Raw genomic sequence first — 54,737 nt, forward strand, 5'->3', positions numbered from 1 at the left:
GGTGAAGCGGTGCGCATCGGGGTGCTCAGCGGCGGCCGTGGCCCCGCCGAACGCATCACTATGATCGCCCTCGGTGACGAACTCACCCCGAGCGCCGACCCCGCCCACCCGTGGCCCGGCCGCCTCCCTGAACCGGCCCCCACCCTGCTCCTGCTGCACCGCCCCACCGTCCACCTGACCGCCGCCGACGGCACCGAGGTCGGCGTCACCGACCGAGGCCTGTTCACCGCCGACCCCGTGAGTCTGCGCTGGGGCCGCAAGCAGTGGTCCCTGCTCGGCTGGGCAGGTCCGTGGCCGGTCGTGGAGCGCTGGTGGTCCGCCGCCGAACATGCCACCGCGGCCGTGCGCGTCCAGGTCCAGCTCGACGCCCGCCCCACCGAGATCCGCGCGGTCCTGCTCGTCCACGACGAGCAGAACTGGCACGCCGAAGGGGTCTACGAGTAGCGCCGCGCTGCCGACGGTCGATCGCCTCGGCCGTGGGCTGCTTCGCTGTCACCGCTGCTCAGCGAGGGTGTGCGCCGTGCACTGCCGGGCGCCTCTACAGTGAACCCGGCCAGGGAGCGCCCCGGCGAGCGAGGAAGGAGGCGCGGTGACGAATCCGTTCGAGGGCATGGTGTGTTCGGCTGCCGCAGCCGACCTTCCGCTGCTCGGTACGGCGGTGCACGCCACGGGGTGGCTGTGTATCGAGCATCCCGGGGCGTGGGGGCGCGATGTGCTGGGTGACGAGGTGCTCGGGCCGGAGATCACCGCCGAGCTGGCCGCGCGCACGTCGGCGGCGAAGGTGCGCCCGACCTTGATCCGCCGTCCCGGACGCTACGAGTTCACCGGCACGCGCACGGTGCTGCTGGCCAGCGCGCGGCCCGAGGGTTCGTGGTGTGTGCGGTTCGAGATCACCGACCTACGTGAGCTTTTCGATATCGATCTGCACCTGGTGGACGGGCCTGCCCCGGAAATCGGTGTGCCGGTGGACGATCCGATCGTCCTGGTCTGTGCCCACGGCAAACGCGACCAGTGCTGCGCCCGCCTCGGTCGCCCGATCGCCGCCGCCTTGGCCGCCGAACACCCCGGCCGCGTCTGGGAGGCGTCCCACACCGGCGGTCATCGGTTCGCCCCCGCCGTCGTCCTGCTCCCGTCGGGCCTCACCTACGGCCGCGTCGACACCCCCGCCGCCCGCGACCTGCTCGCCGCCGCCGACACCGGCGAGGTCTCCCTCACCGGCCTGCGCGGCCGCAGCTGCTACCCCCCGATCGCCCAGCTCGCCGAAGTCGCTGTCCGCGAACAGGTCCCGGCCCCCGCCGACGCCCTCACCGTCGCCCTCGACCCCACCCCCACGCACGACCCGACCCTCGCGGGCGCCGCCGTCGTCACCCACCGCGACGGCCGCCGCTGGCGCGTAACCACCCGCACCACCCCCGCCCCACCCCGACCGGCCAGCTGCAACGCCAACCCCAAACCCGCCAGCTACCTCGAACCGGTCTCCATCGAACAACTCCCCACCCTCTGACCCGCGCGCACCACCCGGCAGAGCCTGCGAGCGCTCCCGTCCCTGCGACGCCCGTTCTCAACGGCGGCCGTCCGAGCTTGCGGATCCGCTCGTGCGTAAGGACCCCGCCTGGAGGCTGGCCGAAGTCGAAGCAGCCTGCCTTCCGTGGTGATCTTGAAACGGCTACCAGTGGGTGCCGGGGACCCAGCGGGCGGCACGGCGGACGGCGGCGCCTGCGGCGGTGCGGACGGGGGACTTCTTCGACTCCGGCTGGGGTGCCAGGGGTGCGGGGTCGGGATCGGGGGTGCTGGCCTCACCCTTGGCCGCCGGGGAGTCGGGGATGGCGCGGTAGTAGCGGTGCATGATGCGGTCGCGGAGTTTGGGTGTGAGCAGGGCGCCGTATTCGGCGAGGGTGCCGAGGGGGACGTCGATGCGTTTCGGGCGCTCGGTGAGGGCGCGGACGATGGTGGCCGCGGCCCATTCCGGTGATTCGGAGGGGCCCTGGTCGCCGCTGGGGGCGATCATCGGGGTGCGCACGAGCGGCATGTGGATGGTGGTGAAAGTGACACCGTCGGCGAGGGTTTCCACGGCCGCCACCTCGGTGAACTTGTCCAGGGCGGCCTTGCTCGCCAGGTAGGCGGAGAAGCGCGGCGTCGCCACCTGCACGCCCGCGCTGGAGATGTTGACGATGTGGCCGAAGCCGCGTTCGCGCATCTGCGGCAGCAACGCCATGGTCATCCGCAGCGCGCCGAAGTAGTTGACCGCCATGGTGCGCTCGTAGTCGTGCAGGCGGTCGGTGGAACGGTGGATGGCGCGGCGGATGGACCGGCCGGCGTTGTTGACCAGCATGTCGACGTGATCGTGCTGGTCGAGGATGGTCTTCACGGTCGATTCGACGGATTCGGCGTCGGTCACATCGCACTGGTAGCCGTGCGCCTGCCCGCCTGCCGCGCGGATCTCGTCGACCACCTGGGCCAGCTCGTCGCCGCGCCGCGCCAGCAGCAGGACGACGGCGCCTTTGTCGGCCACGGCGAGGGCGGCGGCACGTCCGATGCCGGAGGACGCGCCGGTGATCACCACGTGCCTTCCGGTGAGATCGCGCCGGTTCTTCGGGGAAACCTGGGACATCACTGCTCCTTTGCAGCTCGCTCCCTCTAACTTACTTCAAAGTAAGTTACGCGACCAGGCCTGTGAGAAACTCGAAAATATGTTCGAACGCCTCTGGTGGATATTCGAACGTATGTGCGATACTTGGGGCATGGCGGACGATCGGATGGCGGACATCTATGCCGCGGTGCGGCTCGGCGGATTCGACCCGGCGGCGGCGCGCGCGGCGCTGACCCGGCTCTGGGACGAACTAGGGGAGGGCGGCGACCCGTTGCATCGCTGCGTGGTGGCACATCACCTTGCCGATGTGCAGGAACTACCCGAGGGTGCGTTGCTGTGGGATCAGCGGGCCCTGGCCGCGGTGTTCGGGCCGGGCATCCCGCTGGACGAGGGGCTGCGCGGATTCCTGCCCTCGCTGTACCTGAATCTGGCCGACAGTCACCGCCGGGTAGGTGATTTCGACATGGCGCGCATGCAGCTGACCATCGCCCGTGGCCACCTGGACGTGCTCGCCAACGACGCCTACGGCGCGGTGATCCGGGCGGGTCTGGCCCATGTGGAGGCGGCGCTGGAGTCGCAGTCGATGGAGCGGTTGCCGGCGAATTGAGGTGTCCGGCACGGCAATCGAGGTGAGGGGGTAGGGAGAGGAGCGGGTGCGTGGGTTGGAGCAACGGGCCACCGACCTGGTCGGAGCTGGAGCGGGTGCTCTCGGGCAAGCCGAGTGCCCGCCCCGCCGAGGAGATGCACCCGGGCGACGGCGGCGACAGCCCGGCCTGGTCGCGCAAACGCGGCGAATACCGTGCACCCGAACTGGAACTCCCGGCGGGCCCGGCGGTGCCCTACGCCGAACTGCACGCCCACTCGGCCTACAGCTTCCTCGACGGCGCGAGCCCGCCCGAGGAACTGGTCGAGGAGGCGGTGCGGCTCGGCCTCGAGGCGCTCGCGCTCACCGACCACAACGGTTTCTACGGGACCGTCCGGTTCGCCGAGGCGGCCAGGGAATGGGGAATGCCAACGGTTTTCGGTGCCGAACTGTCACTGGGAACCGATGCGGAGGCGGCGCCGGGCCGAGGGGATGCGGTCCGGCGCCGTACTGTTCCGCGCGGCGGGCTGCGCGAGATCGGCGATCCGCGCGATCTCGGCAGGGGCCGCGCGTCGAGGGGTCGCCGCCCGGCGACCGATCCGGCCGACGCGGGGCTGCTGCGCCACACAGACCTGTCGCAGGCGAGGAGCGGTCACGGTGCCGCCCCGGATTCGATGCCCCGCACGGGTTTTCCCGATCCGAAGGGCCCACACTTGCTGATCCTGGCCAGGGGGCAAGAGGGCTACCGCCGCCTCTCGCGGGAAATGGCGGCGGCACACATGGCGGCGGGGGAGAAGGGCGTCCTGCGCTACGACCTCGACACACTCACCGCTGCGGCGAGCGGGCACTGGCACATCCTCACCGGCTGCCGCAAGGGGCACCTGCGCACCGCCCTCGAACAAGACCTGCTCACGGGTGACACAGACCTGCCCGAAGCGGAAGCGGCCCTGCGTGATCTGGTCGAACGCTTCGGCACCGACCGGGTGAGCGTGGAACTCACCCACCACGGCATCGCCACCGACGACGAGCGCAACGGCTATCTTGTCGCCCTCGCCGACCGGCTCGGTCTCCCGGTGATAGCCACCACCGGAGCGCATTTCGCCGCGCCCGCCCAGCGTCGGCGTGCCATGGCCCTGGCCGCGATCCGCGCCCGCAGCAGCCTCGACGAGATGGCCGGCTGGCTGGCACCCACCGGCGGCGCCCACCTGCGCTCCGGCGCGGAGATGGCGCGGCTGTTCACGGCGTACCCGCACGCGGTGACCAACGCGGCGGCGCTGGCCCGCGAATGCGCCTTCGATCTCGGCTTGATCGCACCGAAACTGCCACCGTTCGAGGTGCCGCCGGGCTACGACGAGAACTCCTGGCTGCGTGAGATCACCTATCGCGGTGCCGCCGAACGATACGGATCTCCCGAACGCAACCCCAAGGCGTACAAGCAGATCGAGCACGAACTCGCGGTGATCCGGCAGCTCGAGTTCCCCGGCTACTTCCTTGTCGTGCACGACATCGTCGAGTTCTGCAAGCACAACGACATCCTGTGCCAGGGCCGTGGGTCCGCGGCCAACTCCGCGGTCTGCTTCGCCATCGGCATCACCAATGTCGATCCGGTCGCCCACAATCTGCTGTTCGAGCGATTCCTCTCACCCGAACGCGACGGCCCACCCGATATCGATGTCGACATCGAATCCGATCGGCGCGAAGAGGCCATCCAGCACGTCTACGCCAAGTACGGCCGCGATTACGCCGCCCAGGTGGCGAACGTGATCACTTATCGCGGCAAGTCGGCCGTGCGCGATGCCGCCCGGGCGCTCGGTTTTTCGCCCGGCCAGCAGGACGCGTGGAGCAAGCAGGTGAGCCGCTGGTCCGGGGTGAGCCAGGAGACCGGCACCGATATCCCCGACGCCGTGCTCGAGCTCGCGGGCGAACTCGACGGCCTGCCACGGCATCTGGGCATCCACTCCGGCGGCATGGTGATCTGCGATCGCCCCATCGCCGATGTGTGCCCGGTGGAATGGGCGCGCATGGCAGGCCGCAGCGTGCTGCAGTGGGACAAGGACGACTGTGCCGCGGTCGGTCTGGTGAAGTTCGACCTGCTCGGCCTCGGCATGCTCTCGGCCCTGCACTACATGATCGACCTGGTGTGGGAACACAAGGGCGAGAAGGTGGAACTGCATGCTCTCGATCTCACCGAACCTGCCGTCTACGAGATGCTGCAGCGCGCCGATTCGATCGGGGTGTTCCAGGTGGAATCGCGCGCGCAGATGGCGACCCTGCCGCGGTTGAAGCCGCGAGTGTTCTACGACCTGGTGGTCGAGGTGGCCCTCATCCGGCCGGGGCCCATCCAGGGCGGGTCGGTGCACCCCTACATCCGCAGGCGCAACGGCAAGGAGCCCCCGGTCTGCGACCATCCGGCGCTGGAGAACTCGCTGTCGCGCACCCTCGGCATCCCGCTGTTCCAGGAGCAGCTGATGCAGATGGCCATCGACGTCGCCGGTTTCAGCGCCGCCGAAGCCGATCAGCTGCGCCGCGCCATGGGTTCCAAACGCTCACCGGAGAAGATGGAACGGCTCAAGAACCGCCTCTACCAGGGCATGCGCGAGCTGCACGGCATCACCGGCGACCTGGCCGACCGCATCTACGAAAAGCTCTACGCCTTCGCCAATTTCGGTTTCCCCGAAAGCCATTCGCAGAGCTTCGCCGCGCTGGTGTTCTATTCGTCGTGGTTCAAGCTGCACCATCCGGCCGCGTTCTGCGCCGGGCTGCTGCGCGCCCAGCCGATGGGGTTCTACTCACCGCAGTCGCTGGTCGCCGACGCCCGCCGCCACGGCGTGCTCGTGCACGGTCCCGACATCAACGCCAGCCGTGCCGAACCCACCCTGGAGAACGCGGGCACCGAGGTGCGTCTCGGCCTCGCCGCCGTCCGCCACATCGGCGACGACCTCGCCGAACGCCTCGTCACCGAACGCACCGAACACGGCCCTTACACCTCGATGCTCGACCTCACCGGGCGCGTGGAATTGACTGTCACCCAAGCGGAATCGCTGGCCACCGCAGGTGCTCTCGACATGCTGGTCGATGCGGCTGTGTCCGACAGCAGCGTGGCGATGGTGACCGATGCCGGTGTGTCGACTGCGGGTAAGGCCGTGGTGGACGGCGGTACGCGGGGCAGCAGTGTGCGCCGGGCCGCGTTGTGGGCGGCGGGGGCGGCGGCGGGGGAACGGTCCGATCTGCTGCCGGGCACCGGTGCGGTGACGCAGGCGCCGTCGCTGCCCGGCATGAGCGCACTCGAGCTGGCCGCCGCCGACGTGTGGGCGACCGGTATCTCGCCCGGTACCTATCCCACCGAATTCCTTCGCGCCCATCTGAATTCGCTCGGTGTGGTGCCCGCCGCCGATCTGCTGCTCGTCGAGGACGGTTCGCGCATCCTCGTCGCGGGCGCGGTCACCCACCGGCAGCGTCCGGCCACCGCCGCCGGTGTCACCTTCCTGAACCTCGAGGACGAGACCGGCATGATCAATGTCGTCTGCTCGGTCGGGCTGTGGACCCGCTACCGGCGCCTGGCCCAGAGCGCGACCGCCCTGCTCATCCGTGGCCGCATCCAGAACGCCGAGGGGGTGGCGAGCCTGGTCGCCGACCATCTGGAACACCTCGACCTGCGCATCGTCGCCCGGTCCCGCGACTTCCGCTGAGCACTCGGCCCCGTTCGGCGCCCACAACGCATTACGCTGCGACCATGCGCAAGCTTGCCGTGGTGATGATCGCGTTGCTCGGACTGGTGTTCCTGGTCGGGTGCGGAGGCGACGAAGCCGACGATCGAAGTTCGAGCCCGGGTGCCCTCGACGCGTCCGCCCCGGCCCCCGCGGTCGCACCCGGCTTCCGGGAGGGCGCACCGTCGAAAGAGAGTCCCGCACCGTCGGATTCGTCGACCCGTAAAGAGGTGATCACCGGCTCGGTCGACATCACCGCCGACGATCCGATCGCCGCCGCGGGCACCGTCGTCGACCGGGTGACGGCGCTGAACGGGCGCGTCGACAGCCGCACCGAACAGCCAGGCACCGACAAGCGAGTCGCGCGCGCCGTGCTGAGCGTGCGGGTGCCCGCCGACAAGACCGACGCCTTCATCACCGACCTCGGCGACGCGGGCACGGTCACCGAGATCAGCACCAACCGCGACGACGTCACCATGCAGTGGCAGGACCTCGACGCCCGCATCAACGCCCTGCGCGCCTCCGTCGACCGGCTCAAAGCGCTGATCGCGGGCGCGAACAACACCGCCGACCTGATCGCCGCCGAGGAGGCGCTGTCGAGCAGGCAGGGCGAACTCGACAGCCTCACCGCCCAGAAACGCAGCCTCGACGACCAGGTGGCCCTGTCGACCCTCACGATCACCCTCACCGCCGAGAAGAAGCAGGCGCCGGGCGAGCCGGACTCGTTCTGGGACGGCATCGTCTCCGGCTGGAACTCGCTGGTCGACTGGCTGGGCGACGCGGTCGTCTTCGCGGGCAAGGCGGTGCCGTGGTTGGGTCTGTTCGCCCTGCTCGGCGCGGTCCTCTACGCGGCCGTGCGCGTTGTCCGCCGGAAACCGCAATCCCACACCGCGAAGGAGACCCCCGGTGACCATAGTGCGGGCGACGATCAAACCGAACAGCCGTAAAGGCCCCCTGGTCGAAACCGCCGCCGACGGCACCCTCACGCTCTACGTCCGCGCCCCCGCGACCGAGGGCAAGGCCAACAAGGCCGCCATCGAACTGCTCGCCGACCATTTCGGCGTCCCCAAGTCCACCGTCCACCTCACCGCGGGCGCCACCTCCCGCTTCAAACGCTTCGAGATCGACTGATCAGACCGCGTCGGGGAATCCGTGCTGTCGCCACGCCTCGTACACGGCGACGGCGGCGGTGTTCGACAGGTTCATCGAGCGGCGGCCGGGCAGCATCGGGACGCGCACCTGGTCGGTGATGTGCGGGTCGGCGAGAACCTCCGGCGGCAGGCCCGTCGGTTCCGTGCCGAACAGCAGGATGTCGCCGGGCTGGTAGGTGATGTCGGTGTAGCGGGTGGTGGCCTGGGTGGTGAACGCGAAGACCCGTTGCGGTCCGATCGCGGCCCAGGCCGTTTCGAGATCAGGGTGCACGGTGACCGAGGCCAGATCGTGGTAGTCCAGCCCCGCACGGCGCAGTTTCGATTCCGACAGGTCGAAACCGAGGGGCTCGATCAGATGCAGGGTGCATCCGGTGCCCGCGACCAACCGGATCGCGTTGCCGGTGTTCGGCGGGATCACCGGCTGATGGAACATCACATTGAACACCCGCAGCAGGGTAGCGGGCCCCTGTGTGCGGACAGCGCGCCGCACTGCGACAATCGGCAACGTGAACGAGGCGCAGACCACCGGCAAGCATCGCGTCGTGCGGCTGAGCGCGTGGCAGCAGTACCTGCGCAGCCACCTGCCGATGACCGTGGTGAGCGTGCTGATCGTGATCGCGGTCGCCTTCGTCGCCTGGGACCGCTGGCGACGCGGCGCCCTCATCTTCGGCAGCGCGGCGCTGGTGGCCGCCGCGTTCCGGCTGTGCCTGCCGACCGTGCAGGTCGGCCTGCTCGCGGTTCGCAGCAAGCCCTTCGACGTCGCCTGGCTCACCGCCCTCGGCAGCGCCATCGTCTTCCTCGCGGCCACCATCAACACCCTCGGCGTCAGCTGAGCACCGGGTAGCGCTCCGCGAACACCGTCTGCGGGCGGGGCCTGCGCCCGGGATGCGGCGGGGTCCCGGCGCCGTATCCGACCGTTACCAGCACGGCGATCGCCAGGTCCGACTCCGGGTCGATGCCGACGGCCCGTTTCACCGCCTCCTCGTCCCACCCGTTCATCGGTGCCGAGGAAAGGCCGAGTCCGGTCGCGGCGAGCATGACGTAGGTTGCCGCGATCATCGCGTTCTTCACCGCGTTCTCGCGCAGCAACCCTCGCTCGCTCAGCGAGTGGTATTCCGCGCGCCCGTCGAACATCGCCCGGAATTCCTCGTTCCATGCGCCATTGGCGGCGGCCCGCTCCGCGATATCGGTCTGGGCACCGCGCCAAGCGTTCGGGTCGGCGACGAAAACCAGCACCGCGGGCGCCTCCAATGGTTGCGGCTGCCCGAATGCCGCCTCCGACAGGGCTCGTCGGCCCTGTTCGCTGCGTACCAGGACGATGGAGCGGTCCTGCATGTTCCATGCGCTCGGCGCCTCCACGACCAGGTCGAGCAGCTCGTCGAGGATGCCGGCTGGGATCGGATCGGGCCGGTAGTGGCGAACGGTGCGGCGGGTGCGGATGGCGTCGGTGACCGAAAGTGTCTGCGTGATCATGTTTCTAACTATCGGAGAGTTACATCCGATAGGGAAGTAGGCACCTGAAAGTGCGTTAAGCTCGATCAGGTGGCCACCATTCACGAACTCAGCGGACTACCGGCCGACGTGTACTCGGCGAAATGCCCGACTCGCGAAGTGCTCGACACCATCGCGGGGAAATGGACCGTGCTGATCGTCGACGCGCTCGCCGAAGGCACCCTGCGCTACACCGATCTGCGCCGCCGCATCGACGGCATCTCCCAGAAGATGCTCACTCAGACCCTGCGGCAGCTGGAGGCGGACGGGTTCGTCGAACGCACCGTGTATCCGACGGTGCCGCCGCGCGTCGAGTACGCCCTCACCGATCTCGGCCGCAGCCTGCGCGAGCCGATCACGGCCCTGCGCGAATGGATCGAGACGAACATCAATCGCATCGAGGACGCCAGGCGCCGCACGGCCTAGTCAACGAATCACCCTGTTGCTCAGGCGGTTTCGCTGACGAGCGACTCCGCCCACAGGCTCGCCTCGCCCTTGCTGCCGTAGAGCTCTCCGGCTCGCTGCGGCGTGATCGTCGCCAGTGTTCGCGGCGGCGCGGACGCGGCGTGCGCGGCCAGGATCTTCCCCGACATCGGCGCGATATACGGCGCGGCCTTGATCATGGCCCAGTTGTCGCGCCGCGCGGCGGTCCAGGCGATCGCCTTCGCCGGAATCCGCACCAGCGGGTCGATTACCGGCGGAACGGCGAACCGGCCGAGGGTCCGCATCCACCGTGGCAGGCTCGGGATGCTCGCCAGCGAGAGCAGCCGGCTGCCGATCGCGAAGTGCCAGCCCTTGCTCGGGGGTGTCCACAGCAGGTAGTGCATGCCCTCGACGGCCCGCTCGGTGACACACAGTCGCGGCCGCACCCGGTCGAAATAGGCGCGGACCTCGGCGCGGTTGCGTGGCACGTCGGCAGGCTTGCAGGTCTGCAGTTCGGCGGCGACCGCGCACTCGGCCCAGTAGCGGTCCTCCTCGTCGGGGCTCAGCGGTCCCGGCCCGTACATCTCGTAGGCCTTGAGTACCGAATGCCAGCCGGTGATGTGGATCCACAGCTGGGAGTCGGGGCTGTTGGCGCTGTAGCGCTTGCCGCTCACCGGCTCGATGCCCGTCATCGGCGCGTGCACCCGCATCAAGTGCTCGGCGGCTTGGATGGCTGTCCGCCCGTCGCCGACCGCGACCAGCAGGAAGTACGCGAGGGTGTGGTCGAGGCGGCTGGCCGGATTGTCGTAGATGCCGTGGGAGTCGGCCACGGCGGCGGTCAGGAACGGGTCGAAGTGTTCGAGGGTGACCGCGCGCTGGAAACCGATGAGGGCGGTCGGTGCCGCCCAGACTTTCCAGCTGGGGGAGTCCGGCCCGAAGAATCCGTAGTCGTCGCGGCGCAGGGTGGTCGGATCGAAGGCCATGGCACGTGCTCCTTTGCACAGCTGAGGCGAACCTCGCAATGAATACAACGCCACCGTAGCAATCGCTCGTATCGAATACAACGGTTGCGTAGGATTTCTGTGCGCGGCACGCGAGGTATCGTCGTCCGGACGGAAAGGCAGGTGAGGACCGATGACCGCCACGCGCGATCAACGACCGCGCCGCCGCTATGCCCCGCGCCTGCCGCCGGAACAACGCCGCGCGCAACTGCTCGACGCCGCGTTCACCGTGCTCGGCCGGATGGAACTGCACGAACTGAGCATGGAAGCCGTCGCCCAAGCGGCCGGTGTCGGAAAACCGGTGCTGTACACGGTGTTCAAGACCCGTGCCGAACTCGTCGAGGCATTGCTGGAACGGGAACGGGAGCGTGGGCTCGAGCAGATCGCCGACACCCTGCCGCAGGATCTGCTCGGTGTCGATCCGGTGGCGGCCGCCTCGGCGACGGTCGAGGCGTTCGTCGATGTGGCACTGGCGAATCCGACCCGCTGGCGCCTGATCCTCGCCACCCCGGCCAGTGCGCCCGCCGAATACCGTGCCGCGCTGCGCGATTCCCGCGCCGACATCCTCGATCGGGCGCAAGCACTTGTCCGCGTGGGGATCTCGCTGTCGCCGCGCTGGTCGGACATGGACGCCGAACTGCTGGCGAACTCCACACTCACCGTCGCCGAGATGCTCGGCAGGCTGGCGGTGAGCTCACCGCAGGAGTACCCGCGCGAACGCCTGCAGGCCTACGTGCGGTCGATCGTCGCGTTGCTCACCGCGTCCTGAACGCGCTCAGCGGTTTTCGCGGGCCAATCGCATCGTTTCGGTGAGCAGATTGGACACCGCCGCCGCCTCGGTGAGGAAGCCGTCGTGGCCGTCGCGGGAGTGCACGATCTCCAAACCCGCACAGCCGGGCAGGCCTTCGGCCAGCTCGGCCTGAGTATGCAAGGGGTACAGGCGATCCGAGTCGACCCCACCGACCACGCACGGAACCGGGGTGGACGCGAGCGCGGCGGCCACACCACCGCGGCCGCGGCCCACGTCGTGCCGGTTCATGGCCTCGCTGAGCAGCACATAGGTGGCCGGGTCGAAACGCTGGCCGAGCTTGTCGGCCTGGTGCTCGAGGTAGCTCTGCACCGCGTACCGGCCGCCCGCCCACGGGTCCTCGTCGCCCTGGGCACGATTGGCGAAGCGATGCTCGAGCTCGCCCTCGGTGCGGTAGGTGAGGTGGGCGATGCGCCGGGCCAGGCCCATGCCCGTCATCGGCGCGCGCCCGGTGCCGTGATAGTTGCCGTCCTGCCAGTCCGGATCGGCGGTGATGATGGCCATCTGGGTGGTCTGGGTGCCGATCTGATCGGCGGTGGCGCGTGCGCCGACGGCCAGCACCAGCGCCGCCGACACCCGCTCCGGATGCCCGATGATCCACTCGAGCACTCGCATGCCACCCATCGACCCGCCGACGACGGCACCGAGCCGCTCGATGCCGAGCAGGTCGAGCAACTGTGCCTCGGCGGTCACCTGATCGCGGATGGTCACCCAGGGAAACCGTGCGCCCCAAGGCTTTCCGTCGGGCGCGAGAGACGACGGGCCCGTGCTGCCCTTACAGCCACCGAGCACATTGGTGGCGATCACACACCACTCGTCGGTGTCGATCGGCGCGCCGGGCCCGACCATGCCCTCCCACCAGCCGGGCGCCCCGTCCGGCCCACCGACGACATGGGAGTCGCCGGTGAGCGCGTGTTCGACGAGCACCACATTGTCGAGCGTGGGGGACAGCTCACCCCACCGTTGCACCGCCAGCCGCACATCGGGGACGACCGCGCCGTTCTCCAGCGTCACGTCCCCGATGGCGACCACGCCGAGTCGCCCGTCCGGTGGTGGCAGCAGGGCCACCCCGGTGCCGGGACGGGTGATCGGCGATTCGGTGCTCACAGTCACGTCGTCGCCGCCGCGAAACCGGCCCGCAGATCGGCCAGGATGTCGTCGATTCCCTCGATACCCACCGCGAGCCGGACCAGGCCGGGAGTGACTCCGGCGGCCAGTTGCTCCTCCGGTGTCAACTGCGAGTGCGTGGTCGACGCCGGGTGGATCACGAGAGAACGCACATCACCGATGTTAGCCACATGGCTGTGCAGGCTGAGCGCGTCCACGAACTTCTTGCCCGCGTCGACACCGCCTGCCAGCTCGAACGACACGATCGCGCCCGCACCCTTGGGCGCCAACTGCTTGGCCCGCTCGTGCCAGGGCGAGGACTCGAGTCCCGCGTAGTGCACCGCGTCGACACCGGGCTGCGCGGCGACGAACTTCGCCACCTCGACCGCGTTGCTCACGTGCCGTTCCACCCGCAGGCTCAGCGTCTCGATGCCCTGGGCGATGAGGAAGGCGTTGAACGGCGACACCGCCGCACCGAGGTCGCGCAGCAACTGCACGCGGGCCTTGAGCGCGAACGCCGGTGCGCCGAGATCGGCGAACACCGCGCCGTGGTAGCTCGGATCGGGCTCGGTGAATCCGGGGAACCGGGCGTTGCCCTCGGCGTCACGCACGGTCCAGTCGAAGGTGCCGCCGTCGACGATCACGCCCGCCACCGCGGCGCCGTGACCACCGAGGTACTTCGTGGCCGAGTGCACCACGATGTCGGCGCCGTGGGCGAGCGGCTGGATCAGGTACGGCGTGGCGACGGTGTTGTCGACGATCAGCGGCAGCCCGTTCTCGTGGGCGACACCGGCGATACCGGGGATGTCGAACACCGCGCTGCTCGGGTTGGCGATGGTCTCGCCGTAGAACGCCTTGGTGTTGGGGCGGATCGCGGCCTGCCACTGCGCGAGATCGTCGGGATCCTCGACGAACGACACCTCGATGCCGAGCTTGGGCAGCGAGTAGTGGAAGAGGTTGTAGGTGCCGCCGTAGAGGTGCGGGCTGGACACGATGTGGTCACCGGCGCCCGCCAGATTCAGGATGGCGTAGGTCTCGGCGGCCTGGCCCGAGGCCACCAGCAGCGCCGCGACACCGCCTTCGAGGGCGGCGACCCGCTGCTCCACCGCGTCCTGGGTGGGGTTCATGATCCGGGTGTAGATGTTGCCCGGTTCGGCGAGCCCGAACAGTGCGGCGGCGTGTTCGGTGTCGCGGAAGGTGTAGGAGGTGGTCTGGTAGATCGGCAGTGCCCGCGCGTTGGTGGTCGCGTCGGGGGCCTGGCCCGCGTGGATCTGCTTGGTCTCGAACGACCAGTTCTCGGGCAGGGCGGCGTCGGTCATGGTCAATGCTCCAGGGGTTGTGCGTCAGGGTTCAGCTGGGGCGGATCGACTGACAACAACACATGGGGTCCTCCTGAAATGCGCGCTTGCTCCCGACCTTCGGGAGCCCGGTCATCACCCGGAGCACCCCACCGCAGCTGGAGGGTTGCCGACCAGCGAGCCGGGGCTTCGCGCTGGTACTCATGACCTTGGACGACATGTTAACCGGACATCGCGCCGGTGGGGAAACTTCCCCCGCGTTTCCTGCCTCACATCACCGTGCCGCCGGTGCGGCGAAGCCTGGCGTGTCGTCGGCCGGTGCGCCGCAGACCTGCCGCAACCCGTGATAGGCGCGCAGGATCGCGTCGCGGGTGACCCGCACCGCCGCCTCCGGCGAGGTGGGCAGTACGTGCTCGGTGTCGGCGACGGCGAGGTGGCACAGCGTCTGCCATGTGCCCGCGAGCAGTTTCACCAGAAAGTCGTCGGGTGTGGTCCCCATCCGGCGGGCCAGCTCCTCGCACACCGCCACGTTCTTCTTCTCCGCGTATTCCAGGGCCCGCGCGTTGACCGCCTGGCTGGCCCGCATGATCCGCTGCGTCTGCAGGAACTGGTGCAGGAACCGCAGACCGTCGGCATCGGCCTCGGACTCGACCACCTGGAGGTAGGCGCCGCACAGCGCTCGCAGTTCGTTGCCGGTATCGGGCTGACTGCGCAGCGCGACGGCGACGGCGTGGCCGAAGTCGTCGATCGGGGCGAGCACGATGTCCTCTTTGAGCGCGAAGTACCGGTTGACGGTGCGGGGGGATACGTCGGCCCCGGCGGCGATCTGCTCGACGGTGGTCGCGTCGAAGCCCTGTGTATCGCACAGGTCGAGCCCGATCGCGACGATCGCGGCCCTGGTCTGCGCCTTCTTGCGCTCGCGCAGGCTCGGCGGAGCCGGCCGGTCGGAGGCGGTCGGAGTGGTCGAGTCGAGCATTTCGCCAGCTTAGCGTCTCAGCGTGTCCACCTGTCACAACCTGCCAAGTGGCGCGTTCAGACAAATTTCTCTTGACGCCAATTGTCGCACGGTGCCAGGATTGGCCGACGCATGCCGAGCGATGAGGAGCCCAGGTGACCGGCACCGAACTGAAACCCGAAGATGCTGCAGCCCCGGCGAATTCGATGAGATGGTGGGCGCTCGTCGTGCTCTCCGCCGCGCAGCTGATGGTGGTGCTCGATGCCACCGTCATCACCATCGCGCTGCCGTACGCCCAGCGCGACCTCGCCATCACCGACGGCGACAAACAGTGGGCCATCACCGCCTACACGCTGATCTTCGGCGGGCTGCTGCTGCTCGGCGGGCGGATGGCCGACTATCTGGGCCGCCGCCGCATCTTCCTGGTCGGCCTCGTCGGTTTCGCCGTCGCCTCGGCGCTGGCGGGCCTGGCGCAGAACACCGTGCAGTTGTTCCTCGGCCGCGGACTCCAGGGTGCGTTCGCCGCCCTGCTCGCGCCCGCGGCGCTTTCGCTGCTGTCGGTGATCTTCACCGATGTGCGCGAGCGGGCCCGCGCGTTCGCGGTGTTCGCCGGGATCACCGCCGGTGGGGTGGCGTTCGGGCTGATCGTCGGCGGCGCGCTCACCGAGTTCGCGTCCTGGCGGTGGACGTTGCTGATCAACACCCCGATCGCCCTCGTCGCGGTGGCCGGCGCGCTCGCCGTGATCGCCCGCGACATCCCCGCACCGCGCACCGGCGGCTACGACCTGCCCGGCGCCGTCACCGTGACTCTCGGCCTGGTCGCGATCGTCTACGGATTCAGCCGGGCCGCCGAGCACGGCTGGCTGTCGCCGAGCACGCTCGGACTGCTCGGTGCCGGTTCCGCGTTGCTCCTGGCCTTCGTCGTCATCGAGGCACGATCGACGAATCCGCTGCTGCCCCTTCGCATTCCCGGGGAGATCAACCGCGGCGGCGCTTTGCTCACCGCGCTGCTGATCCCCATCGCGATGTTCGCCATGTTCCTGTTCCTCAGCTTCTACTACCAGAACACCCTCGGCTATTCGCCGCTCGAGGCGGGCATCGCGTTCCTGCCGTTCCCGATCGGCATCGGCATCGCGGCGGGCATCACCAGTTCGCTGCTGCCCAAGTTCGGCCCGCGCCCGGTGATGGTGGTCGGCGCCCTGCTCGGAGTGGTCGGGCTGGTGTGGCTGGCGCAGCTGAGTTACGGCGACGGTTACGCGCTGAGCGTGCTGCCCGCCCAGGTCGTGATGGCCTTCGGCATGGGCCCGCTGTTCGTTGGTATGCAGGCCGTCGCGCTGCACCAGGTGCGCGCCGAGGATTCCGGTGTCGCCAGCGCCCTGCTCAATGCCGCCCAGCAGGTCGGCGGCGCGGTGGGCACCGCACTGCTCACCACGCTGTCGGTGCAGGCCGCCGAGCACTACGTCGCCGAGCACCCCACCGTCGACCATCTCGTCGAACGCGCGTCGATCTACAGCTACGACGTCGCCTTCTACGTCGGGGCGGGCTTCTTCCTCGCCGCCGCCGTCGTGATCGCCCTGATGATCAGGGACAAGCCGGAGAATCTGATCGAAGGCGACGAGCGCGCGACGGCCGCGCCGATTGTCGTCTGACCAGGGAGGGGCAGGTCCGCGAGGCCCTCGCCGGGGTTACCGCCCGGTAACCGATCGAAGGCAGATGGGGTGCGGGTGCGCGGAGTAGTTTCGAGGTGTGCCGCACAGCGGGACCTCCCGTCGCGGTGAGGTCCCGGGCAGCAGTACGCTCGTCATGTTTGCACCTACACGTCCCGCAGACAACGCGGGGCATATACGTTGTCTGTTGGAACTGCTGGGGTCCGCTCACAAGCGTGTTCGCCCGGCCGTGCAATGAGGGCACCCACCGAGGAGGACACGAAGATCCATGTCCAAGATCAAGGTTGAAGGCACCGTCGTAGAACTCGACGGCGACGAGATGACCCGGATCATCTGGCAGTTCATCAAGGACAAGCTGATCCATCCCTATCTCGACGTGAATCTCGAGTACTACGACCTCGGTATCGAGTACCGCGACAAGACAGACGACCAGGTCACCATCGACGCGGCGAACGCCATCAAGCAGCACGGCGTCGGCGTGAAGTGCGCCACCATCACCCCCGACGAAGCGCGGGTGAAGGAATTCGGTCTCAAGAAGATGTGGCGCTCACCCAACGGCACCATCCGAAACATTCTGGGTGGCACCATCTTCCGCGCGCCGATCATCATCTCCAATGTGCCGCGCCTGGTGCCCGGCTGGACCAAGCCGATCATCATCGGCCGTCACGCCTTCGGCGACCAGTACCGTGCCACCGACTTCAAGGTCTACGAGGCGGGCACCGTCACGCTGACCTTCACCCCGGAGGACGGCAGCGAGCCGATCGTGCACGAGGTCGTGAAGATGCCCGAGGACGGCGGCGTCGTCATGGGTATGTACAACTTCAAGAAGTCCATCGAGGACTTCGCGCGGGCCTCGTTCAACTACGGCCTGCAGCAGAACTACCCGGTGTACCTCTCCACGAAGAACACCATCCTCAAGGCCTACGACGGCATGTTCAAGGACACCTTCCAGGAAGTCTTCGACGCCGAGTTCAAGGCCGAGTTCGACGCCGCGGGCCTCACCTACGAGCACCGCCTCATCGACGACATGGTCGCCTCCTCCATGAAGTGGGAGGGCGGTTACGTGTGGGCCTGTAAGAACTACGACGGCGACGTGCAGTCCGACACCGTGGCCCAGGGCTTCGGTTCGCTCGGCCTGATGACCTCGGTGCTGCTCACCCCGGACGGCAAGACCTGCGAGGCCGAGGCCGCGCACGGCACGGTCACCCGGCACTACCGCCAGCACCAGCAGGGCAAGCCGACCTCGACCAACCCGATCGCGTCGATCTTCGCCTGGACCCGTGGTCTCGAGCACCGCGGCAAGCTGGACAACACCCCCGAGGTGATCGGCTTCGCGCAGGCGCTCGAGGACGTCGTCATCAAGACCGTCGAAGGGGGGCAGATGACCAAGGACCTGGCACTGCTCGTCGGCGGCGATCAGGGCTACCTGAGCACCGAGGAATTTCTCGGCGCGCTGGACGCCAACCTGGCTCGCGCACTGAAGTGAACTCGTGCGGGTTCGCGTCGCGAACCCGCAGCTGTGAAACGCTCGCATCGAACGCCTGATGCGAGCGTTTCTGTTTCAGCGGGCTTGATGAACGCTTTCGCGGGCCCGATCCGGTGCTGTCGTCGACCGAAGCCGTCGCAGGTGGGATAACTCACGGCGGTCTCGGGATGCGGTGGGATGCTCGGGCCCGTTGCATAGAAGCGTGACTTCTTCCCTCGCGACCTCCGAACGCCTCGACGCGCCACGCACCAGTTGGCATGTCCCGGCGATGCTGGCGTTGGCGCTGGGAGGGTTCGGCATCGGCACAACCGAGTTCGTGACCATGGGCCTGCTGCCCGATATCGCCGCGGCCTTCGGCATCTCCGAGCCGTCGGCCGGGCACGCGGTGTCGGCGTATGCGCTCGGCGTCGTGGTGGGCGCGCCGTTGATCGCGGCGCTGTGCGCGCGGGTGCCGCGCAAGAAACTGCTCATCGTGCTGATGGCCGCGTTCACCCTCGGCAACGCGGCGACGGTGCTCGCGCCGACCTTCGGGACGCTGGTGGTGGCCCGGTTCGTGTCCGGTCTGCCGCACGGCGCGTACTTCGGTGTGGCTTCCCTCGCCGCCGCGACGCTCGCGCCTGTCGGGCAGCGGGCCAAGGCGGTGGCGGCGGTGATGCTCGGGCTCAGCGTGGCGAATGTGGTCGGCGTCCCCGGTGCGACCTGGCTCGGACAACACTTCGGCTGGCGCGATGCCTACGTCGTCGTCGCTTTCATCGGCATTGCGACCGTGGCCGCGCTGTGGCGCTACCTGCCCGCCCTGAGCGACATGAAGATCACCAACCCGATGACCGAACTCGGTGCCCTGCGCCGCCCGCAGGTGCTGCTCACCCTGGCCGTCGGCGCGATCGGCTTCGGCGGCATGTTCGCCGTGTACACCTACATCGCCACCACCATGACCGATGTCGCCGGCATGCCGATCGGTGCCGTGCCGATCGTGCTCGCGCTGTTCGGCCTCGGCATGATCGCCGGCAATGTCATCGGCGGCATCCTCGCCGACCGCGGCGTCGACCGCTCGATCTTCGCGGCGATGATCGCGATGGTGGTGATCCTGGCCGGCTTCGTCCTCGCCGCCCACAACCCGATCACCGCCGCCATCGGCGCCTTCCTCGTCGGCGCCTCCGGCGCGGCCCTGGCCCCCGGCCTGCAAACCCGCCTCATGGACGTCGCCGCCGACGCCCAAACCCTCGCCGCCGCCCTCAACCACGCGGCCCTCAACATCGCCAACGCCGCAGGCGCCTGGCTCGGCGGCCTCGTCATCGCCGCAGGCCTCGGCTACACCGCCCCCGCCCTGGTCGGCGCAGTCCTCGCCGTCGCAGGCGTCGCCCTCTTCACGGTCACCGTCCTCCTGGCACGCCGCCCCACCCCCAACACGCCGTAACCGATTCCGCGCGGAATACCTTGCGGCATACGGTGCTCCGCATGCCGAGCTACCTCCACGAGGGTTTGCTTGATCTGTTCCGCACCGACGCTCTGCTGGCACCGACGTTGCTGGCAGAGGAGTTCGGAATCCCGCTACCCGGCCTGTCCCGAATGCGGGCCGAGTGCGTGACGACGCGTTGACCCTCGCGGCAAGCCGACGCCTGGAGGACCTCATGAAAAGCACTCCCGAGTACCGCGGCCGCATCGCCACCAAGTACGTGGCAAGCGAACGTGCGCACGCTGTGCTCACCGTACTGACTGCCCGGGGACTCGAGCTTTCAGCGGCGCAACGCGCCCAGCTCGCCGCGTGCACGGATTTGGAACAGCTCGACGCTTGGTTGACCGAGGCTGCCACCGCAACGCGCACCGATGAACTTTTCAGCTGAGGTGTGCCCGTTCGAAGAAGCCGATGAGTACCGGGCTGAGGGACGTGCGCAAGGGCGGATCATCCAAGCTGCGCAGAACGTGCTGACGGTGCTTACCGCGCGGCGGCTGGGTTTGTCGGCGCAGCAGCGCGAGCAGCTTGCCGCATGCACCGATCTCGATCAGCTGGAAGCCTGGCTGTTGCAGGCCGTCACAGCAACCAGCGCAGACGAACTCTTCGGCTGAATCCCGGATCTGCCCGGGCGGAGTCGAGCCCGCCCGGGCAGGTGCGAATTCAGGCGGGGCAGACGGCGGCGGAGCCGCACTGGAGCTGGCGTAAGGGGTCGGCGAAGTCATCGAGGATGGCGCTGCCGAGGTTGCTCCGCCCGGGGTGGGCCGCGGAACGAGCAGTCTATTTTGTGGGCTCGTAATCGGAGGTCGGTGACGGCAACTCCGGCGTGAAAATCGCAGGTGGGGTAGATCGTTGGGTGCCGGGCAGGCGAGGGGACGGTTCGAGCTGTATATGATCCACTCGCTGTGCTCGGGGGGAAGATCTCATGGAGACCCCGCGCGTCTTTCAACAGGAGGGGTTGTCCGTGCGAAACCGAATTGCGCTGTGCGCCACCGTCGTGGCTACGGGAATGCTGCTGGCCGGATGCCAGGAAGAGCTGCCGAGTGGCAAGCCCGCCCCGTCGACGTCCGCCACGACTACCGCCCAGGCGCCCGCGACGCCCAATGCCGACGGCGTGCTGAACCCGGGTGACATCGGCAAGCTCGAATCGGGTGTCGAGCTGTCGATTCTGAAGGTGGAGGCCGACGAGGTGGAGCGTCAGGGCACCGTTTCGGTGTTCACCTTCCAGCTCAACAACACGGGAAAGACCACTCTCGACCACTGGTCGCACCCGAGCCTGGTGTACGGCGACGACGGCACCGCCGCCGAATCCGTCATGTCGCTGGACAAGAAGTACCAGTACGGCCTGGAGGGCAAGCTGCCCCCGGGCTCCAAGCAGACCATCAAGATCGCCTACGCCGTCCCGGTCGACAAGCTGAAGCCGGCCGTCGTCACCTCCGAGGACCTGATCTGGCGCGGCGACTTCAGCAAGTACAACAAGGGCTGAGAAACCTCCGCCGACCGGATCGATGTGGCCATCCGGTCGGCGTCGCGCCCCCACACTGGCTAGCGTGGGTGGATGGAATCGCACTACGAAGCACCGCGACATTCGACCGGGGCGCCGTCATGAGCCGCGGCACCGTCCTCATCACCGGCGCCAGCTCGGGCCTCGGCGCGGAGATGGCAAGGCAGTTCGCGGCGCTCGGGTACGACCTCGGCCTGTGCGCCCGCCGCACCGAGCGCCTCGAGGAGCTGCGTGCGGAGGTCCTCGAGAAACACCCTGACCGGGTGGTTTCGGTGAAACAGCTCGACGTCACCGACGACTCCGCCGTGTTCACCGTCTTCGACGAATTCGCCGAGGAGTTCGGCGTGATCGATCGGGTGATCGTGAATGCGGGTCTCGGCAAAGGCGCACCGTTGGGCACCGGCAAGCACGCGGCCAACCGCGAGACAGCGGTGGTGAATTTCCTTGCCGCACTGACCCAGACCGAGGCCGCGATGAAGATCTTCCGCGCGCAAGGACGCGGTCACCTGGTCATGGTCTCCTCGATCTCGGGCCTGCGTGGCATGCCCAAGACCCTGACCACCTATGCCGCCACCAAGGCCGGCGTCGCCGCCTTGGCCGAGGGCCTGCGCGCCGAAGCCGTTCCTGGCGTGGATGTATCGGTGGTCTACCCGGGTTACATCCGCTCGGAGATGAACGACCGCATCAAACACGAGCCGAAGTTCATGGTGGACACCGAAACCGGCGTGCGCGCCATGGTCGCCGCCATCGAGAAGCGTCGCGCCAATGCGTATGTCCCCAGCTGGCCGTGGCTGCCCCTCGGTTACGCCCTGCGCATCCTGCCGTCGTCGGTCGTGCGCAGACTCATGTGAGAACCACGAAAGCCGTGTGGGCGAAAGGTGTGCACCCACACGGCCTTCGGCGTTGAAATCAGTGCTGACGCGGCAGCAGGTGCACGCCATGCTTGTCGGTGGACAAGGCCAGCGAGGAGATGTACTGGATCTCTCCCTCGGGTCCGGGGACGGCCGAGGCGATCATGTCGGGGCGCTCGAACTCCAAGCCGGTGACGTGGCAGGGGAGTAGTTCGCCCGAGGGGTTGCCGTGTTCGTCGAACATGGGAGTCTTGATGCCGTCGTCGGACCGGCGCAGATAGTACTTGCCCTTGGTCGCCAGCGCGGTGACCGGGGTGGCGATGAACGACACGAGCACCGCGACCAGCGGGGAGTACGGCTTCAGCAGCTCACCGAACAGGCCGAAGAAGGTCATGATCGACAGCACCGCCGACAACCCGAAACCGACCAGGCCCACGGGGTTGAAGTCGTAGAGCATGCCGCGCCGGAACTCCGGCACCTTCGGCGAGATCTTCAGCAGGTACTTGTTGACCGCGATGTCGGTGGCGACGGTGACGATCCAGGCGATGCCGCAGTTGGCGTAGAAGCCGAGGATGCCGTTGAGGAAGTCGAACATGTCGGCTTCCATCAGGATCAGCGCGACGACCAGGTTCACCACGAGGAACACCAGGCGACCGGGGTAGGTCTTGGTGACGCGGGTGTAGGAGTTGGTCCAGGCCAGCGAGCCGGAGTAGGCGTTGGTGACGTTGATCTTCACCTGGCTGATGACCACGAGCACCACCGCGAGCGTCATCGCGAGCCAGCCGGGAACCATGTCGCGGTAGATCTCCAGGAACTGGTGCACCGGCTGGTTCGCGATCGACTGGGCCGCAGGCAGGTTCGCGATCAGGTACACCGCGAGGAACAGGCCGACCACCTGCTTGGCCGCACCGAACAGCACCCAGCCGGGCCCGGCCAGCAGCATCCAGCCCCACCACTTGGCCCGGTTCTCCGGGGTGCGCGGCGGCATGAAGCGCAGGTAGTCGATCTGCTCGGCGATCTGGGCGATCAGCGACAGGCAGACACCGGCGGCCAGCAGCGCACCGGACACACTCACACCCTGGCCGTCCTTACCGCCGTAGGCGAAGAACGAACCGACCGATTCGGGGTGGCGAACCAGCAGGAAGCCGAACGGCGCGACCATCAGCAACAGCCACAGCGGCGTGGTCCACACCTGCAATTTGGCCAGGGTGTTCATGCCGTAGATGACCAGCGGGAAGATGATGACCGTCGAGGCGAGATACCCCAGCCACAACGGAATTCCGAGCCCTAATTCCAGGCCCTGGGCCATGATCGAACCTTCGAGCGCGAAGAAGATGAAGGTGAACGACGCGAACACGATATTGGTGATCACCGACCCGTAGTAACCGAATCCGCTACCGCGCGTGATCAGGTCGAGATCGATGTTGTAGCGCGCCGCGTAATAAGCGAGCGGAAAGCCGGTGAGCATCACGACGACGGCGAAGATACCGATGCCGATCAGGGCGTTTCCGGTGCCGTGCGCGATGCCGATATTGGCGCCGATCGCGAAATCGGCCAGATACGCGATGCCGCCGAGTGCGGAGATACCGACGACCGCCGGGCTCCATTTTCGGTAGCTCCGGGGGGCGAAGCGCAGCGTGTAGTCCTCGAGTGTTTCTTTGGCGGCGGTATCTGCTCCGGCCATTTACCTCTCTCCTTCATCCGCTGCCGCTCGAATTCGGCGACTCACCGACGGTCGTGCACGGATGTAGACGGGTATTTTCCGATTCGTTACGCCGCTGTTACGTACCGCGAGGGGTGACCGGGGTCACCGAAACCGTCCACACGGAAACAAGCACGGATGTATGTTTCGCAGAGGACGAACGTCAGGAGCGAACAGTGTTCGAGTGGTCCGAAACCGATCTGATGATCCGCGATGCCGTGCGGACGTTCATCGACAAGGAGGTCCGCCCGCACCTCGACGCCCTGGACAGCGGCGAGATGCTGCCGTACCCGATTCTGCGAAAGCTGTTCAGCCAGTTCGGCATCGACACCATGGCCGAGGACATGGTCACCAAGATGCTCGCCAAAGAGGAAAGCGGAGAGACCGGCGGGAGCAAACGCAGCCCTTTCGGCGATCAGCAGTCGATGATGGCCGTGCTCATCAGCGAATTGTCCGGCGTGTGTATGGGTTTGGTGTCCGCGCTCGGGGTGAGCATCGGTCTGGGCGCCACCACCATCATGTCGCGCGGCACGCTCGCGCAGAAGCAGCGCTGGCTCGCCGACATCGTCACCCTGCGCAAGGTGGCCTCCTGGGCGATCACCGAACCCGACTCCGGCTCGGACGCGTTCGGCGGCATGAAGACTCGCGTCGAACGCGACGGCGAGGACTACATCCTCAACGGCCAGAAGACCTTCATCACCAACGGCCCGTGTGCCGACGTGATCATCGTCTACGCCAAGCTCGACGAGGGCGACGGTGCCGACAAGCGTGATCGCAAGGTGCTCACCTTCGTGCTCGACAAGGGCATGGAGGGCCTCACCCAGGGCAAACCGTTCAAGAAGATGGGCCTGCACTCCTCACCCACCGGCGAGCTGTTCTTCGACAACGTCCGACTCGGTAAGGACCGCCTGCTCGGCGAGACCGAAGATCATCGCGGTGGCGACGGAAGGGAAAGCGCCAGAGCCAGTTTCACCGCCGAGCGGATCGGCGTCGGTTTCATGGCGCTCGGTGTGATCGAGGAATGCCACCGGCTCTGTGTGGATTACGCGCGCAACCGCACCCTGTGGGGTCAGGAGATCGGGCGCTTCCAGCTGATCCAGCTCAAGCTGGCCAAGATGGAAGTCGCACGGATCAATGTGCGGAACATGGTGTTCAGCGTGCTCGAACGCAGCAAGGCCGGTAAGCCGCCGAGCCTGGCCGAGGCCTCGGCGATGAAGCTGTACTGCTCCGAGGCGGCCACCGAGGTGGCGATGGAGGCCGTGCAGCTGTTCGGCGGCAACGGGTACATGAGCGAGTACCGCGTCGAACAACTCGCCCGCGATGCCAAGTCGCTGATGATCTACGCGGGCAGCAACGAGATCCAGGTGACCCACATCGCCAAGGGCCTGCTCGCGCGCTGATCACACCGCGCGCAGGTGCCCCCGGCTGGCGTAGATGTGCTCGGCGATGAGCGTCGCGATCCGGTCGGGGGCCTCGAGCATCGGCACGTGCCCCACCCCGTGCACCAGGATGCGATCCGCCGATGCGGGCAGTTCGCGCAGGTAGTGGGTGGCGTAGACGCTGTTGGGGATGATCCGGTCGTACTCGGCGAGCAGCATGCGGATGGGTGTTTCCAGTTCGGCGAGGTCGTCCATGCCGGGCGCGCGCAGGCTGCCGAGGATCAGCGGCACGATCACGTCGCAGTGCAGTGCGGCGATGAGCGTGGTGACCAGTTCGTGGCGTGGCACGGCGCCGGTGCGTTTGGTCAGCAGCAGCGCCGTGGCGTGCTGCACCAGCCGGTTGTCGATCGCGACGTCACCGAGACGCCTGCCGACCGCGATGAACGGCAGCAGCGACGCGAACTTGACGCCGATCCTGATCTGGGTGATCGAGGGCGAGGCCCACCCGCCCGCCGCCGCGATGGTGGTGAGGGTGCGAGCCCGGCCGCGTCGCGCGAGCTCGAGACCCACCCAGCCGCCGAGCGAATTTCCCGCGATATGGCAGGTGCGCCAACCCAATTCGTCGAGCTGGTCCTCGATCTGGTCGGCCAGGGCGTACACGTCGAGCGTCCAGCCCTCGACTTTCGGTCCACCCCAGTGCCCGGCGAACGCGGGCGCGTACACCTCGCAGTGGGCGGCCATGCGGTGGGCGACCTGCTCCCAGCAGTGTGGCGACAACATGAATCCGTGCAACAGCAGCACCGGGTCGCCGGACCCGAGATGCAGGGCCGCGACCGGCTCCGGGCGGGCGGGGGACTTGGCGGTGCGTGACGTCATCGTCATCACCCCTTCCTGGACGACAGTGTCCTGTTACCCGAGGTTAGCGCGGGGGAACCGCCGAGCGCGGGCTGTTGCCGTGCCGGCGATCACAACGTTCGCGCCGCCGGGTTGTTCCCCTACACGTTCGGGAATACCCGCCGATGTACCGTCCTACGCGTGGCAATCATTCTCTCGACCGTGAACGTCAACGGCGTCCGCGCGGCGGCGACCAAAGGCATGCTCGCCTGGCTCGACGTCACCGAAGCCGACATCGTCTGCCTGCAGGAGACCAGGGCCACCGACGCGCAAACCGCCGCCGCGCTGGCTCCCGCACTCGCGGCCGGGTGGGTGCTCACCCATGCCGAACCGGAGTCGAAGGGCCGCGCCGGTGTCGGCATCCTGTCGCGGCGCGCGCCCGACGCGGTGCGGATCGGTTTCGGCAGCACCGAGTTCGCCGCCTCGGGCCGCTACCTCGAGGCCGACTTCGGCGAGCTCACCGTGGCGAGTGTGTACGTCCATTCGGGCGAGGAGAACACACCCAAGCAGGACGAGAAGTACCGCTTCATGGCCGAACTCGGCGCCTACCTGAAGGCCCGGACCGGTGAGTTCGTGGTGAGCGGCGACTGGAACATCGCCCCCGCCGAGGTGGACCTGAAGAACTGGAAGGGCAACCAGAAGTCGGCGGGCTTCCTGCCCGAGGAACGCGCCTGGATCGCCGAACTGCTCGCCGCGGGCTACGTCGACGTGGTCCGCGCCCTGCACCCCGATGTCGCGGGCCCGTACAGCTGGTGGTCCTACCGCGGCCGCGCCTTCGACAACGACTCCGGGTGGCGCATCGATTACCAGCTCGCCCGAGGTGAACTCACCGGCCGCGCCAAGCAGGCCGTCGTCGAACGCGCCGCCGCCTACGACCAGCGCTGGTCCGACCACGCGCCGGTTACTGTGCAATACCGATGAACATCTCACGGAAAACTCTCGGTCTGCTCGGCGGACTCGTTCTTGTCCTCGCCGCGCTCGGTCTGACGCTGTTCGGTGGTCGTGGTTCGGATTCGACTACGGCGGCGACCACCACGCGCGCGGTCGCGTCGTCCACCGCGCCGAAACCCGCGGCACCTGCGGCCAAGCCGTCGGCGAATGCGTCGGCGGCGCCGGTCACGAAGGTGGCGGGGGTGCCGGATCGGGCCTACGCCACGCTCGTCGAGATCGACGCGGGGCGCTGGCCGGATTCGGCGAACGCGCCTGGCACCAAGGGTGGTGAGCAGTTCATGAACCGGGGAACCAAACTGCCGCCCAAGGATTCGGCGGGCAATCCGGTGAAGTATCAGGAGTGGGATGTGAATCCCAAGCAGCGCAACCGGGGTCGCGACGCGGAACGCATCGTCACCGGCAGCGACGGCAGCGCCTGGTACACCGGTGACCACTACGAAACGTTCACGAGGATGCGCTGATGCCACTGACGCTGTCGCAGTTCCTTGCCCGCCCGCCCGCCGAGGCGCCCGCCGCGGCCGACGCACCGGTGCTCGGCGCCATGGCGGTGGATGCCAACCAGTTCAGCGCCATCCGCTACGACGCCCCCGCCGACTACCGCGTGCGCGAACTACGCGGCACCAAGATGCGCGATGTCGCCGCCCTGTTCGACGAGTTCGCGGCCGCCTTCCAATTCCCGTACTACTTCGGCGCCAACAAGGACGCCTTCGACGAATGCCTACGCGACCTCGACGATTTCGTCGGTGACGCGCCCGGATACGTCGCGGCGGTCCGCACCGCCAACGACCTGCTCGCCGACGAGCCAACCGAGCGCGCCTGGTTCGAGGCGGCCGTGCGCGACTGCGCCGCCTATTGGTCGCGTCGCGATGTGGTGTTCCGGGTTGTCCTGCAAGGCGACCCGGTTACCTTCGGTGCGGTAGCGCTCGTCGAGTGATGCCGAGGGAATTGGCGTCTCCCGCCTGCTGATCGGCCCGCCTAACGTTTGCGCCGGTGCGGCCGATTCGAGGCCGCCGGTGAGGAGAACACGATGAAGCGAGTACTGGCGGGTGTCGGCGTTTTCGCCGCGATCATGGCGGCGGGCCCCGGAATCGCGGCGGCCGGGGCGGCGGTGGCGCCGGTGGCGGGTCCCGCGGTCGGTTCCACCGAGGATTTCCCCGGTGCCGCCCTGCTTCAGGCGCTCGGACTCGGGTCCTCGCAGCCGTGCGACGGCATCATGCTCGACACGTGCGTGCCGACCGGGCCCGCGAGCGCGCAGCAGGCCATCGCGCAACCGGTCGCCGACAGCGGGTCGGGGCTGCTGGATCAGGACATCAATTCGATGGTGGGCTACGCGCTTCTCTGGCTGGGCAACGGATCGTCGGAGCCGTGCGTCAGCTTCGGCCCGAACTGCGCGTGGGAATGAAGCGCGGCGTGTGAATCCGGCGGGTCCTAGCGATAGCGCCCGGCCAGGTCGTCGCCGAGTAGGACGAAAACGTCGGTGATCTGGTCGATCAGTGCCGCGCGGGTCAGGTCGAGATCGCCCGCGAGCCACGTCGTCAGGGTTTGGGTCAGGCCGCCGACGAGGTAGATCGCGCGGAAATCGACCAGGTTCTGTGGCACGTCGCCGCCGTAGAAGCCGGTGCCCTCGGCGGCGACGAGCCGGGCGAACGCGCGAACCGTTCGCGCGGTGCGCGCCCGGAGCTCGGGCGTGGCCATGCCTGCGATGAGTGCGGCGCGGGCCTTGCGTGGGTCGTCGAGCAGGACCGCCACGCCCGCCTCGATCGCCGCGTGCGCCTGGGCGCGGCTGTCGGGCGGCGCACCGGCCAGGGCCGCCATGATGGCGGCGGCCAGTTCTTCGGCGATGCGATCGAGCAGTGCTTCGAGCACGCTCTCGCGTCGTTCGAAATTCTCGTAGTAGTAGCGCTCGTTGAGGCCTGCGCGGGCGCACAGCCCGGCGACGGTGAGCTTGGCCTGCCCGTCCTCGGCCAGGATGTCGAGCGCCGCGTCCAGCAGCGCGGTGCGGCGCTGCGCCTGGCGTTGTTCGGCGGAGACGCCCCCGTATGTCCGTTGTGCAGCCACGGGCTCCATTGTGCTGCCACCGTCCGTTCGCGGGTGTTTTGGTAGAGACCCTTGCCAGATTATCAATTCTGGGGGATTCTATTGCCAGATGCACTCGACGAGGAGGCGCGACATGGCCGCACGGCAGGGCGAACCCGGATATTTCGCCGACGATTCGATGATTCGCAGGGTGATGAGCAAGCGCGCGGTCGGCGTCACCTACGGCCTGCGCGCCCTGGTCATCGGTGCGGTGCATCCGCTGCTGTTCGTCGGGACCAGCGAACACACCGCCCACCGGGCGACGCCCTACACCCGCCTGGCGGTCACCGGCGCCCTGTTCGAATCGGTCTTCCTCGGCAGCAAGGCCGAGGCCGACCGGGCGCTCGCCTTCACCCGGCGCAAGCACGAGCGGGTGGTCGGCGCGCTGCCCGAGGATGCGGGCCCACACCACCGGGCGGGCACCACCTACGCGGCCCTCGACCCGCACCTGATGTTCATGACCATGGCCTTCACCTTCGATTCCGCCGAGGTGATGTACGACCGGCTGGTCCGCGAACTCACCCCGACCGAACGCGAGGACCTCTACCAGGACTACGTGCGCTGGGGCGAACTGTTCGGCATGCCACGCGAGGCGGCCCCCACCGACTACCCGGCCTTCCGCCGCTACTTCGACGACTACCTCGACTCGACCGAACCGTTCCTCACCGACGAAGCCGAGCTGGTCGGCTCCTACCTGGCCGGCCATCGCAAGGCCTACCGCTTGCGCCCACCCGTCGAACAGGTCGGCAGCGCACTGTATCTGCTGGTCCAGGGCAGCTTGCCGCCGCGTATCCGGCGGATGTACGGCATCGAGTGGGACCTCGCCGACGAACTCGCCCACCGCGCCCTGTGCCGCAGCATCCGCACCGCGCACGTCGCGCCGCCGCTGGCACCCCGCGTGCTCGCCGGTGCGCTCGCCGGGCGGAGCACCCCGTCCTATCAGCTGCTCGCCCGCCGCGAACAGCACATGATCCGCAAGGGGAAGCCGAGCATGCCGGGTGTCGATCCACGCAACTGGGTGCAGCGAAATTCCGCTTGAGGGCCGTGGAAAGATTGGGGGCATGTCCAGTCCTGCCCCGGCCGCGACGGCCGAACGTAAGCAGCGGGTGCTGTCGGGCATCCAGCCCACCAGCGACTCCTTCCACCTCGGCAACTACCTGGGTGCGCTGCAGTACTGGGTGACGATGCAGGACGACTACGACGCGCTGTACTTCATCCCCGACCTGCACGCCATCACTGTCAGCCAGGATCCGAAGGCGCTGCGCGCGCGGACCAAAGCCGCTGTCGCCCAGCTGCTCGCCCTCGGTATCGACCCCGAGAAGTCGACCCTGTTCGTGCAGAGCCAGGTGCCCGAGCACGCCGAGCTGTCGTGGGTGCTCAGCTGCATCACCGGTTTCGGTGAGGCGGGCCGGATGACGCAGTTCAAGGACAAGTCCGCCAAGCAGGGCGCCGAGAACGCGACCGTCGGCCTGTTCACCTACCCGGTGCTGATGGCCGCCGACATCCTGCTCTACCGCCCGCATCAGGTGCCCGTCGGCGAGGATCAGCGCCAGCACCTCGAGCTCACCCGAAACCTGGCCCAGCGCTTCAACACTCGCTTCAAGAAGACCTTCGTCGTGCCCGAGCCGCACATCGTGAAGGGCACCGCCAAGATCTACGACCTGCAGGATCCGACCGCGAAGATGAGCAAGTCCGCGGCCAGCGACGCCGGGCTCGTCAATCTGCTCGACGATCCGAAGGTCACCGCGAAGAAGGTGCGCTCGGCCGTCACCGACACCGGCCGCGAGATCGTCTACGACCCCGACACCAAGCCGGGCGTGAGCAATCTGCTGGTGATCCTCAGCTCGCTCACCGAAACCCCGATCGTCAGCTTGGAACAGAATTTCGCGGGTAAAGGCTACGGTGAGCTCAAGGCCGAAGTGGCCGACGCGCTGGTCGAATTCGTGACGCCCGTGCAGAAGAAGGTGAAGGACTATCTGTCGGATCAGGCAGAGCTGGACCGGATCCTGGCTTCCGGGGCCGAGCGGGCGCGTGAGATCGCAGGCAACACACTTGCCCAGGTGTACGACCGGGTCGGCTTCCTCGCTCGCTGACCCGGTGCGCACCTGAGGTTTCGGCTGAAGAGGGGCGCGTGTCATGCAGTTGATCGACAACATCTCGGCCACTGTCGAGAAGCAGGTCAAGAGCAGGCCTTGGCTGGATCATCTGGTCCGGGCCGGTGGGCGGTTCCAGCGTCAGCGCGGTGACTACTTCGCCGCGGGCATCACGTACTTCACTGTGCTTTCGCTGTTTCCGCTGTTGATGGTGGCGTTCTCGATCGCGGGTTTCATCCTGGCCGGGCAACCCGACCTGCTGAACGAATTGCAGGGCAAGGTGATCGAGAAGGTTCCCGGTGCCTTCGGTGAGCAGATCAACGACCTCATCAAGCAGGCGGTCGATTCGCGCGGCACCGTCGGTCTGCTCGGTCTGCTGACCGGTCTCTACACCGGTCTCGGCTGGATCGCGAACCTGCGTGCGGCGCTCACCGAGCAGTGGGAGACCCAGACCCCTGACAAACCGTGGTGGCGGGAGAAGCTGTCCGATCTGGGCGCGCTGTTCGGCTTGTTCCTGGCCCTGGTCGTGTCGCTCGGTCTGTCGACGGTCGCCAACAGTGGACTCGCCGCCAAGCTGCTGAAAAGCATTGGTCTCGACGGTGTCCCCGGCGCGTCGGTGGTGTTGTCGTTGGTGTCCATCGCGCTGGGGATGCTCGCCTCCTGGGCGGTGTTCGCCTGGGTGATCGCCCGGCTACCGCGCGAACCGGTGTCGCTGCGCAGTGCGGCGAAGGCGGCGGCCATCGCCGCGGTGGCATTCGAGATCTTCAAGTTCGTCGGTGCCATCTATCTGCGGATGGTGTTGTCGAGCCCGGCGGGCGCCACCTTCGGTTCGATCATCGGTCTGATGGTCTTCAGCTACATCACCTTCCGCATCCTGCTGTTCGCCACCGCGTGGGCCGCGACCTCGTCGGACAACGACCACACCGAGATCGCCCCGCCCGCCCCGGTCGTCATCCAGCCGCGTGTGGTCGACAAGAACCTGTCCACCGGTGCGGGTGCGGCCGCCTTCGGCGCGGGCGCGCTCGCCGCCCTGGCCCTCGTCGTGTTCGGGCGCCGCCGGTAGCTCAGCGACTACGCCAGGCGCGGCGGGCCAGGAGCAGCAGGGTGAGGATCAGGACCGGGCCCGCGACGAGCGCGGCGATGCGCGCCCCTTCGTGGGCGGACCGCGAGACCTCCGGTCGGCTACCGTCGGCGCGCGGCGGGGGTGAGGCGAGCGGAACGCTCGGCTGGATCATGTCGTCGCCCACTTCGGGCAGCTTGCCGATGCGCGCGTCGGAGTCGAGGGCGAAGCCGTAGTCGAGCAGGCGTGCGGCCTGCTCCCAGGGGCGGATGGGCCGCACGTCGGCCTGCAAGAGGGTGACCACGAGGCGGTGGCCGTCGCGTTCGGCGGCGGCCACGAAGGTCTGGCGGGCGTCGTCGGTGAAGCCGGTCTTGCCGCCGATGGCACCGGGGTAGTTGTAGAGCAGCTGGTTGTCGTTGCCGATGGGGAAGCCCGGGTGGTCCTCGTCGCCGGGGATCTTCGGGTCGGCGGGGTAGCCGGGGAAGTCGACCTGTTCGGTGTGGATGAACTCGGCGAACAGCGGGATCGACATCGCCTCCCGGAACAGCACCGACAGGTCGTAGGCGGAGGTGCTCATCCCCGGGCCGTCGAGACCCGACGGGGTGGCGGCGCGAGTGTCCATGGCGCGCAAGGACTTCGCGAGGTCGTTCATCTTCGCCACGGCTGCTTTGTCGCCACCGAGCTGGGTGGCGATGGCGTGCGCGGCGTCGTTGCCCGAGCACATGATGAGGGCCTGCATGAGCTGACGGTTGGTGTAGCGGCCGCCGGGCCCGATGCCGACGCGGGTGCCGTCGACATCGGCGTCGGCCTGAGTGCCGACCACCACCTTGTCCAGATCGAGGGTACGCAGGGCGACGATGGCCAGTGCCACCTTGATGGTGCTGGCGGGCCGATAGCGGCCGTGCGGGTCCTTGGCCGCCAGCACCCGTCCGGTGTCGAGATCCGACACCATCCACGCGGTCGCCGAGATGTCGGCGGGCAGCGCTGGGGCGCCGTCGGGCAGCACGACACCGCACGCGCCGAGCCGCTCCCCGCCGATCGGTGTGCCGGGCACCGGCAGCTCGGCCGGTGCCGATTCGCCCGGCGCCGGGACCTCCGAGGAGTCGATCGGGGCCGGTGGCCTGGTCTTCTGCGGGCAGCTGTCGGTGTTGGGCGTGGTGAACGGGGTGGTGGTGGTCGAGCCGGTGGGGCTGGGCTGGGCCTGTGCGGGACCGAGTGTGAGAGCGGCCGCGGTGGCGGCGGCGCCGAGGAAGCAGGCGGCGCGCACGCCGTGTTCGCGGATCTTCATCAGCGCAGAGCCTAGCGAGCCGGCACGCCGACTTCCCGTCGAGCCCGTCCACCTATTGACACCCACCACTAAATGAGAGTTACTAACAAATGACAGTAGCTCTCATTTTGGAGGAGATATGCGAACCGACGACACCCGTCGCTGGCTGGCGCTCGGAGCGCTCGCCGTGGCGATGCTCACCATCGGGCTCGACGTCACCGTGCTCACGGTGGCCATCCCCACCCTCGCCGTCGACCTCGACGCGAATACCGCTGCGCTGCAATGGTTCAGCAGCGCCTACACGCTCGCCCTCGCCGCGCTGATGCTGCCCGCGGGTGCGCTGGGCGACCGCTACGGGCGCAAGAAGGTCCTGCTGTGCGCGCTCGTGCTGTTCGGCCTCGCCTCGCTGGGCTGTGCCTTCGCGACCACCGCCGGGCAGCTCATCGCCGCGCGCGTGGTGCTCGGTATCGCCGCGGCCGCGATGATGCCGCTGTCGATGGCGGTGATCCCGGTGCTGTTCACCGACCAGGGGCAACGCCAGCGCGCGCTCACGGTGTGGGTCACCTCGACCGCCCTCGGGTTGCCGCTCGGACCCGTCGTCGGTGGCTGGCTGCTGCGCAACTTCTGGTGGGGTTCGGTCTTCCTCATCAATGTGCCGCTGGTGATCCTCGGCACGCTCGCCGTCGTCTTCCTCGTGCCGGAATCACGCGGCGACAAGGCCTTTCGCATCGATCTGCCCGGTGCCGTGCTGGCGGCGGCCGGAATGCTCGGGCTCACCTACGGTTTCATCCGGATCGGCGAATACGGATGGGGTGAAGCGGCGGCCTGGGCGATGATCGTCGCCGGTCTCGGTGCGCTCGCCGCGTTCGGATGGTGGCAGCGAAGGGCCGCGCATCCGCTGATCGATACGGCGCTGTTCGCCTCGCCCGGATTCCGCTGGGGCACAGCTATTTCGCTGATGGTCAGCTTCGCCATGTTCGGCATGTTCTTCACCGTGCCGCAATACTTCCAGGCCGTCCTCGGCGTCGACGCGCTCGGCAGCGGACTGCGGTTGCTGCCGATGATCGGCGGGCTGGTGATCGGCAGCAGGCTGGTGGATCTGCTGCTGCCACGCTGGGGTATCCGGGCGGTGCTCATCGCCGGATTCCTTGTGCTCGCGGCCGGCATCGGCCTCGGCGCGCTCACCCGCGTCGACAGCGGTTACGGACTCACCGCCACGTGGACGACGATTCTCGGCGCGGGCATGGGAATGGTGATGCCCGCGGCCATGGGATTGGCGATGAGCGAGCTCGACACCGCGCGATCCGGTTCGGGTTCGGCGCTGCTGCAAGCACTTCGGCAGGCCGGCGGCACCATCGGTGTCGCCGTGCTCGGCACCGTACTCGCCACCGTCTACCGCGCCGATCTCGGCGAACTGAACCGGCCGCCGATCTCCGACGGAGTCAATGCGGGAGTCACCGCGACCGCACACGACCCCGTCGCACTGCGGGAGGTGCGGCACGCCTTCGTGCTCGGCATGGACACCATGCTCGGTGTGTGCGCGGTGGGATGTCTGCTCGCGGCTGTCCTGGTGGCGCTGGCCTTCGGGCGGCGCCACTCCGTGACAGCCGACGATGCGGCAGAATCGCTGCATGTCGGTTGAGACGTCGTTGCGCGCGCGGAAGAAGGAGCGGACCCGTCGAACCATCCGGCTCGAGGCGTTCCGCCTGTTCCGGGAGCAGGGCTACACCGTGACGACCGTCGAACAGATCGCCGCGGCCGCCGAGGTCTCCCCGAGCACCTTCTTCCGCTACTTCCCGACCAAGGAACAGCTCGTCATGGCCGACGACCAGGATGCGCTGATGATCGAGGCGCTGGCGGCGCAACCACGGGGTCAGAACCCGCTCACCGCGGTCCGCCGGGCCACCGAGGCGGTGTACGCCTCGATGTCGGCCGAGGATGCCGCCTTCGAACAGGAACGGCAGAAGCTGCTCTACCACCTGCCGGAACTGCGCTCGGCGATCGGCCTGGAATTCCAGCGAAGCATCGACCTGGCCGCCCAGTTACTCGCCGATTACACCGGCCGCCCCGTCGACGACTTCGAGGTGCGGGTGGCGGCCGGGGCGATGGTCGGTGCGATGCTGGGCATCGTCACCACCGGGCCGGTCGACGCGACCAAGGTCGGCCACGCCCTCGACCTGCTCGAGGCGGGCCTGCCGTTCGACGACGACAGGCCGACGACCTCCTAGTCGGCCTTGCCGTGCTGCACCGGGCAGCCGTGGGCCAGCGGGCCGAGCAGCTGGTTGTTGTCGTAGAAGTGCTCGAGCTCGACGATGCGCAGGTCCTCGGTGACGCGGGCGATGGTCACGCCGTACATCTCGATCTGCTCACCGGTGGGCTGGTGGCCCTTGTACTCGCCGTCGTACTTGCCCCAGTGCCGCCAGCGGAAGCTCACCGTCGGCGGGCCCGACAGCACCTCGAGCACCTCCCAGAAGAAGCCGCCGGGGAAGGCCGTGTGGAAGATCTTGTGCGAGGACTCGAAGGTCTCGTTCGCCGACTCGTAGTACGGGTTGTCGCCGATCAGGATGTTGTAGCTGCCGATCCGCGCGAATTCCTCCGCGTCCTGCCACACACCGCCGTTGACCCGGCCGCGGTACTGCTCGGCGACCACCGACAGCCAGGTGGCGGGGTCGGCCTTGTGCGAGACCTCCATCTCGAAGACCTTCACCAGGTCCTCGACGATGGCCTCGAGCGAACCGGGCGCGTGCTGGGCGACGCGCTCGCGGGGGATCACCTCGTGGCTCAGTTCGTAGTCGGGAACGTTGCCGCGCCACTGGTCGGGAGTCGCCGCGGCGATCACCGCCTCGCGGCCCTGCAGCCAAAGCGGGGCCTCCGGCTCGGGATTCTGATCGTCGCGCGTATCAGTCACGTCCACAGTCATATTCGGTCTACCCGACCCTTTCGCAAAGCTTGAAGAACGGGTCGAACCTACCGCCGCGACTTTGCCCGCGCGCACCGTGGTCCCATTATGTGAGACGCGCGGAATTGCCAAGTATATTCTGCGCCAACGGTTTACAGCCGACTATGCGGCGGGGTGGGCACGCCCGCCGAGTCGAGCCGGGGTGTCGTCGTCCATGGTCGCGAAGAATTCGCCGAGCACGTCCACGAGCTGATCCACCGAGTCCGCACAGAACAGCACCGGCTGATAATGGGTGATGTCGTAGCTGATGGTGCCCATCTGCGCCACGTCGAGCGGGCGCAGCGTCGCCTGGCGGAATTCGTCGATCTCGCCGTAGGACGACAGCAAACCCGCCCCGTAACAACGGATCTGTCCGTCTTCGCGAACCACGCCGAATTCCAGCGAGAACCAGAACACGTCGGCGAGGAACTTCAGCGCGGCATCGGTCTCCAGCCGCCCGACCGCCGCGCCGACGGTCTCGTACAGACTCGCGAAGCGCGGACTCGCCAGCTGATTGGCGTGCCCGATGATCTCGTGGATCGCGTCGGGTTCCGGCGTGTACAGCGGGGCCGAATGGTGGCGGATGTACTGGGTGGAGTGGAAGGTGCGGTCCGCGAACGAACCGAAGAACTCACGCAGCGGAACCAGCCCGGCGGCGGGCACGTACCGGAAACCGGTGAGTGGATACAGCAGCCGCGAGACCTCGTCGAGCTGGGGGATGTGATCGCGCGGCAGGGCGAGCCGGGCGGCCGCCTCGCGCACCTCACGGCAGGCGTACACCTCGTGCTTGCGGGCCAGCTCGGCCGAGGCGATCCGCCAGACCTGCTGCTCGTCGTCGGTGTAGTCGATGTTCGGGACGTGGTTGCCCGGCTGGTAGTCGAGGGCGAGCGCGGCGATGGCATTGCGCCTGGCGCGGTAGTGCTCGTCGTCGACGCCGGGGTGGTCGTCACTCAGGTGCACAGTGACGTCGCCGTCGCGCTCGCGCGTCACCGGCGAATACAGCTGGGCCTCGGTGAACATGCCTCAAGGCAAGCACCGCTGGCGCGGCGCGACAACACACCGGTGCGCAACTACGCAAACTGCACAGTTCGCCCGCCCGAATTCGGTAACGACGCGGTGAAACGGCGGACGCGCCGACCGCGCATCGCGCAAGATTGCGTTTGTACCCGAGGAGGATGCTTGCGAAGCCTGCGGATAGATCTCGATCAAGAACTGCTGGATGCCGCTGCCGAGATCATGGGCACGGCCGACAGCAACACCACCGTCAACGAGGCATTGCGGCGGATCGTCGTGCACGAGCGCCAGCTGCGCAACCTCGAACGGCTGATGGCCGACTCGGTGTTCAGTCCGGAACCGCACGATATCGACACGGATTCGCCCGCGGTGGCTGAGCGGTAGCCGAACCTGTCGGTGCCCTCTGCGAGTATCGGTCTCGTCACCGATGACGTAGGGGGGAATGTGTCGGTACCGATCGCGAATCTGCCCGTCGCCCAGCGCCCGCGTGAGCGTTTGCTCGCGCTCGGCCCACACGTGCTCACCGACGCCGAATTGCTCGCGCTGCTGCTCGGTCAGGGCACGCGCGGGCAGTCCGCACTCGAACTCGCCGCCCACCTGCTCGCCGAATACGGCGGTCTGGCCGAACTCGCCGCCGCCCGCCCCGAGGAGCTGGCATCGCAGGCCGGGATCGGCCCGGCCAAGGCCGCCGCCGTGATCGCGGCGTTCCACCTCGGCACCCGTTCGCGAACCAGCGAACCGGTACCGAGGCTCACCGCACCCGACGACATCGCACGCGCCGCCGCCCCGCTGTTCGCCGGCGCCCGCGTGGAACGCCTGCTCGTCCTGATCTGCGACACCCAGAACCGCCTGCGCCACCGGGTTTTCGTCGCCGAGGGCGCCATCGACCACGTAGCGGTCCCCGTCCGCGAAATCCTCAACACCGTCCTGCGCCACGACGGCCGAGCCTTCGCCGTAGTCCACAACCACCCCTCCGGCGACCCCGCCCCCAGCCCGGACGACCGCCGAGCCAGCACCCTCCTGTACCAGGCCGCCGCCACAGTCGGCCTCCGCTACCTCGACCACGTCGTCATAGCGGGCGAGAACTGGGCGAGGGCCGCACCGTATCCGTGACCGTCTTCGCCACGTCAGCCGGTGTAGCCGAAGACCGGGTAGTGGTCGCTGTAGTCGGTGTAGGTGTAGGTGGTGCCGTCGGCGGTGACGCTCCAGCTCGGGCTCTTGGCTCGACGGGTTTCGTTGACATAGCGGTCGGGCACCGGGTGGCCCTTGATGGGAAGCACGTAATCGAGGTGCTCCGAGGCGTATTCGGGGCCGTACTGGTCGCGGCAGACGGAATTGTCCGCGCAGTCCCAGGAGAACTCGTGACCGGTGTGCTGGGGGCCTACGGCAGCGAGATCGGCCAGCATGGCGCCGTATTCGGGGCTGGCTTCGATCACGTTCATATCGCCCGCGACATACACCGGCTCATCGGCCGGAATCCGCTCCGCGGCGAGGAAGGCCTTGATCTGTGCGCGCTGTTTCGCCCGCACCTGAGCGGGCTGGCCCAAGCTGCACCCGTCGTCCTCGGACTGCATGTGCGTGCCGATCACGTGCACCGGACCGCCGGGCGCGGCGAGCTTCACATACGCGAAGCCCTTGTTGGAGAACCAGTCCGCGCCACACGCGTCCTTGTATACGAACTGCACCTTGCGGCTGATCGGCCACCGGCTCGCGATCGCGACACCGCCGTCCTCGGGGGTGGTTGCGGAGTACGAGCCCTGGGTGGCGTCCCAGCCGGAGCGGGTGCGCCCGACCACCGGGGTCTGATTCGGGAAGTCCCGCTTCAGGTTGTTCAGCAATTGGTCGCCCGCCTCGTTGTGGAACAGCTCTTGAAGCACCACGACGTCCTGCCCCGCGAGGACGTTCTGCTGCGAGATGAGGTCGGCGCGCTGCTCCTGTCCCCAGTTCGGGTAGAGCGCCTCGGCGAGCATGAAGACGTTGTAGGAGGCGATCTTCGGATCTGACTTCGGCGCCGCATCCGCGGGGACGGCGACGGGCAGGAGGGCGGCTGCGCCACAGACCACGGCGAGTGTCAATCGTTTGAACATGAGGCAGTTTGGTCACATGACCAGTTCTGCGACGACCGCTAGAGCGTCCCGACATCGAATCGTTACACGGAACGTAAATTTGTAAGCCCTGGTTCAGGACCTGTTGGTGCCGAGTGCGGCCTATCGATACCGGGCGGCCGCGTCGAGGACGGCGGTGCGATACGAGCGGCCGAACAGGACGGCGTGAACCAGGAGCAGGGGAAGTTGATGGAGTGGGATGCGCTCCTGCCAGCCCGCCTCGAGCTGATGGATTTCGTTGTAGGCGGCGATGATTCGGGAGAGGTGGGGCGCGCCGCCGAAGAGGAAGAGTGTGGCCAGGTCGGTTTCGCGGTGGCCACCGTGCGCGGCGGGATCGATCAGCCATGGGGTGTCGGGCGGGCCCCAGAGAATGTTGCCGGGCCAGAGGTCGCCGTGGATTCGGGACGGCGGTTCGGCGGGGGCTTCGAGGTGGATCGACTCGACGGCAGTGGTGTCGGCCGGGTCGAGTGCGCCCGCGTCGACGGCGAGGCGCAGGAGCGGAAGAATTCGGCGCTCTCGGAACCAGGTCGGCCAATCGTGGCCGGGGGTGTTGTCCTGCGGCAGGCTCCCGAGGTAACCGTCGACGGGAGCGCCGAATTCGGCCGTGCCGGCGTTGTGGAGACGAGCCAGTCCCGTGCCGAATCGTTCGGCGGCGGCCGGGGAGGGTTCGGCATGGTCGACCCATTCCATGAGCAGCAGGTCGTCGGAGACGGCGTAGACCTCGGGGATCGCGACACCGCCCGCCTCTCGCAGCCAGCGCAGGCCGCGTGCTTCGGCTGCGAAGAATCCCGGCGGTGCGGCAGTCGGCGTGCCGTCGGTAGGCGCGGCCGAGATACCGCCGGGCCAGGTTTTGAGGAACAGCTGGGTGCCGTCGTCGAGGCCGACGCGCTCGGCCACCGCGATCGACCCACCGCCGACCGGGGTGGTGCGCAGGCGCTGATGCGCGAGGAAGGTCGGCAGCAGGTGCGGGTTGGCTCGCAGGTACGGCAAGTCCACGCCGCCATCTTGCCCAGCGGAGTCGGCGCGCGCACGGATTCGCCTCATCTTGTCGCCCACGTTTCATAAACAGGTATTACTAAAACCTGTTCACAAATGGGCGCGGCGTGGTTTCATCGATCCGAACGTGTTCTACATCACGTTATGGAGTCAGCCGAAGGAGACACCGTGACCAGCACCGATATCCCCGCGGGATTCGATTTCACCGATCCCGACCTGCTCGCCGAGCGTCTGCCGATCGAGGAGTTCGCGCAACTGCGGCGCACGGCGCCGGTCTGGTGGTGCGCGCAGCCCGACCGGGCCAGCGGCTTCGACGACGGTGGCTACTGGGTGGTGTCGACGCTGGCCGACATCAAGGAGATCTCGAAGAACCCCGAGGACTTCTCCTCGCACGAGAACACCGCCATCATCCGGTTCAACGAGGAAACCACCCGCGAGCAGATCGACATGCTCGCCAACATGCTCATGCTGAACCTTGACCCGCCGCAGCACACCAAGATCCGGCGCATCGTGTCCAAGGGATTCACTCCCCGCGCGGTGGAGAACCTGCGTGCCGCGCTCACCGAACGGGCTGAACGCATCGTCTGGGAGGCCAAGAAGTCCGGCCGGGGCGATTTCGTGCAGCAGGTCGCGTGCGAGCTGCCCCTGCAGGCCATCGCCGAACTGCTCGGCGTGCCGCAGGAAGACCGGATGAAGCTGTTCGACTGGACCAACCAGATGATCTCCTACGACGACCCGGAGTTCGAGGGCAATCATCACACCGCCACCGCCGAGGTGATGGGCTACGCCTGGAACATGGCCGAGCAGCGGCGCGGTTGTCCGGCCTCCGACATCGTGACCCAGCTCGTGAACGCCGATGTCGACGGCGAGCACCTCGGCTCCGACGAGTTCGCGTTCTTCGTCATCCTGCTGGCGGTGGCCGGCAACGAGACCACCCGTAACTCGATCACCCACGGCATGAAGGCCTTCGTCGACAACCCTGAGCAGTGGGAGATCTACAAGGACCAGCGGCCGCGCACCGCGCCCGACGAGATCGTGCGCTGGGCCACCCCCGTGACCGCCTTCCAGCGCACCGCGACCCGCGACCTCGAGTTGGGCGGACAGCAGATCAAGAAGGGCCAGCGCCTCGGATTGTTCTACAGCTCGGCCAATTTCGACGAGACCGCTTTCACCGACCCGTTCCGATTCGATGTGCTGCGCAACCCCAATCCGCACGTCGGGTTCGGTGGCACCGGAACCCACTACTGTGTCGGCGCGAATCTGGCCCGCCTGGAGATCGACCTGATGTTCAATGCTCTTGCCGACGCGATGCCGAATCTGCGTCAGGTCGCCGAACCGGTGCGCTTGCGCAGCGGCTGGCTCAACGGCATCAAGCGGTGGGAAGTCGAATACTCTTGAGCCCGAACAGTAGCGAGGGGGTGGCTGGTTGACGGGCAAGGCGCGCGGGCGGGCGCCCGTCGTGGCCGACGCCGATATCCGGCGGGTCGCGCGGGGGCTGCTGGCCGAGCACGGCCCCGACGCGGTCACCCTGCGGGCCATCGCGCGCGAACTCGGCGTCACCGCGCCCGCGCTGTACCGGCACTACGACTCCCGCGACGAGCTGATCGAGCGGTTGCGCGTGGAATTCTGTGCCGACCTCGCCGACAACCTGTCGGCGGGCATCGCGGACCTGCCCGACGACGGCGCGGTGCAGTTCCTCGCGATCTGCCGCGGCTTCCGCCGGTGGGCGCTGGCCAACCCCAGGGAATTCACCCTGGTGTTCGCCTCGCCCACCTCCAGTCGCGCCATGCTCCGCCGCTTCGACGAACCCTTCGGCCGGATCTTCCTCGCGGCCGCGGGCCGGTTGCTGGCCAGTTTCGAGATCGCCACCCCGCCCGGCGAATCCATCCCCGTCGAACTTCGCGACGACCTGATCGACTTCCAGACCGAACTGCTCGCCATGCTCTCGGATTCGGGCCAGAAGTTCCCCGCCGAGAAACTGGATCTCGGCGTGACCTACGTGATGGTGCAGACCTGGGTTCGCCTGTTCGGGCACGTCACCCTCGAGGTGTTCGGCAACTTCCCCATTCCCCTCACCGACCCCGAAGTCATGTTCGACACCATGCTCGCCGACCTGGCCCGCACCACCGGTTTCGCGTAGTCACCGCTGGGCGGGCACGCGATCCCGTGCGGCCGGAGCGAGTGAACCCGTCGCCCAGATCGCGAAGCCGATGTACAGCAGCTGTTCCGGGATGCGCTGCCACAGGGGAGACGCGGGTTCGCCTGCGAAGGTGACGTTTTCGACGGCCGCGTAGATGTTGGCGGGCAGCAGTAGTACGAACAGTGGCACCAGTGCCCAGCCCGCGATCCGGCGCGTCCGGGTGGGGACCAGGCCGACGGCCGCGAGCAGTTCCAGCACGCCGGTGAACAGCACCATGAATCCGGGGAACGGAACGAACGACGGCACCATCGCCACCAGGTCGCCGTAGTTGGGCATCACGGTGACGCTCGACGGCATGAAGTGGGCGGAACCGGTCATCATCAGCATGACGGCCAGTGCGTGCGCGGCAGCTGCCGACCAGGTGGCGAACCGGCTGACGCCCAGCGCACCCAGTGCCCGGAAGCCGAGGAGCGAGACGAGAAGAACGACGACGATCACGGCGACTCCATAGTAGATAGTGACACTGTCTATTATGGATAGTATCGCTATCTATTACTTCGTCAAGTCTGCCCGCGCAACCTGCTGCCCCGCGATTAGTTCGGTAGCCGCGCACCGTCGTAGTAATCGACACACTCACCGCTCACCGAGGAGAAGTACCGATGAGGAAGATCACCGCCGGTCTGTTCATGTCTCTCGACGGCGTGATCGCCGACCCACAGGACTGGCATTTCCCCTACTTCGACGACGCCATGGGCGCCGCGGTCGACGCCCAGCTCGGCAGCGCCGACACCCTCCTGCTCGGCCGGGTGACCTACGAAAGCTTCGCCGGCGCATGGCCCGCCCGGGAAGCCGAGGGCGGACCCGACGCGGCGTTCGCGGAAAAGCTCGGCGACGCCCGCAAACTGGTGGTGACCCACGAGGACCGCGACTTCCCGTGGCGCAACTCCGAGCGCCTCGACGGCGAACTGACCGCCGCCGCGGCCGAGCTGAGGAATGGGTCGGGCGGGGACATCGCGATCAGCGGCTCGGTATCGGTGGTGCGCCAACTCCTGGCCGCAGGACTGCTGGACGAACTGCACCTGCTGGTGCACCCGATCGTGGTCGGCAAAGGGGAGCGGCTGTTCGAAGACGGGACGACGATCCCCCTCCGCCTGCTCTCCTCGCAAACCTTCGACACCGGCGTACTGCACCTGGTCTACACCAAGGATGCCACCGCCCCGAGCGGGTCATACGAGGACGCCAAAACCCATCTCGCCCAGGAAGAGTGACGGCAAAGGCCGCCTCCATCGAAAGATGAAGGCGGCCTTTGTGGGGGCCGGGGAGGTCAGCGGGCGAAGAGGAGGGCTCGCTTGACTTCCTGGATGGCCTTGGTGACCTCGATGCCGCGGGGGCACGCGTCGGTGCAGTTGAAGGTGGTGCGGCAGCGCCAGACACCTTCGACGTCGTTGAGGATGTCGAGACGCTCGCGGGCGCCTTCGTCGCGGCTGTCGAAGATGAAGCGGTGGGCGTTCACGATCGCGGCCGGGCCGAAGTAGCTGCCGTCGCTCCAGTACACGGGGCAGGAGGTGGTGCAGCAGGCGCACAGGATGCACTTGGTGGTGTCGTCGAAGCGGGCGCGGTCGTGCTGGGACTGGATGCGCTCGCGGGTCGGCTCGTTACCCGAGGTGATCAGGTACGGCTTCACGGCACGGAACGCGTCGAAGAACGGTTCCATGTCGACGACGAGGTCCTTCTCCACCGGCAGGCCGCGGATCGGCTCGACGGTCATGGTGAGGGTCTTGTCGCCCTTGGGCAGCATGTCCTTCATCAGGACCTTGCAGGCCAGCCGGTTCACACCGTTGATCCGCATCGCGTCGGAACCGCACACACCGTGGGCGCAGGAACGCCGGAAGGTCAGGGTGCCGTCCAGGTAGGACTTGATGTAGATCAACACGTTGAGGAAGCGGTCGGTCGGCAGGACCGGCACCTGGAACGAATCCCAGTACGCGCCCTTGTCGTTCTCGGTGCTGAACCGGGCCACCTTCACGGTGACCATGACCGAGCCCTCGGGAACAGGCGCGGGCTTCTGCGTGGTTGGTTCTGCTACAGCAGTCATCAGTACTTACGCTCCATCGGCTCGTAGCGGGTCTGCACCACCGGCTTGAAGTCGAGGCGGATCTCGGAGATGAGTTCCGGGCCCTCCTTGTACGCCATGGTGTGCCGCATGAAGTTCACGTCGTCGCGATCCGGGTAGTCCTCGCGGGCGTGGCCGCCGCGCGATTCCTTGCGGTTGAGCGCGCCGACGACGGTGACCTCGGCCAGCTCGAGCAGGAAGCCCAGCTCGACGGCCTCGAGCAGGTCGCTGTTGTAGCGCTTGCCCTTGTCCTGCACCGTGATCCGGGTGTAGCGCTCCTTGAGCGCGTGGATGTCGGTGAGGGCCTGCTTGAGGGTGTCCTCGGTGCGGAACACGGCGGCGTTCATGTCCATCGTGTACTGCAGTTCGGTGCGGATGTCGGCCACGCGCTCGTTGCCGTGGTCGGACAGGATCAGCGCCAGCCAGTCCTGCACCATCTGCGCCGGGTTCTCCGGCATCTCGACGAACTCGGTGCGCTGGGCGTACTCGGCGGCGGCGATGCCGGCGCGACGGCCGAACACGTTGATGTCGAGCAGCGAGTTGGTGCCGAGACGGTTCGCGCCGTGCACGGACACACACGCGCACTCACCGGCGGCGTAGAGGCCGGGGACCACGTCGGTGTTGTTGCGCAGCACCTCGCCACGGATGCGGGTGGGGATACCGCCCATCACGTAGTGGCAGGTCGGCATGACCGGCACGAGCTCCTTCACCGGGTCCACACCCAGGTAGGTGCGCGCGAACTCGGTGATGTCGGGCAGCTTCTCCTCGAGCACGTCCTCGCCGAGGTGGGTCACGTCGATGTAGACGTAGTCCTTGTTCGGCCCGGCGCCGCGGCCTTCGAGCACCTCGAGCACCATCGAGCGGGCGACGATGTCACGCGGCGCGAGATCCTTGATGGTGGGGGCGTAGCGCTCCATGAAGCGCTCACCGGAGGCGTTGCGCAGGATGCCACCTTCACCACGGACCGCCTCGGAGATGAGGATGCCCAGGCCCGCGAGGCCTGTCGGGTGGAACTGGTGGAACTCCATGTCCTCGAGCGGCAGGCCCTTGCGGAACACGATCGCCATACCGTCACCGGTCAGCGTGTGCGCGTTCGAGGTGGTCTTGTACATGCGGCCCGAGCCGCCGGTGGCGAACACGATCGACTTCGCGTGGAAGACGTGGATCTCGCCGGTGGCCAGCTCGTAGGCGACGACGCCGGTGGCGACGGGGCCACGGTCGGACTCGGTCATCACCAGGTCGAGCACGTAGAACTCGTTGTAGAACTCGACGTCGTGCTTGACGCAGTTCTGGTAGAGCGTCTGCAGGATCATGTGACCGGTGCGGTCGGCGGCATAACACGCGCGACGCACGGGCGCCTTGCCGTGGTCACGGGTGTGGCCACCGAAGCGACGCTGGTCGATCTTGCCCTCGGGCGTGCGGTTGAACGGCAGGCCCATCTTCTCCAGGTCCATGACCGCGTCGATGGCCTCCTTGGCCATGATCTCCGCGGCGTCCTGGTCGACGAGGTAGTCACCACCCTTGACGGTGTCGAAGGTGTGCCATTCCCAGTTGTCTTCTTCGACGTTGGCCAGTGCGGCGCACATGCCGCCCTGGGCCGCGCCGGTGTGGCTGCGCGTCGGGTAGAGCTTGGTCAGGACCGCGGTACGAGCCCGGGGACCGGCCTCGATCGCCGCGCGCATGCCCGCGCCACCGGCGCCGACGATGACGACGTCGTAGCGATGTTCCTGAATCGGACGGGATTCACTCATGCGAGGTGGCCTGTTCCTAACCGGTGATGTTGGGGTCGAAGGTGAAGATGACGTAGGTGCCCACGCTCATCACCAGGATCATCGAGACCACGAGGATGGTCTTGAGCCAGAACCGGGTGGAGTCCTTGCGGGAGTAGTCATCGATGACGGTGCGCAGACCGTTGCCGCCGTGCAGCTGAGCCAGCCACAGCATGGACAGGTCCCAGAACTGCCAGAACGGGCTGGACCAGCGACCGGCGACGAACGCGAAGTTCAGCCGGTTCACGCCGCCGTCGATCATCAGCATGATGAACATGTGGCCGATGACCAGCACGATCAGGAACAGGCCCGAGATGCGCATGAACAGCCACGCGTACTTCTCGAAGTTGCTGTTCGCCTTGCCGCGGGGGGCGCGGGGGGCGTCGAGGCTGGCGGGGCGGTCGTAGGACTTGCCGAGGACAGGTGCAGACATATCAGTGCTCCGTCAGCAGGTAGAAGAACTGGCGGCCGACGCCCGCGGCGGAGACCAGGATCCAGATGGTCAGCACGACCCAGAGCATCTGCTTCTGGAAGCGCGGACCCTGCGACCAGAAGTCGACGAGGATGACGCGGACGCCGTTGAGCGCGTGGAACAGTACGCAGACGACGAGGCCCATCTCCATGAGCGCGACCAGCGGGTTCTTGTAGAGCTCGATGGCTTCGTCATAGGTGTTCGGGTTCACCCGAACCAGTGCCGTGTCCAGCACGTGCACGAAGAGGAAGAAGAAGATCGTGACACCGGTGATCCGGTGCAGCGCCCAGGACCACATGCCGGGGTCGCCGCGGTACAGCGTCTTCCGCTTCGGCTGGGCCGGAGCCGGAGCTTCTATCGTGGTCATAGAGTGCGGTGCCTCCAACGTCGTTGATGGACCCGGTCACAGATCCGACGCCGGCTGCGTGGAGAGGCAAATGCCCAGGTGGCTGCGCTGTATTCTCGAGCGCTGGCCCGCCGCCGGGAACCTGAACCGATCTTCGGCTGACTCTAATCCTCTCTGTTTCGCGGAACTAATTCGGCGTGCCGTGCGTTGTGCACGAATCGGCCGAGTTAGGTTTACCTTTCTCGATGCCGAATACTGGTGTCCGAGCCCTCGCGCGGACATGTTCGGCGGTATCGGCTGGAGGTTCGCGATGTCCGAAATCGACTGGAATACCTTGCGCGACATGGCAATTCGCGTAATGGGTAGCGCGTATGCCCCGTACTCGGGTTTCCCGGTCGGTGCTGCGGCTCTCACCGTGGATGGTCGAATTGTGAGCGGTTGCAATGTGGAAAATGTCTCATATGGACTAACCCTGTGTGCCGAATGCGTACTCGTCGGTAACTTATTCGGGTCGGGTGGGGGACGCCTTGTGGCGGTATCGGTGAGCGATTCCCGTGGGGAAATCCTGATGCCGTGTGGGCGGTGCAGGCAGCTGCTGTTCGAGCACGGCGGGGGCGAGCTGCTCGTCGACCATGCCGAGGGGCCCAAGACGCTGAGCGAGCTGTTGCCGTACGCGTTCGGGCCCGATGATCTGGCGGCCGGGCAGCGCTGATCGCACCGGTCGACCAGTGACCGACCCGAACGAGGGTGATCGGGTCCTGCTCCGAGCCGATGGCGGAACGGCGGAGGCTCGCTCGGCGTGCGGAGTGCCGCGGCCGATGTCGCGTGCCAGACTGGCCGCATGACGGCACTGGACGCGGTATCGATCATTCGGGGCAAACGGGATGGCGGCGAGCTGTCGGACGAACAGATCGACTGGGTGGTCGACGGGTTCACCCGGGGAATCGTGGCCGACGAACAGATGTCGGCCCTGGCGATGGCCATCTTGCTCCGTGGCATGAACCGGCGCGAGATCGCGCGGTGGACGGCGGCGATGATCGGTTCGGGGAGCCGGATGAACTTCACCGACCTGCCGCGGCCCACCGTCGACAAGCATTCGACCGGTGGCGTCGGCGACAAGATCACCCTGCCGTTGGCGCCCCTGGTGGCGGCCTGTGGTGCGGCGGTGCCGCAGCTGTCGGGGCGCGGCCTCGGGCACACCGGCGGCACCCTGGACAAGCTCGAGTCGATCCCCGGCTGGCAGGCCGACATCACTGTGCCCCGCATGCGCGAGATCCTCGCCGACCCCGAGATCGGCGCGGTGATCTGCGCGGCGGGCGCCGACCTCGCTCCCGCCGACAAGCGGCTGTACGCGCTGCGTGATGTGACCGGGACGGTCGAGTCGATTCCGCTGATCGCCAGCTCGATCATGAGCAAGAAGATCGCCGAAGGGACCGCGGCGCTGGTGCTCGACGTGAAAGTCGGGACCGGGGCGTTCCTGAAGACCCTCGACGAGGCGCGCGAGCTGGCCGCCGTGATGGTCGAACTCGGGCGAGATGCCGGCGTGAAGACCGTCGCGTTGCTGACCGCGATGGACACCCCGCTCGGCCGGACCGCCGGCAACGCGCTCGAGGTCGCGGAATCGGTCGAGGTGCTGGCCGGAGGTGGGCCCGCCGATGTGGTCGAGCTGACGCTCGCCCTGGCTCGCGAGATGGTGGCCCAGGCCGGGCTGCATGTCGACCCGGCCGAGGTGCTCGCCGACGGTCGGGCGATGGATCACTGGCGGACGATGATCCAGGCACAGGGCGGCGACCCCGATGCCCCACTGCCGACCGCGCGGCATACCGAGACGGTGCGGGCCGAGACGGCCGGTGTGTTGACGCGGCTCGATGCGATGGGCGTGGGTCTGGCGGCCTGGCGGCTCGGTGCCGGCCGCGCCCGACAAGGCGAGCAGGTCCAGGCGGGCGCGGGTGTCGAGATGCACGCCAAGCCCGGCGATTCGGTGGCGATCGGCCAGCCCTTGTTCACCCTGCACACGGACACGCCCCAAGCGTTCGCGGGAGCGTTGGAAGCACTCGACGGTGCGGTGGGGATCGAACTCACCCCGGAGAGCAAGCCGGGGGAGCTTGTGCTGGGACGGGTCGATTGAGGTAATAGTCGTGGCCGCGTGGCCACGATGGGGAGGTTCGTTGTGTCGGTGGTCGCGGCGGGAGCGGCCGACAACGGGAGGCGGACGGCGGCGGTCGCGCGGGTGCTCGCCTTCATCTCGGCGCTGATCGCGTTCGCGATCGCCGGGCTGATGATTTTCGACGCCGTCAGGGTGGTGAACGAGCCGATCGAACCGGATCAGGTGGACTTTCGGCTCGTCACGGGCGTGATGCTGGTGATCATGGCCGCGATCGTCGCTCCGGTCGGCGTGCTGAACCTGATCGGCGCCCGCCTGCTCGGCCGCCGAAAGCCGCGCGGACGGACGTTGGTACTCACCGGGTCGTTGCTGGGCGCCGTGGTGGCATTCATGGTCGGCGCCGTCGCGCCGGTGGTGGCTTGGGTGTCGGTGATCGTGCTGTTCATTGTCACGGCGGTTGCGGCTGCGCTACCTGGGACCAAACGCTGGGTCCAATGCGCGCCATCGCCGAGTGAGTCGGGGGAGTCGGTGCTAGGGCAGGTGGGCTGAGGGGGTGCGGTAGGTGGCGGACACAGGTGGTGTGGCGGGGAGTGCGGTAGGTGGCGGGCTCGAGTAGCGCCGTGCGGCTGGAAAGGGGGAGTGGCGGGCTCGAGTGGGGCGGTGGGTTGGTGGTGCGGTAGGTCTCCTCGGGGAACTGGGCTGCCGGGATCGGTGGGTCCAGCTAACGTTTGGATATGACTGGACCGGCGCCCCTCGACCTTGCTTCGATCCGACGTGCACCCAAAGCCCTGCTGCATGACCACCTCGATGGTGGTCTGCGGCCGGAGACAGTGCTAGAGCTCGCCGCCGAGTGCGGCTACGACCAACTACCCGCGCAGGATGCCGAGAGTTTGGGCGCGTGGTTTCGCGACGCCGCCGACAGCGGGTCGCTCGAGCTGTACCTCGAGACGTTCGCCCATACCGTCGCGGTGATGCAGACACCGGAGGGATTGCGGCGGGTGGCTCGCGAATGTGCCATCGATCTGGCCGCCGACGGGGTGGTCTACGCCGAGGTGCGGTTCGCACCCGAGCAGCATCTGGAGAAGGGGCTCACGCTCGACGAGGTGGTCGAGCACACCCTTGCCGGATTCCGGGAGGGGGAGGCGATCGCGGCGGAGCAGGGCAACATCATCCGGGTGACATGTCTGCTCACCGCCATGCGGCATGCCGCGCGCTCCCGGGAGATCGCGGAGCTCACGGTGCGCTTCCGCGACAGCGGGGTCGGTGGGTTCGACATCGCCGGGGCCGAGGCCGGGTTCCCGCCCACCCGGCACCTGGACGCTTTCGAATATCTGCGAGTCAACCACGCGCACTTCACGATTCACGCGGGGGAGGCGTTCGGATTGCCGTCGATCCACGAGGCGCTCGCCTTCTGTGGGTGCGACCGTCTCGGGCACGGCGTGCGCATCACCGACGACATCAGCGTGCCGGGCGACATCGAGGAGGCCCAGCTCGGGATCGTCGCCAACTACGTGCGTGACATGCGGGTGCCGCTGGAACTGTGCCCGTCGTCGAACGTGCAGACCGGTGCGGTGCCCTCGCTCGACAAGCACCCCTTCGACCTGCTGGCCCGGCTGCGATTCCGGGTCACCGTCAACACCGACAACCGGCTGATGAGCGACACCACCATGAGCCAGGAGATGCTCAAACTGGTGGAAACCTTCGGCTACGGCTGGAGCGACCTGGAACGCTTCACCATCAACGCCATGAAGTCGGCGTTCATCCCGTTCCCCGATCGCCTGAAGATCATCGACGAGATCATCAAACCGCGCTACGCGGTCCTGGTCGGATGACGAAGAAGGGTGGCACCTCGTCGGTGCCACCCTTCTCGTCTTGCTACTCGCTGACCAGCCGTGCTTCGAACGTGCGTTGCAGTTCGCGGAACTGCTGGGCCTCGGCCGTGAACGGCGGGTTCGGGGCCAACCGGTTTGGGTCCGGGTTGAGCAGGTAGGAGACGTACCAACCCAGCGGGTTCGACGCGGCAAGCGCCTGTTCCACGCTGTCGTCGTCGGCGTAATCGGCTGCGTCGGTGAACAATTCGACGGCGAGGTCGAGCTGTTCGATGTCGACGGCCTCCGGTCCCTCGGCCAGGTCCTCGACGAGACCGGTGAGCACGTAGACGTTCTCGTCGCTCACCTCCACCTCGAGTGAACCGTCGACCGCGGCGGTCTGCACGTCGCCGAAGGTCGATACCCGGGCCAGCTCGTGCTCGTGGTCGTCGGCCAGGTAGCGGGCAAGCGCGCGCTCGGAACCGAACACCGTGATGGTGCGGCCGTTGCCGAGGAAGATCGGCTCGTCGTCGAGGTAGCAGCGCAGGGTGAAGTGCTCACCGTCGGAGGTGACGATCTTGACCGGGTCGATGCCGACCTCGTGCCAGAAGGTCTCGTCCTCGTCGTCGGCGGTGAGGTCGACGCTTTCGAACTCCTCGTCCTCCTCGACCACGTCGTCGGCGTCGACCACGTTCTCCTCCGCGGCCAGCAGTTCGGCCTCGGCGACCTCGACCGCCGCGGCATCCACCTCGGGGGTGGTGACGATGCTGTCGATCGCGTCGAGCACGTCGTCCCAGCCCTTGACGATGGCGGCACCGACCTGGTCCCACAGCTCCTCGCCGTCGCGCCCGGTGAAGGTGCCGACGCCGTTGGCCAGCACGCCGAGCACCGGGTTGTCGTCGAAGAACGTCGTCACCACGTCGAGCTCGCACACGTCGCCGATGTTGCGAACCATCGCCAAGGTGTCCTCGAGTTCGCCGACCACCTCACCGTCGGGTTCGCCCGCGGCCAGCTCGGGCACGGAGACCAGGTCGAAGGTGAAGTTTTCCTCCGGCTCCAGTTCGGCGGCCGACAGGCCGGCGACCACCGCCCACGACGGATGCTCGACGAGGTCGTTGTCGGTGTCGGTGCGGATGAACGCGGCCAACTCCGCAACGGACTCGAAACCGTAGAGGTCGTCCTCGTGTCCGAGGAACGCCATGTACTCGTCGTCACCGTCGCGCCAGCGCGGTGCCCACAGGGTGACGAGATCGCCATCGGTCAGACCGAGCTCGATCGGGACGATGTCTCCAGAAGCCATGACGCGAAGCCTATCGAGCTTCAGCGCCGCGCACTATCCGGCCCGGGTGCTAATTCCCCCGGCGGGTGTGCAGTGCCGCCGGTGAGCGATTCGTTCAGTGTCGCAATGATGTTGGAGCGCGCTTCGCCCGCGGTCTCGGTGGCCTGCCTGCACGCCGACAGGATCAGCTGCGCGGCATCCGCCGGCGGCAGGGCCGTGATGCCCTCGTCCAGGCGCAGATCGACCAGCGCGCCGTCGCTGTTCACCTCGGCGGTGACCAGCCCGTCCTCGGTGGTGAACTTGCCGTTGACCTGCTTCAACCCGTACAGCGCCGCCTCGAGTGCCTCGAGTTTCTCGGTCACGCCCGCGACCAGGGCGTCCATTTCCGCGCTCACAGGGGCCTCATCCAGCTCGTCTGACCGGTGTCGGCGTCGTCGATGCGGTCGAGCTCGTCGACGGCCTGACGCCGGGTCGGCAGGTTCATCTTGTCGAGCAGGGCATCGGGGATGCCTGCCTGCTCGCTGTACACCTCGCGCAGGCGCGCGGCGGCCGCGATGGTCGAACGCCTGGTCAGGCGAAGGATCTCATCGGCGAGCGCCTGCGCGCCGTACTGGTATTCGCTGCGCTCGAACTTGAGCGCGATCGGCAGCCCCATGCTGGTCGCCCGCACCGAGATGGTGCCCGACCGGTTGGTGCTGACCGCGGTTTCCACATTGGGAACCTCGGGGATCGGGGTTTCGCTCATGAGGTAGGCCTGTAGAAGCCGTAGAACTCCATGCCACTGTTCTCCGTTCGGATCGAACTGATCGAGACCGGGTCGCCCGCCTCGACGAGCTGCCCGTTGCCGACGACCATGGCGACGTGGCCGTCCCATACGGCCAGGTCACCGGGCATCAGGTCACCGGGTGACACCTGTGGGTGTCCGATGTGCTGTTCCTGGGCCAGGCGGGGGAGCTCCACCCCGGCCTCGCCGTAGGCGTACTTGGTGAGACCACTGCAGTCGATGCCCGAGCCCGGGTCGTTGCCGCCCCACACGTACGGGGTGCCGACCGCGCCGATGGCCGAGCGCACGGCCGTGGCGGCCTCCTCGTTGGGCGCTTCGACCACGCTGCCGTCGGGCAGGGTGACCTTGACGCCGGTGCCGGTGGAGCCCGTGGACGACCCGGTGGGGGTCGAGGTCTTGCCGTTGTTGGTCGAGTTGCCCGTGCTCGTCCCGCCCGTACTGCTCGAGTCGCCACCGCCCATGGCCGTCGACAGGCCCGACGACACCGCGCTCAGCATCGAACCGCCCGCGCTCGTCGCGGTGGACAGCAGCGTGGAGGCGGCCGAAGTCGACAGGTTGGCGGTGTTGGCCAGCGGAGTGCTCGACGGCGCCGGGGTGAGTTCCTTGATGGCGGCGGTCTGGGTGCCGAGTTCGTCCTGCACCCGCCCGACCACGCCCATGCCCTGGCCGATGTGGTCGATCGCCGAGGCGACGACGGCGGTGAGGCCCGCCGGGGTGGCCAGGACCGGGCTGAGCGCGGAGACCTCGGTGAGGAAGGAATTGACGATCCCGTCGAGTTCCTTCTGCCCGGTCTGCACATACGCGGCGGCCTGGTCGACCACGGTGGCCATCTCGTTGCCGGTGTCGGACAGGGTGGCCGAGGAGGTCTGCACGCGCAGCGCCTTCGAGGTGACCGCGTCGACGGCCAGACCGTCCCAGGCGGTGTTCACGGCGTTGATGCCGGTGCGGCCGAGCTGATAGATCTGGTCGATCTCGGCAGAGGTGCTGCGCAGGCCGTCGGACGCGCCGCCGGTGCCGAGGACACCGCTACCGAAGCTGGACAGCAGGTCGTACAGGGGTTGAGCCAGTCCGCTGAGGTCGATCATGCGAGTTCGCCCGCTGCCGATTCGATGGCGGCGGCATTGCCCGTGTCGGTGTCGACGAGGGTGGTCGCGGCGCCGGCCGTTGCGGTGCCCATGCTGGCCATCACGGCCGAGAGTTGGGCGATCGCGGCGACGTGACCGGCCTGGGCGGCGGCGTAGGCGGTGACGAAATCGCCGCCGATGAGTCCCATCACCGGACCGAGCAGAGCCGGGTTCGATGCCACCGATGCGGCCGCCGCCGTGGCGAATTCGGTGGACATGGTTCCGGCGGTCGCACTATAGGCGACGAT

61 protein-coding genes and 1 riboswitch (2 of these 62 cut by a window edge) are annotated in these 54,737 nt (G+C 67.7%); of the genes, 36 read left to right on the forward strand and 25 right to left on the reverse strand.

Features of this window, described 5'->3' with window-relative positions:
- Together LDL21_RS25045 and LDL21_RS25050 are read left to right on the forward strand one after the other, a co-directional pair.
- Positions 1–444, forward strand: the 3' end of a protein-coding gene (locus LDL21_RS25045) for a DNA polymerase Y family protein (RefSeq protein WP_225282006.1). Its footprint begins 1,128 nt before the window's first position; only the last 444 of its 1,572 coding nucleotides appear in the window; its start codon lies beyond the left edge, outside the window; the stop codon is at positions 442–444.
- Between the two features lie 166 nt (positions 445–610).
- A complete protein-coding gene (locus tag LDL21_RS25050; protein ID WP_225282123.1) occupies positions 611–1,504 on the forward strand; it encodes a ferredoxin family protein in 894 nt (297 codons plus the stop codon).
- 162 nt (positions 1,505–1,666) lie between these two features.
- Here the strand turns inward: LDL21_RS25050 and LDL21_RS25055 are convergent, their stop codons facing one another.
- Positions 1,667–2,611 carry an SDR family NAD(P)-dependent oxidoreductase gene (locus LDL21_RS25055; protein ID WP_225282007.1) on the reverse strand — a complete coding sequence of 315 codons (945 nt, stop codon included), beginning with the start codon at positions 2,609–2,611 and terminating at the stop codon, positions 1,667–1,669.
- Between the two features lie 130 nt (positions 2,612–2,741).
- Between LDL21_RS25055 and LDL21_RS25060 the strand changes: the two genes are divergently transcribed.
- From LDL21_RS25060 to LDL21_RS25075, 4 genes are read left to right on the forward strand one after another with little or no spacing between them, the layout of a single operon-like run.
- Positions 2,742–3,197: a hypothetical protein gene (locus LDL21_RS25060; RefSeq protein ID WP_084457285.1), complete on the forward strand. Its 456-nt coding sequence runs from the start codon at positions 2,742–2,744 to the stop codon at positions 3,195–3,197.
- Positions 3,198–3,247: 50 nt separating this feature from the next.
- Positions 3,248–6,862, forward strand: coding sequence for an error-prone DNA polymerase (locus LDL21_RS25065; protein ID WP_225282008.1), 3,615 nt, complete (start codon positions 3,248–3,250; stop codon positions 6,860–6,862).
- A gap of 44 nt (positions 6,863–6,906) precedes the next feature.
- Entirely contained in the window at positions 6,907–7,827 is a 921-nt protein-coding gene (locus LDL21_RS25070) for a DUF4349 domain-containing protein (protein WP_225282009.1), read from the forward strand.
- Positions 7,787–8,011 (forward strand): DUF167 domain-containing protein, encoded by a 225-nt coding sequence (locus tag LDL21_RS25075; RefSeq protein ID WP_225282010.1) that lies wholly within the window; start codon positions 7,787–7,789, stop codon positions 8,009–8,011. Before LDL21_RS25070 ends, LDL21_RS25075 begins: the two co-directional genes overlap by 41 nt.
- On the opposite strand, the gene LDL21_RS25080 is transcribed toward LDL21_RS25075, so the two are convergent.
- On the reverse strand, positions 8,012–8,476 hold the full coding sequence (locus LDL21_RS25080; protein ID WP_225282011.1) for a tRNA (cytidine(34)-2'-O)-methyltransferase: 465 nt from the start codon (positions 8,474–8,476) through the stop codon (positions 8,012–8,014).
- Between the two features lie 61 nt (positions 8,477–8,537).
- On the opposite strand from LDL21_RS25080, the gene LDL21_RS25085 reads away from it, so the two are divergent.
- On the forward strand, positions 8,538–8,864 hold the full coding sequence (locus LDL21_RS25085) for a DUF3017 domain-containing protein (RefSeq protein ID WP_225282012.1): 327 nt from the start codon (positions 8,538–8,540) through the stop codon (positions 8,862–8,864).
- Here the strand turns inward: LDL21_RS25085 and LDL21_RS25090 are convergent.
- On the reverse strand, positions 8,857–9,504 hold the full coding sequence (locus LDL21_RS25090) for a nitroreductase family protein (RefSeq protein WP_225282013.1): 648 nt from the start codon (positions 9,502–9,504) through the stop codon (positions 8,857–8,859). The two genes, LDL21_RS25085 and LDL21_RS25090, sit on opposite strands and share 8 nt — an antisense overlap.
- A 69-nt stretch (positions 9,505–9,573) precedes the next feature.
- On the opposite strand from LDL21_RS25090, the gene LDL21_RS25095 reads away from it, so the two are divergent.
- Complete coding sequence (locus tag LDL21_RS25095; protein WP_181697604.1) at positions 9,574–9,948, forward strand: winged helix-turn-helix transcriptional regulator; 375 nt, start codon at positions 9,574–9,576, stop codon at positions 9,946–9,948.
- A 20-nt stretch (positions 9,949–9,968) separates the two neighbouring features.
- Here the strand turns inward: LDL21_RS25095 and LDL21_RS25100 are convergent, their stop codons facing one another.
- A complete protein-coding gene (locus tag LDL21_RS25100) occupies positions 9,969–10,928 on the reverse strand; it encodes an oxygenase MpaB family protein (protein ID WP_225282014.1) in 960 nt (319 codons plus the stop codon).
- A gap of 151 nt (positions 10,929–11,079) precedes the next feature.
- Between LDL21_RS25100 and LDL21_RS25105 the strand changes: the two genes are divergently transcribed.
- Positions 11,080–11,715: a TetR/AcrR family transcriptional regulator gene (locus tag LDL21_RS25105; protein WP_225282015.1), complete on the forward strand. Its 636-nt coding sequence runs from the start codon at positions 11,080–11,082 to the stop codon at positions 11,713–11,715.
- Between the two features lie 6 nt (positions 11,716–11,721).
- Here LDL21_RS25105 and metX read toward each other — a convergent pair whose 3' ends face one another.
- From metX to LDL21_RS25120, 3 genes are all read right to left on the reverse strand, one after another.
- The gene (gene metX / locus LDL21_RS25110; protein WP_225282016.1) at positions 11,722–12,867 is read right to left on the reverse strand and encodes a homoserine O-acetyltransferase MetX; all 1,146 of its coding nucleotides are present in this window, start codon (positions 12,865–12,867) and stop codon (positions 11,722–11,724) included.
- The gene (locus tag LDL21_RS25115; RefSeq protein ID WP_067641316.1) at positions 12,864–14,180 is read right to left on the reverse strand and encodes a bifunctional o-acetylhomoserine/o-acetylserine sulfhydrylase; all 1,317 of its coding nucleotides are present in this window, start codon (positions 14,178–14,180) and stop codon (positions 12,864–12,866) included. The genes metX and LDL21_RS25115 overlap by 4 nt, the downstream gene beginning before the upstream one ends.
- A 77-nt stretch (positions 14,181–14,257) precedes the next feature.
- Positions 14,258–14,368: riboswitch (SAM riboswitch) on the reverse strand.
- Between the two features lie 65 nt (positions 14,369–14,433).
- The gene (locus tag LDL21_RS25120) at positions 14,434–15,135 is read right to left on the reverse strand and encodes a TetR family transcriptional regulator (RefSeq protein ID WP_225282017.1); all 702 of its coding nucleotides are present in this window, start codon (positions 15,133–15,135) and stop codon (positions 14,434–14,436) included.
- A gap of 134 nt (positions 15,136–15,269) precedes the next feature.
- Between LDL21_RS25120 and LDL21_RS25125 the strand changes: the two genes are divergently transcribed.
- The 8 genes from LDL21_RS25125 to LDL21_RS25160 all read left to right on the forward strand — a co-directional run bounded on the left by LDL21_RS25125 (position 15,270) and on the right by LDL21_RS25160 (position 22,075).
- Positions 15,270–16,763: an MFS transporter gene (locus LDL21_RS25125; RefSeq protein ID WP_225282018.1), complete on the forward strand. Its 1,494-nt coding sequence runs from the start codon at positions 15,270–15,272 to the stop codon at positions 16,761–16,763.
- A 286-nt stretch (positions 16,764–17,049) separates the two neighbouring features.
- A complete protein-coding gene (locus LDL21_RS25130; RefSeq protein ID WP_067490842.1) occupies positions 17,050–18,267 on the forward strand; it encodes an NADP-dependent isocitrate dehydrogenase in 1,218 nt (405 codons plus the stop codon).
- A 268-nt stretch (positions 18,268–18,535) separates the two neighbouring features.
- Positions 18,536–19,684, forward strand: a complete 1,149-nt coding sequence (locus LDL21_RS25135; RefSeq protein WP_225282125.1) for an MFS transporter — start codon at positions 18,536–18,538, stop codon at positions 19,682–19,684.
- 41 nt (positions 19,685–19,725) lie between these two features.
- On the forward strand, positions 19,726–19,866 hold the full coding sequence (locus tag LDL21_RS25140) for a hypothetical protein (protein WP_225282019.1): 141 nt from the start codon (positions 19,726–19,728) through the stop codon (positions 19,864–19,866).
- Complete coding sequence (locus LDL21_RS25145) at positions 19,848–20,111, forward strand: hypothetical protein (RefSeq protein WP_225282020.1); 264 nt, start codon at positions 19,848–19,850, stop codon at positions 20,109–20,111. Before LDL21_RS25140 ends, LDL21_RS25145 begins: the two co-directional genes overlap by 19 nt.
- Positions 20,095–20,334: a hypothetical protein gene (locus LDL21_RS25150; RefSeq protein WP_225282021.1), complete on the forward strand. Its 240-nt coding sequence runs from the start codon at positions 20,095–20,097 to the stop codon at positions 20,332–20,334. The genes LDL21_RS25145 and LDL21_RS25150 overlap by 17 nt, the downstream gene beginning before the upstream one ends.
- Before the next feature lie 350 nt (positions 20,335–20,684).
- Positions 20,685–21,206, forward strand: coding sequence for a hypothetical protein (locus tag LDL21_RS25155; protein ID WP_225282022.1), 522 nt, complete (start codon positions 20,685–20,687; stop codon positions 21,204–21,206).
- Between the two features lie 119 nt (positions 21,207–21,325).
- A complete protein-coding gene (locus LDL21_RS25160) occupies positions 21,326–22,075 on the forward strand; it encodes an SDR family oxidoreductase (protein WP_225282023.1) in 750 nt (249 codons plus the stop codon).
- Positions 22,076–22,133: 58 nt separating this feature from the next.
- Here LDL21_RS25160 and LDL21_RS25165 read toward each other — a convergent pair whose 3' ends face one another.
- Positions 22,134–23,759: a purine-cytosine permease family protein gene (locus LDL21_RS25165; RefSeq protein WP_225282024.1), complete on the reverse strand. Its 1,626-nt coding sequence runs from the start codon at positions 23,757–23,759 to the stop codon at positions 22,134–22,136.
- A 194-nt stretch (positions 23,760–23,953) separates the two neighbouring features.
- Between LDL21_RS25165 and LDL21_RS25170 the strand changes: the two genes are divergently transcribed.
- Entirely contained in the window at positions 23,954–25,177 is a 1,224-nt protein-coding gene (locus LDL21_RS25170; RefSeq protein WP_225282025.1) for an acyl-CoA dehydrogenase family protein, read from the forward strand.
- On the opposite strand, the gene ephH is transcribed toward LDL21_RS25170, so the two are convergent.
- Entirely contained in the window at positions 25,178–26,038 is an 861-nt protein-coding gene (gene ephH / locus LDL21_RS25175) for an epoxide hydrolase EphH (RefSeq protein ID WP_225282026.1), read from the reverse strand. It abuts the gene before it with no gap.
- Positions 26,039–26,191: 153 nt separating this feature from the next.
- Between ephH and LDL21_RS25180 the strand changes: the two genes are divergently transcribed.
- The 4 genes from LDL21_RS25180 to LDL21_RS25195 all read left to right on the forward strand — a co-directional run bounded on the left by LDL21_RS25180 (position 26,192) and on the right by LDL21_RS25195 (position 28,403).
- A complete protein-coding gene (locus tag LDL21_RS25180) occupies positions 26,192–26,971 on the forward strand; it encodes an exodeoxyribonuclease III (protein WP_225282027.1) in 780 nt (259 codons plus the stop codon).
- Positions 26,968–27,462: a guanyl-specific ribonuclease gene (locus LDL21_RS25185; RefSeq protein ID WP_225282028.1), complete on the forward strand. Its 495-nt coding sequence runs from the start codon at positions 26,968–26,970 to the stop codon at positions 27,460–27,462. The genes LDL21_RS25180 and LDL21_RS25185 overlap by 4 nt, the downstream gene beginning before the upstream one ends.
- Positions 27,462–27,935, forward strand: coding sequence for a barstar family protein (locus tag LDL21_RS25190; protein WP_225282029.1), 474 nt, complete (start codon positions 27,462–27,464; stop codon positions 27,933–27,935). The genes LDL21_RS25185 and LDL21_RS25190 overlap by 1 nt, the downstream gene beginning before the upstream one ends.
- 93 nt (positions 27,936–28,028) lie before the next feature.
- The gene (locus LDL21_RS25195) at positions 28,029–28,403 is read left to right on the forward strand and encodes a hypothetical protein (protein ID WP_225282030.1); all 375 of its coding nucleotides are present in this window, start codon (positions 28,029–28,031) and stop codon (positions 28,401–28,403) included.
- A 26-nt stretch (positions 28,404–28,429) separates the two neighbouring features.
- Here LDL21_RS25195 and LDL21_RS25200 read toward each other — a convergent pair whose 3' ends face one another.
- On the reverse strand, positions 28,430–29,068 hold the full coding sequence (locus LDL21_RS25200; protein WP_225282031.1) for a TetR/AcrR family transcriptional regulator: 639 nt from the start codon (positions 29,066–29,068) through the stop codon (positions 28,430–28,432).
- Positions 29,069–29,171: 103 nt separating this feature from the next.
- On the opposite strand from LDL21_RS25200, the gene LDL21_RS25205 reads away from it, so the two are divergent.
- The 3 genes from LDL21_RS25205 to yhjD are packed head-to-tail and all read left to right on the forward strand — an operon-like array spanning position 29,172 to position 32,233.
- Positions 29,172–30,116, forward strand: coding sequence for an oxygenase MpaB family protein (locus tag LDL21_RS25205; RefSeq protein WP_181697590.1), 945 nt, complete (start codon positions 29,172–29,174; stop codon positions 30,114–30,116).
- Between the two features lie 22 nt (positions 30,117–30,138).
- Entirely contained in the window at positions 30,139–31,170 is a 1,032-nt protein-coding gene (gene trpS / locus LDL21_RS25210; protein WP_181697589.1) for a tryptophan--tRNA ligase, read from the forward strand.
- A 43-nt stretch (positions 31,171–31,213) separates the two neighbouring features.
- On the forward strand, positions 31,214–32,233 hold the full coding sequence (yhjD, locus tag LDL21_RS25215; protein WP_181697588.1) for an inner membrane protein YhjD: 1,020 nt from the start codon (positions 31,214–31,216) through the stop codon (positions 32,231–32,233).
- Position 32,234: 1 nt separating this feature from the next.
- On the opposite strand, the gene LDL21_RS25220 is transcribed toward yhjD, so the two are convergent.
- Positions 32,235–33,518, reverse strand: a complete 1,284-nt coding sequence (locus tag LDL21_RS25220) for a D-alanyl-D-alanine carboxypeptidase family protein (RefSeq protein WP_225282032.1) — start codon at positions 33,516–33,518, stop codon at positions 32,235–32,237.
- Positions 33,519–33,636: 118 nt separating this feature from the next.
- Here LDL21_RS25220 and LDL21_RS25225 point away from each other — a divergent pair, with 118 nt between their 5' ends.
- The gene (locus LDL21_RS25225) at positions 33,637–35,139 is read left to right on the forward strand and encodes an MFS transporter (protein WP_225282033.1); all 1,503 of its coding nucleotides are present in this window, start codon (positions 33,637–33,639) and stop codon (positions 35,137–35,139) included.
- Positions 35,129–35,725 (forward strand): TetR family transcriptional regulator, encoded by a 597-nt coding sequence (locus LDL21_RS25230; RefSeq protein WP_225282034.1) that lies wholly within the window; start codon positions 35,129–35,131, stop codon positions 35,723–35,725. Before LDL21_RS25225 ends, LDL21_RS25230 begins: the two co-directional genes overlap by 11 nt.
- Here LDL21_RS25230 and LDL21_RS25235 read toward each other — a convergent pair.
- Complete coding sequence (locus tag LDL21_RS25235) at positions 35,722–36,405, reverse strand: ester cyclase (protein WP_225282035.1); 684 nt, start codon at positions 36,403–36,405, stop codon at positions 35,722–35,724. The two genes, LDL21_RS25230 and LDL21_RS25235, sit on opposite strands and share 4 nt — an antisense overlap.
- A gap of 153 nt (positions 36,406–36,558) precedes the next feature.
- On the reverse strand, positions 36,559–37,455 hold the full coding sequence (locus tag LDL21_RS25240) for a phenylalanine 4-monooxygenase (RefSeq protein ID WP_225282036.1): 897 nt from the start codon (positions 37,453–37,455) through the stop codon (positions 36,559–36,561).
- 159 nt (positions 37,456–37,614) lie between these two features.
- Between LDL21_RS25240 and LDL21_RS25245 the strand changes: the two genes are divergently transcribed.
- Both LDL21_RS25245 and LDL21_RS25250 read left to right on the forward strand, forming a co-directional pair.
- Complete coding sequence (locus LDL21_RS25245; protein ID WP_067641359.1) at positions 37,615–37,833, forward strand: type II toxin-antitoxin system VapB family antitoxin; 219 nt, start codon at positions 37,615–37,617, stop codon at positions 37,831–37,833.
- 60 nt (positions 37,834–37,893) lie between these two features.
- Complete coding sequence (locus tag LDL21_RS25250; protein WP_225282037.1) at positions 37,894–38,562, forward strand: JAB domain-containing protein; 669 nt, start codon at positions 37,894–37,896, stop codon at positions 38,560–38,562.
- A gap of 14 nt (positions 38,563–38,576) precedes the next feature.
- Here the strand turns inward: LDL21_RS25250 and sph are convergent, their stop codons facing one another.
- Together sph and LDL21_RS25260 are read right to left on the reverse strand one after the other, a co-directional pair.
- Positions 38,577–39,536, reverse strand: coding sequence for a sphingomyelin phosphodiesterase (gene sph, locus LDL21_RS25255; protein ID WP_225282038.1), 960 nt, complete (start codon positions 39,534–39,536; stop codon positions 38,577–38,579).
- 120 nt (positions 39,537–39,656) lie between these two features.
- Entirely contained in the window at positions 39,657–40,550 is an 894-nt protein-coding gene (locus LDL21_RS25260; RefSeq protein ID WP_225282039.1) for a fructosamine kinase family protein, read from the reverse strand.
- 144 nt (positions 40,551–40,694) lie between these two features.
- On the opposite strand from LDL21_RS25260, the gene LDL21_RS25265 reads away from it, so the two are divergent.
- A complete protein-coding gene (locus LDL21_RS25265; protein ID WP_220139255.1) occupies positions 40,695–41,948 on the forward strand; it encodes a cytochrome P450 in 1,254 nt (417 codons plus the stop codon).
- Between the two features lie 28 nt (positions 41,949–41,976).
- Positions 41,977–42,690: a TetR/AcrR family transcriptional regulator gene (locus tag LDL21_RS25270; RefSeq protein ID WP_225282040.1), complete on the forward strand. Its 714-nt coding sequence runs from the start codon at positions 41,977–41,979 to the stop codon at positions 42,688–42,690.
- Here LDL21_RS25270 and LDL21_RS25275 read toward each other — a convergent pair whose 3' ends face one another.
- Positions 42,691–43,188 carry a DoxX family protein gene (locus LDL21_RS25275; protein WP_225282041.1) on the reverse strand — a complete coding sequence of 166 codons (498 nt, stop codon included), beginning with the start codon at positions 43,186–43,188 and terminating at the stop codon, positions 42,691–42,693.
- Between the two features lie 161 nt (positions 43,189–43,349).
- Between LDL21_RS25275 and LDL21_RS25280 the strand changes: the two genes are divergently transcribed.
- Positions 43,350–43,958: a dihydrofolate reductase family protein gene (locus LDL21_RS25280; RefSeq protein WP_225282042.1), complete on the forward strand. Its 609-nt coding sequence runs from the start codon at positions 43,350–43,352 to the stop codon at positions 43,956–43,958.
- Positions 43,959–44,014: 56 nt separating this feature from the next.
- Here the strand turns inward: LDL21_RS25280 and LDL21_RS25285 are convergent, their stop codons facing one another.
- Genes LDL21_RS25285 through sdhC form a run of 4 tightly spaced genes read right to left on the reverse strand, consistent with a single transcriptional unit; the run spans position 44,015 to position 47,411 of the window.
- Complete coding sequence (locus LDL21_RS25285) at positions 44,015–44,785, reverse strand: succinate dehydrogenase iron-sulfur subunit (protein ID WP_067490793.1); 771 nt, start codon at positions 44,783–44,785, stop codon at positions 44,015–44,017.
- Complete coding sequence (sdhA, locus tag LDL21_RS25290; RefSeq protein ID WP_220139230.1) at positions 44,785–46,554, reverse strand: succinate dehydrogenase flavoprotein subunit; 1,770 nt, start codon at positions 46,552–46,554, stop codon at positions 44,785–44,787. Before sdhA ends, LDL21_RS25285 begins: the two co-directional genes overlap by 1 nt.
- 16 nt (positions 46,555–46,570) lie before the next feature.
- A complete protein-coding gene (locus tag LDL21_RS25295; RefSeq protein ID WP_181697572.1) occupies positions 46,571–47,005 on the reverse strand; it encodes a succinate dehydrogenase hydrophobic membrane anchor subunit in 435 nt (144 codons plus the stop codon).
- Position 47,006: 1 nt separating this feature from the next.
- On the reverse strand, positions 47,007–47,411 hold the full coding sequence (sdhC, locus tag LDL21_RS25300; protein WP_181697571.1) for a succinate dehydrogenase, cytochrome b556 subunit: 405 nt from the start codon (positions 47,409–47,411) through the stop codon (positions 47,007–47,009).
- A 289-nt stretch (positions 47,412–47,700) separates the two neighbouring features.
- Between sdhC and LDL21_RS25305 the strand changes: the two genes are divergently transcribed.
- The 4 genes from LDL21_RS25305 to LDL21_RS25320 all read left to right on the forward strand — a co-directional run bounded on the left by LDL21_RS25305 (position 47,701) and on the right by LDL21_RS25320 (position 51,326).
- Complete coding sequence (locus tag LDL21_RS25305; protein WP_225282043.1) at positions 47,701–48,102, forward strand: cytidine deaminase; 402 nt, start codon at positions 47,701–47,703, stop codon at positions 48,100–48,102.
- 129 nt (positions 48,103–48,231) lie between these two features.
- On the forward strand, positions 48,232–49,518 hold the full coding sequence (locus LDL21_RS25310; protein ID WP_225282044.1) for a thymidine phosphorylase: 1,287 nt from the start codon (positions 48,232–48,234) through the stop codon (positions 49,516–49,518).
- A gap of 42 nt (positions 49,519–49,560) precedes the next feature.
- Complete coding sequence (locus LDL21_RS25315; RefSeq protein WP_225282045.1) at positions 49,561–50,043, forward strand: hypothetical protein; 483 nt, start codon at positions 49,561–49,563, stop codon at positions 50,041–50,043.
- Between the two features lie 185 nt (positions 50,044–50,228).
- The gene (locus LDL21_RS25320; RefSeq protein WP_181697567.1) at positions 50,229–51,326 is read left to right on the forward strand and encodes an adenosine deaminase; all 1,098 of its coding nucleotides are present in this window, start codon (positions 50,229–50,231) and stop codon (positions 51,324–51,326) included.
- A gap of 43 nt (positions 51,327–51,369) precedes the next feature.
- On the opposite strand, the gene LDL21_RS25325 is transcribed toward LDL21_RS25320, so the two are convergent.
- The 5 genes in view from LDL21_RS25325 to LDL21_RS25345 are tightly spaced (at most 20 nt apart) and all read right to left on the reverse strand, a layout consistent with a single transcriptional unit that may run on beyond the window.
- On the reverse strand, positions 51,370–52,602 hold the full coding sequence (locus tag LDL21_RS25325; RefSeq protein ID WP_225282046.1) for a SatS C-terminal domain-containing protein: 1,233 nt from the start codon (positions 52,600–52,602) through the stop codon (positions 51,370–51,372).
- 20 nt (positions 52,603–52,622) lie between these two features.
- Positions 52,623–52,976, reverse strand: coding sequence for a YbaB/EbfC family nucleoid-associated protein (locus tag LDL21_RS25330; RefSeq protein WP_225282047.1), 354 nt, complete (start codon positions 52,974–52,976; stop codon positions 52,623–52,625).
- Entirely contained in the window at positions 52,973–53,326 is a 354-nt protein-coding gene (locus LDL21_RS25335; protein WP_067490779.1) for a hypothetical protein, read from the reverse strand. The genes LDL21_RS25330 and LDL21_RS25335 overlap by 4 nt, the downstream gene beginning before the upstream one ends.
- Complete coding sequence (locus tag LDL21_RS25340; RefSeq protein WP_225282048.1) at positions 53,323–54,450, reverse strand: C40 family peptidase; 1,128 nt, start codon at positions 54,448–54,450, stop codon at positions 53,323–53,325. The genes LDL21_RS25335 and LDL21_RS25340 overlap by 4 nt, the downstream gene beginning before the upstream one ends.
- On the reverse strand, positions 54,447–54,737 hold the 3' portion of the coding sequence (locus LDL21_RS25345; protein ID WP_067490775.1) for a hypothetical protein. 30 nt of this gene lie beyond the right edge of the window; only the last 291 of its 321 coding nucleotides appear in the window; its start codon lies off the right edge, out of view; the stop codon is at positions 54,447–54,449. The genes LDL21_RS25340 and LDL21_RS25345 overlap by 4 nt, the downstream gene beginning before the upstream one ends.

This window comes from Nocardia rosealba (assembly GCF_020216065.1).
Classification (GTDB): Bacteria; Actinomycetota; Actinomycetes; order Mycobacteriales; family Mycobacteriaceae; genus Nocardia; species Nocardia rosealba.

Excerpts from the sequence above, each read along its gene's own strand:
- LDL21_RS25240 (WP_225282036.1), bottom strand. The coding sequence starts at position 37,455 with ATGTTCACCGAGGCCCAGCTGTATTCGCCGGTGACGCGCGAGCGCGAC.
- LDL21_RS25310 (WP_225282044.1), top strand. The coding sequence starts at position 48,232 with ATGACGGCACTGGACGCGGTATCGATCATTCGGGGCAAACGGGATGGC.
- LDL21_RS25105 (WP_225282015.1), top strand. The coding sequence starts at position 11,080 with ATGACCGCCACGCGCGATCAACGACCGCGCCGCCGCTATGCCCCGCGC.
- LDL21_RS25335 (WP_067490779.1), bottom strand. The coding sequence starts at position 53,326 with ATGAGCGAAACCCCGATCCCCGAGGTTCCCAATGTGGAAACCGCGGTC.
- LDL21_RS25200 (WP_225282031.1), bottom strand. The coding sequence starts at position 29,068 with ATGGAGCCCGTGGCTGCACAACGGACATACGGGGGCGTCTCCGCCGAA.
- LDL21_RS25050 (WP_225282123.1), top strand. The coding sequence starts at position 611 with ATGGTGTGTTCGGCTGCCGCAGCCGACCTTCCGCTGCTCGGTACGGCG.
- LDL21_RS25285 (WP_067490793.1), bottom strand. The coding sequence starts at position 44,785 with ATGACTGCTGTAGCAGAACCAACCACGCAGAAGCCCGCGCCTGTTCCC.
- LDL21_RS25070 (WP_225282009.1), top strand. The coding sequence starts at position 6,907 with ATGCGCAAGCTTGCCGTGGTGATGATCGCGTTGCTCGGACTGGTGTTC.
- ephH (WP_225282026.1), bottom strand. The coding sequence starts at position 26,038 with ATGACGATGACGTCACGCACCGCCAAGTCCCCCGCCCGCCCGGAGCCG.
- LDL21_RS25165 (WP_225282024.1), bottom strand. The coding sequence starts at position 23,759 with ATGGCCGGAGCAGATACCGCCGCCAAAGAAACACTCGAGGACTACACG.
- LDL21_RS25135 (WP_225282125.1), top strand. The coding sequence starts at position 18,536 with ATGCTGGCGTTGGCGCTGGGAGGGTTCGGCATCGGCACAACCGAGTTC.
- LDL21_RS25130 (WP_067490842.1), top strand. The coding sequence starts at position 17,050 with ATGTCCAAGATCAAGGTTGAAGGCACCGTCGTAGAACTCGACGGCGAC.
- LDL21_RS25115 (WP_067641316.1), bottom strand. The coding sequence starts at position 14,180 with ATGACCGACGCCGCCCTGCCCGAGAACTGGTCGTTCGAGACCAAGCAG.
- LDL21_RS25190 (WP_225282029.1), top strand. The coding sequence starts at position 27,462 with ATGCCACTGACGCTGTCGCAGTTCCTTGCCCGCCCGCCCGCCGAGGCG.
- LDL21_RS25090 (WP_225282013.1), bottom strand. The coding sequence starts at position 9,504 with ATGATCACGCAGACACTTTCGGTCACCGACGCCATCCGCACCCGCCGC.
- trpS (WP_181697589.1), top strand. The coding sequence starts at position 30,139 with ATGTCCAGTCCTGCCCCGGCCGCGACGGCCGAACGTAAGCAGCGGGTG.
- LDL21_RS25325 (WP_225282046.1), bottom strand. The coding sequence starts at position 52,602 with ATGGCTTCTGGAGACATCGTCCCGATCGAGCTCGGTCTGACCGATGGC.
- LDL21_RS25225 (WP_225282033.1), top strand. The coding sequence starts at position 33,637 with ATGCGAACCGACGACACCCGTCGCTGGCTGGCGCTCGGAGCGCTCGCC.
- LDL21_RS25185 (WP_225282028.1), top strand. The coding sequence starts at position 26,968 with ATGAACATCTCACGGAAAACTCTCGGTCTGCTCGGCGGACTCGTTCTT.
- LDL21_RS25160 (WP_225282023.1), top strand. The coding sequence starts at position 21,326 with ATGAGCCGCGGCACCGTCCTCATCACCGGCGCCAGCTCGGGCCTCGGC.
- LDL21_RS25280 (WP_225282042.1), top strand. The coding sequence starts at position 43,350 with ATGAGGAAGATCACCGCCGGTCTGTTCATGTCTCTCGACGGCGTGATC.
- LDL21_RS25340 (WP_225282048.1), bottom strand. The coding sequence starts at position 54,450 with ATGATCGACCTCAGCGGACTGGCTCAACCCCTGTACGACCTGCTGTCC.
- LDL21_RS25205 (WP_181697590.1), top strand. The coding sequence starts at position 29,172 with ATGGCCGCACGGCAGGGCGAACCCGGATATTTCGCCGACGATTCGATG.
- LDL21_RS25195 (WP_225282030.1), top strand. The coding sequence starts at position 28,029 with ATGAAGCGAGTACTGGCGGGTGTCGGCGTTTTCGCCGCGATCATGGCG.
- LDL21_RS25055 (WP_225282007.1), bottom strand. The coding sequence starts at position 2,611 with ATGTCCCAGGTTTCCCCGAAGAACCGGCGCGATCTCACCGGAAGGCAC.
- LDL21_RS25295 (WP_181697572.1), bottom strand. The coding sequence starts at position 47,005 with ATGTCTGCACCTGTCCTCGGCAAGTCCTACGACCGCCCCGCCAGCCTC.
- LDL21_RS25220 (WP_225282032.1), bottom strand. The coding sequence starts at position 33,518 with ATGAAGATCCGCGAACACGGCGTGCGCGCCGCCTGCTTCCTCGGCGCC.
- sdhA (WP_220139230.1), bottom strand. The coding sequence starts at position 46,554 with ATGAGTGAATCCCGTCCGATTCAGGAACATCGCTACGACGTCGTCATC.
- LDL21_RS25120 (WP_225282017.1), bottom strand. The coding sequence starts at position 15,135 with ATGCTCGACTCGACCACTCCGACCGCCTCCGACCGGCCGGCTCCGCCG.
- LDL21_RS25305 (WP_225282043.1), top strand. The coding sequence starts at position 47,701 with ATGTCCGAAATCGACTGGAATACCTTGCGCGACATGGCAATTCGCGTA.
- LDL21_RS25140 (WP_225282019.1), top strand. The coding sequence starts at position 19,726 with ATGCCGAGCTACCTCCACGAGGGTTTGCTTGATCTGTTCCGCACCGAC.
- yhjD (WP_181697588.1), top strand. The coding sequence starts at position 31,214 with ATGCAGTTGATCGACAACATCTCGGCCACTGTCGAGAAGCAGGTCAAG.
- LDL21_RS25320 (WP_181697567.1), top strand. The coding sequence starts at position 50,229 with ATGACTGGACCGGCGCCCCTCGACCTTGCTTCGATCCGACGTGCACCC.
- LDL21_RS25060 (WP_084457285.1), top strand. The coding sequence starts at position 2,742 with ATGGCGGACGATCGGATGGCGGACATCTATGCCGCGGTGCGGCTCGGC.
- sph (WP_225282038.1), bottom strand. The coding sequence starts at position 39,536 with ATGTTCAAACGATTGACACTCGCCGTGGTCTGTGGCGCAGCCGCCCTC.
- LDL21_RS25100 (WP_225282014.1), bottom strand. The coding sequence starts at position 10,928 with ATGGCCTTCGATCCGACCACCCTGCGCCGCGACGACTACGGATTCTTC.
- LDL21_RS25265 (WP_220139255.1), top strand. The coding sequence starts at position 40,695 with ATGGAGTCAGCCGAAGGAGACACCGTGACCAGCACCGATATCCCCGCG.
- LDL21_RS25230 (WP_225282034.1), top strand. The coding sequence starts at position 35,129 with ATGTCGGTTGAGACGTCGTTGCGCGCGCGGAAGAAGGAGCGGACCCGT.
- sdhC (WP_181697571.1), bottom strand. The coding sequence starts at position 47,411 with ATGACCACGATAGAAGCTCCGGCTCCGGCCCAGCCGAAGCGGAAGACG.
- LDL21_RS25150 (WP_225282021.1), top strand. The coding sequence starts at position 20,095 with ATGAACTTTTCAGCTGAGGTGTGCCCGTTCGAAGAAGCCGATGAGTAC.